The organism is Gilliamella sp. B2889 (assembly GCF_026536885.1).
Taxonomy (GTDB): Bacteria; Pseudomonadota; Gammaproteobacteria; order Enterobacterales; family Orbaceae; genus Gilliamella; species Gilliamella apicola_E.
This window is the reverse complement of the sequence record NZ_JAFNNF010000005.1, coordinates 1-57,671: the sequence shown is the minus strand read 5'-3', so window position 1 is coordinate 57,671 and position 57,671 is coordinate 1. Positions and strand designations below refer to the sequence as shown.

The following is a 57,671-nucleotide window of genomic DNA, read 5'->3' as shown; positions in this document are numbered from 1 at the left end:
TTTACTGACATCATCGCCACCACCAGGAATAGGGCTTTCGCTATCGCTAATATTTTTACCACCATTTTGACCTAGTATTAATGGCGTTCTGAAATATTCGGCAATTCCTTGTAATTCTTGTGGGCTGGATTTGGCTATCAACCACATGACTAAAAAAAGTGCCATCATAGCAGTCATGAAATCTGCATAAGCAATCTTCCACGAACCACCATGATGGCCACCGCCATGCCCTGACTTTTTTTTAGAAATAATTATTCTTACTGGCTTATCTTTCATTATTCATTATTTTCTGTTGGGTTAGCATTTTTATCTTTCACTTCTTGAATATATTTTTCTAATTCAAAGAAAGATGGTCGCTCATGCGAAAAAATAGTTTTTCGACCAAACTCAATACAAATCTGTGGAGCATAATCATGCATACTGGCAATAAGAATAACTTTAGTACATTCTAAAATTTTTACTGTATCAGCATTCTTCTGTCTTAATAAAGCAGCTAGTGGCGAAACAAACCCATAAGCCAGTAAAATTCCTAAAAAGGTTCCAACCATAGCATGTGCAATAAGTTCACCCAACTCGCTAGCAGGCCTATCTGCTTGTGCTAATGTGTTAATCACTCCCATAACCGCAGCCACAATCCCAAAAGCAGGTAACCCATCGCCCACACTAGAAATCGCATCTGCAGGTTTTTCTAACTCATGGGTATACGTCTCAATTTCTTCATTCATTAATGCTTCAATTTCATAAACTTCCATATTTCCGCTAATCATTAAACGTAAATAATCAGTGATAAAATCGCATATTTGTGGATTGGCAAGAATAAGTGGATACTTTTTAAATAACTCACTCTCTTTTGGATTATCAATATCTTCTTCAATAGATAACCCCCCATTTTGACGTATCTTAGTTAAAATGGTGTACATTAAATTAATTAATGTTAAATAAAGAGTTTTATTATATTTTGATGTTTTAAATAAACTACCTAACGATTTAAGTGTAGCAATTATTGCTTTCTTTTCATTACTTACAATGAAAGCACCAATAGCTGTACCACCAATTATCAGAAACTCTAATGGTTGAAAAAGTACTGCCAAATACCCTCCACTTAGCACATAACCAACTAAAGCAGAAGCGATAACAACAATATATCCTATAATTATTAGCATTGGCTTTCCTTTATCTCTATAAAATGTAACTAAACTTTTTTAATTAATTGCTTATCTAAACCGTTACCTGATTTGCGGTGACTAAGTTGAATGCACTAGGTATTGATAAAACTTGTAAGCATTTTGCTTGGCTTTCTTTATGCGTTTTATTATTTTTTTCAGCCCTTGATGGCGGTTGGCATAAACTGCAAACAAAACTATTATGTGGCTGGTAAGCGTGTGTAATAAATCGCCCTTTACACTCTTTGCAACACGATTGCTGCATAACATTACTTTCAACAAATTTAACTAAAATCCATGCACGAGTTAAGCCTAAAACCGGCTCTTCATCGTGATGAAGGGAACATTGCTCTAAATAAAGTTGATAAGCTTTAACAATTGCATGAACTCCAGATTTAGTACCATGCTTGACTAAAAATCGGTAAGCATTATAAAACATGCTTGAATGAATATTAGGCTCCCAAGTCATAAACCACGTGGTAGAAAAAGGAAGTAAACCTTTAGGTGGTGGGCATCCTTGGATTTCTTTATATAATTTAATCAGCTTTCCACGGCTTAAATTGGTTTCACTTTCCAACATTTGAATTCTAGCGCCGAGTGTAATTAATCGAATAGCTAATTGGACTTCTTTATATTTTTGGATAATGCTTTTGCTACTCATTTTTATCATTTACCTACTTATTAATAGAATCTAAAAGTAAGCTTGATAGAAGGATCCCTGTATGCATCTGCTTTATATCACTAACGCGAGACTCTTCAGTTAATTTTTCCATCATTGCTGAATTTTTAAATCGAAATTGAAACGTTAATTGATTGGTTTCAGATAAAACCAACATTTGAGAAGCACTTAAATTACTCAAAATATCAGCGGTTTTTTCATCAATTCCTAATCGATACATTGCCATCACTTTATCTTTCTCTATCATTCTTTGGCTTAATAAAAGCGTTGAAAGATTTAAATGATGTATACATTTCAAAATATCGTCTTCTTGTATATTTCCCAATTTACTCACCAAAATTTATATTTTTCTCGCATAAAAAAATGCGAAATCAGTAAAAAATATCTTAATTCGTTTTTTTTCACTTAAAGTTACATTTTTAAAAGCAAAAGGTCAATAAAAAAATCATTTCGATTTATTTTCAATTTATTTTTTCATGTTTTACTGTTTTATTCTGTTTTTTATATATTAATTTTACTTTGTATTCGTTTTATTGCTTGGCTATGTAATTGACTTACGCGAGATTCGCTAATATCTAACACTTTTCCAATCTCTTTTAAATTCAACTCTTCTTGATAATAGAGCGCTAAAACCATTTTTTCTTTTTCAGGTAAGTTATCAATTTGTTGAACAATAATATTGCGAATTTCATCATTAATAATAAAAGCAAAAGGATTGTTATCGGAATCAAGCTCAATCAGCGTATCCAAATTATCGCCGAGTTTTTTTTGTATCTCATCGTAAGAACAGATTTGGCTATAATTTGAATCTAATAACACCTTGCGATATTCAGTAAGAGACAATTGCAGATGTGCAGCTATCTGGTGATCATTAGGTGGGACACCTAAAATTTGTTCCAATTCATTAATGGCGTTAGTGACATCTTTAATTTTTTTTCGGGTTTGCCTTGGTAGCCAGTCACGACTACGCAACTCATCTAACATTGCTCCCTTTATTCTAGGAATAGCAAATGTAGTAAAAGTATAACCTTGTGCAGCATCATAACGTTTTATGCATTCTAATAAACCGATATAACCAACTTGTAACAAGTCATCAAGCTCAATCGTCGTTGGTAAACGAACAGCTAATTTCAACGCTTCATTACGAACTAAATAGATATATTGTTGCCAATCGATTTGATTCACTACACCCTGAGAGTTATACAGGTTATCACTCATTTCCTAAACCATTGTAAAAAATGCTAAGGAATATTATGACGATAATTGACTGAGTTAATGGCAAGAATAAAGTATTAAAAAATAGGTAATTAACATTATTAGCAATAATGGTATTAAAAAATACCATTATTACTATAGTATAAAAACTAAAGTAAAATTTTAGAGATATACTTTATTGTAATAAAGACAGTACAGATTGAGGTACTTGGTTAGCTTGTGCTAATACTGAAGTACCTGCTTGTTGTAAAATTTGACCACGAGTCATATTAGATACTTCTTCAGCATAATCTGCATCTTCAATACGGCTACGCGCAGAGCTTAAGTTATTTACTGTATTGTTGATGTTAGTTACAGTTGACTCAAAACGATTTTGTACCGCACCAAGCTCACCACGTAATTCATCAATTTTTGATAATGCAGCATCAAGTGTTTTTAAAGGATCTGCTGTTGGGCTTGAAGAAACATTAAATGAAGCTAAACCGAGTTCAGTACTGTCAATTTTTTTCAAATTGATTTCAATAGTTTCGCCATCATTTGCACCCACTTGTATTTTAAGTGTTTTATCAGCAGATAATACTTTAGTACCATTGAAATCAGTTTGTTTAGATACACGGTCTATCTCTTCTAAACGTTGATCAATTTCGTTTTGAATTGATTCTAAATCGCTTTGAGAGTTTGTACCATTTGCCGCTTGAACAGTCAATTCACGAATACGTTGAACGTTGTTATTAATTTCGTTTAATGCACCTTCAGTTGTTTGAGCTAAAGAGATACCGTCATTTGCATTACGTGCAGCTTGAGTTAAACCACGAATATTTGAAGAAAAACGATTAGCGATTGCTTGACCTGCTGCATCATCTTTAGCGCTGTTGATACGCATACCTGATGATAGACGCTCAATTGCAGTTCCAAGAACACTTTGAGAATTATTCAGATTGTTTCTTGCCATTAAAGACATAGTATTGGTATTAATTACCTGTGCCATTTTTATCTCCTTTAATATGATTAGTTAGATCAACGAGATATTGAAAATATTATTCAATACTTTTGCTGATGATTTAGTTATCGGTATTAAAAAAAGAAACTTTAATATTTTTTTAATTTTTATTTTATGTCGTCGAATAAAACCGAATAACTAATTAAGTTTGATAAAACGCTCAGAGGTCCTAATACATTTTTATATGTAAATTAATCGGTAAAAAACAGTTGATAGCCTTATTTAATAAAGGCCGCAGCAAAAGTGCCTAAACTCCTATCTATTTAAATAATTGCAATATATTTACTAATAATAGAAATTATATTAGAAAGATCACTACTTAATTTTATTTTTAAATAACGCCCACCATCCTTAAAAACATTTAGCTTTTAACACTTTAAAATATCAAAGTTCATTGATTAAAAAGATAATTTATAACTCCAGTAGCGATATGTCACCTACATCTTTTTACAGTGCAAAATTGATATGGATATAACATTGATAACTGAATAAATAACTGGTTTTTGAATAGATAAAATCGTCTAGCAATATATGCATTGCCAAAACCTAATTATTTATTAGTAAAAATATCTAAACTTTTTATTACATCAGTCGATAAAACAAGAGATGAAAGAATTTATAATAGGATAATAAAACATGGCAATGAGTATATTGGGGATTGGTTCTGGTATTGATTTAAATGAAGTATTAGATCAATTAGAAGCGGTAGAAAAAAACCGTCTTACGCCAATAAAAGCACAGCAAAAAACAATTAATAATAAAATAAGCGGTTTTGGCAAATTAAAAAGTGCATTATCAACATTTAATAGCGCAACAGCAAAACTACAAAAAAAAGAGCTGTTCCAAGCTAGAACGGTATCGGGCAATGACAACTACTTTACTACTAACGTAAGTAGCAATGCTCAATTAGGTAATTATGCAGTGAGTGTGCAACAACTTGCAAGCGCACACAGCGTTGCTACTAATACAATAAACGATAAACAAACAGCGTTAGGTAACAATAATGAAACGCGAACAATCACCATCGAACAAGCTAATGGTCAAAAAATAAATGTCACTTTAGGTAAAGATGAAACATCCATAGAATCAATCGCAAATGCAATTAACCAAGCTAAAGTGGTTAATGAAGATGGTTCAATCAGTGAATCTCCCGTTAATGCCACAATTGTCCGTTCAGGAATCGATAGCTATCAACTGGTTATCACATCTAAAGAAACAGGTGAACAACAAACTATAACTTCAATATCATCCGATGATGAAAAACTCAATTCATTAGTTGGTTTTGATATTAATCAAGCTGATTCATCAGCAATGAGCGAAGTCGCTAAAGCGCAAGATGCTAAATTTAGTTTTAATGGTATTACCGTCAATAGTGCATCAAATACCGTTAAAGATGTCATCCCAGGCGTTGATATCACTTTAAAAGCAGTAACCACCACATCGCAAAATTTAACTATTACTGCGGATAACGAAAAAACCCAAGAGGCACTTAAAGAGTGGGTGGAGGCATTTAATCAATTACAATCAACGATATCAACCTTAACTCAATTTACTGCTAGTGATGCCAATTCAGATGAATTAAATAGTAATAATGGACCACTGGTTGGTGATTCAACACTACGTAATATAGATCAAAGTATCCGATCTATCTTTTCGAAAGGTCAAGCTGGTGAAATCTCTGTATTGGCTCAAATCGGTATCAATATGGATAGTAATGGCAAGCTAATTATTAAAGAAAACGAATTAGAAAAAGCCCTCAAAGAAAACAGTGAAGCAGTCGCCATGTTATTTATTGGTGATGGTGAAACGACAGGCATAGCTAACGAAGTATGTGCCAAAGTGAGTAGCTTCATTGATAGTGATGGCATGATTGATACCGCAACTAACGGCTTAAACTCAACCTTAAAATCATTAGATAAACGCTATGATCAAGTTAACAACTCTATTGACCAAACTATTGAACGTTATCGCGTGCAGTTTACTAAATTAGATATCTTGATCAATGAATTAAATGGTATGAGCAATTACTTAACCACGCAATTCGAAATGATGTCGAACATGAAAAAATAAGGAATATAAAAATGGGAGTTCAAGCTTATAAGCAAGTTAATTTAGAAACGAGTGTTAATCAGGCTTCGCCACATCAGCTTATTGTTTTATTATTCGAGGGCGCACTTAATGCTATTCGTTTAGCTGAGTTATATATAGAAAAAGGGAATATTGCAGGCAAAGGGCAAGCCATTTCGAAAGCAATTAATATTATAGATAATGGACTTAAGAGTTCACTTGATCTAGAGCAAGGTGGTGAAATTGCCGAAAATTTAGATCAATTATATCAATACATCAGTCAGCAGTTGCTTTTAGCCAATTTACATAATGATAAAGACAAACTGCAAGTCTGTTTTAATTTGCTTGATAACATTGCTCAAGCTTGGCGGGAGATAGCATAGTTATGGGAATATCAGTTTTAAATAATAATTTATTATTAGAACAATATGAAAAGCTTAATTATGTTGTTGAGCAAATGCTAATTAATGCACAAAAAGAAAACTGGGAATCATTAATCAGCTGGCAAGCTCAATACCACCAATTATCTAAAGATATCCAACTAAATGTTACAGATACTATAGCATTACCTCAGCAAGATATTATTCGAATGTATATCAATAATATTTTGGGTTATCAAGAGCAATTAGAACAATTAATACATCTACGGCATGGTGAACTTACCAGACTCATTGGCGAGCAGGTTAATTATCAAACTAAAATAGATAGTTACCAAAAAATTGCCAACCTAGCATAATTCACTAAGTAATCAAAAAGATCGACTAAAAATAATTGAGGAGCGGGGTTTTTTGCATATTAGAATCGCTAAAAACCCCGCTCCTCAAACTTTTTTTATTATTAAATTAAACTTGCTAAGGTTATAAAAAGTGAATAGTAGGCTGACTTTTTATCAATATAGATGAAAACCAATTTTTGATAAAAATTGGCAGCTAATGAATGACGATTTTTAAACAAATAGAATCATTAATAAATTAAACATTCATATTCATGATTTCTTGATACGCCGCTACTAACTTATTTCTAACTTGTACGCCAAATTGCAAAGAAACCGAAGACTTTTGCATATTAACCATTACTTCATTTAATGAAACATTCGGCTCTCCCATTTCAAAAGCTTTAGCTTGCTTACTTGCCTCAATTTGAGTTTGGCTAATTTTATCTAAAGCCATTTTTAATTCAGCAACAAAATTTTGCTCTTTACTTACCTGTTGATTCGAAGAAAAATCCAATTTAGTTGCCGGATTAAAAGCCTCGATACTGTTCATCATATTAATTATATTCATCTTAATAAAATTACCGCTTAAATTATCACAAAGATAACAATCTAAAAGCGATAACTAAAGGGTAAAGCATGTGCTTTTTTAGCTATTGATTTTTATAAATACACAGATAATAGACCCTAGAATTAATCTAACCTGTTTAGAATTAGGATACATATGGATAGCCAGTCAGTAGGTAACAAAGGCGAATCAATATTGAATAAGTTACCATTTATCAATCAATTAAAACAAAATCGAAAAATGCTGCTCCTTATTGTAGGAGTGATCGTAATAGCTATAAGTAGTATCACCTATTTATGGCTTAAGAGTGATGCTTACGGTGTGCTATTTAGTAATTTGAATGATAAAGATGGCGGTGAAATCATTAGCCAACTTGATAAGATGAATATTCCTTATAAGTTTTCATCATCCGGTACAACGATCTTAATTCCCGAAAATAAAATTTATGATACTCGCCTACGAATTGCTCAACAAGGTTTACCTAAAGGCGGTGCTATCGGTTTTGAACTACTCGATAAAGAAAGCTTTGGAATGAGCCAGTTCAATGAACAAATCAATTATCAACGAGCATTAGAAGGCGAATTATCCAGAACAATTTCAATCATTAGTAGTGTTGATGATGCCAGAGTGCATTTGGCTATGCCAAAACCCTCTTTATTTGTTAGAGAAAGAAAATTCCCTTCTGCATCAGTCGCATTAACTTTATTACCTGGTCGCTCGCTATCTCAAGGTCAAATTGACGCTATTATCCACTTAATTTCAAGTAGTGTGCCGGAATTACAAGCGGATAAAGTCACTATCATCGATCAAAACGGTAATTTATTGACTGGAGAAAAATACCGTGATACTAACGTTAATGTTGCCCAATTAGAATATAGTGAACGAATCGAAAATTTGGTGCGTGAACGCGTAGAAAAAATCATTATACCGATTTTAGGTAAACAAAATGTTAAAGTTCAAGTTAATGCTGACATTGACTTTAGCCGTCAGGAATCAACATCCGAAATCTATGATCCTAATAGCGATATTAACAATCAAACCATTCGCAGTAAGCAGCAAGTTGAAAACCGTCAATTAGCATCAAGCAATGCTATTGGTGGTGTACCAGGCGCTTTATCTAACCAACCAGTACCCACACCAAGTGCACCAATTGATGGAGAGAATGAAGTAAAAGATAAAGACGACAAGCAAAAAATGTATCATTTACAATCCAATAATACGTTGAACTTTGAAGTTAATCGTCAAATTATTCATAGCAAAATTCCTGAAGGTCGTATCAAGCGCTTATCTGTCGCGGTTCTAGTTAATTATAAATTTGCGACAATCAATGAAGTTGCATCGTCAAATGAAGAAAATCAAAAAAATGAAGCGATCGAAAAATGGGTAAAACTCGATAAAGAAGAGCTTACTCATATTGAAGCACTAGCACGTCAAGCTATGGGATTTTCTGACTTGCGTGGTGATTCATTAACGGTGGCAAATTTGAAATTTACAGATCAAATAGATGATGAAAATGACGCCATCACCTTTTTACAAAAACATGAAGTTTACGACATGCTGAAAACGGCAATTAAATATCTAATTTATATCTTAATAATATGGTATGCATGGCGAAAAGTACTGCGTTCGGTATGGATTAAGATTCAAAGACAATACCTCAATACGGATAAATCTGACGGCACGATGGGCGCTGAAGATAAGCTTGATTATAAAGCACACAGTAAACTGCAACAGAAAATTTTTGAAGATAATATGCAACAACAGCAATACATCCGAAAAATTGTCGAAAAAGATCCTCGTGTAATGGCTCTCATTATTCGTGGTTGGATGAACAAGAAGGACACCGAGTAATGAATTTAAGTGAATCTCAAAAAGCAGCGACAATTTTAATGATTTTAGGTGAAGAATTAGCTGCAAAAGTAATGCAATTTTTAGACCATAAAGAGGTACAACAAATTAGTAGTGCCATGATGGGATTACCACAATTAACACAAGAACAACTCAAAAATATTCTTAATGAGTGTCAAACCACACTTGATGATTGTGCCGTATTAAATACCGATACTAATGGCTATCTACGAAAAGTTCTCGAAAAATCAATTGGTAGTGATAAAGCCAGCCGTCTACTTGATGAACTATTAGATACCGATATTGAAGATACTACCGATGGCTTAAAAATGCTTAACTTTGTTGATGCGGCCAGAGCTGTTGATTTGGTTAAGAAAGAGCATCCACAAATTATCGCCACAATTTTAGTTCACTTAAATCGTGACTTAGCTGCTGAGATATTAAATCTATTTGATGATGATCTGCGTAATGATGTAATGCTACGTATTGCAACCTTCGGTGGAGTAGAGCCTTCAGCGTTAGAGGTATTATCAACATCGTTATCAACTTTACTACATGGACAAAATATTAAACTTAATAATATGGGGGGTATCCGCACCGCAGCAGAAATCATCAACCTGATGAAATCACAACAAGAAGAATTGGTTATCAATGCATTACGTGATTATGACAATGAGTTAGCTCAAAAAATCATTGATGAAATGTTCTTATTCGAAAATCTGGTTGATGTGGATGATAGAAGTATCCAACGTCTACTCAAAGATGTGGATAATGAAACCTTAATTATTGCCCTGAAAGGTGCGACAGAACCATTACGGGAAAAATTATTATCGAATATGTCGCAACGTGCTGCATCTATATTACGTGAAGATTTAGAAAACAGACCACCAGTGCGCTTGTCACAAGTTGAAACCGAACAGAAGAAAATTTTGGTTATTGCTCGTCGTTTAGCTGAAACCGGTGAGATGATCTTAAGTAGCGGTGATGATGAATATGTATAATCAAGCTAATACCTTAACTTGGAAACCATTACACTTTCAAGATTTAGCAGAATCATCACCACTCATTCCTGAAACCGATGAGCAAGAAGAGTGTGAACCAGAACTTGAAATAGTCGATGAGGCCGATACCAATTTTATTGATATTAATAGCCCTGAAATAACGCTAGAACTTGAAAATATCAAACAACAAGCACGAGAAGAAGCCTATCAAGAAGGTTTTAATCTAGGTAAAGAAGAAGGTTTCAATATTGGTAAACAAACAGGGTATGAGGAAGGGTTAACAATAGGCCAACAAGAAGGCCTGGAGAAAATAGAACAACAGATAAACGAAGAAAAATTAAATACTGTTGAATCCATCAAAAATCTAGCAATTCATTTTCAGCAGTCAATTAATCAAATTGATGAAAAAATTGTACCAAAGCTATTTGATCTCGCTTTACTTGCCGCTGAAAAAACTGTTGGTTCGTTATCCAAAGTAAAACAAAAACAATTAATGCATTCGATCAAGTCATTAATTGAACAAAATACAATTACACCGATTGTGGTTCGAATCAATCCGAATGATTTTTTATGGCTAGAGCCACAGCTAGATGATCAACTAAAAAACGAATGGCAATTTATTGCCGATGCAAATATAGAATTAGGTGGCTGCAAAATATTTACTGAAACAAATGAGATCGACGCAAGTATAACCAATCACTGGCAAATTATTTCTGACACAGTGCATGGAGATGAGCGTTAAGGTGAGCTTTTGTACGCAATGGGCAACTAAAATTGATAGTGCTAAACAGAAATTAGAGTCTGCATCTTTAATTCGTCAATATGGTCGATTGGTTAAAGCGTCTGGTCTTGTTCTAGAAGCTATTGGTTTAAAACTACCATTAGGGTCCAACTGTTTTGTTGAACGACAATTAGATGGAAAAATCCAAGCCGTTGAGTGTGAAGTAATTGGTTTTAAGGGAAAAACACTATACCTCATGCCGTTTGAATCAACAGACGGTATATTACTCGATGCAAGAGTTTATACATCACAATATGATTTAACACATTTTAGCCACAAAGTTTTACCAATTGGTATGGGGTTATTAGGCCGAGTTGTCGATGCAATGGGAAAACCTCTCGATGGCAAACCATTACCTGAAGATATCGAATATGAAGGATTAATTAATAAAACACTAAATCCGCTAACCCGAACACCAATTCATCAAGTTCTCGATGTTGGCATTCGTGCAATCAATGCATTATTAACCGTTGGTCAAGGTCAGCGAATGGGGCTTTTTGCAGGTTCAGGCGTTGGTAAAAGTGTTTTACTTGGCATGATGGCAAGATACACCAAAGCCGATATTATTGTGGTTGGTTTAATCGGTGAGCGAGGTCGAGAAGTAAAAGATTTTATTGAAAATATTTTAGGTGAAGAGGGCTTAGCTCGATCTGTTGTTGTTGCCGCGCCTGCTGATGTATCGCCATTATTACGTCTACAAGGTGCAGCCTACGCGACTAAAATTGCTGAAAAATTTCGTGACCAAGGATTTAATGTATTACTCATTATGGATTCATTAACACGATACGCCATGGCACAACGTGAAATAGCCTTAGCGATCGGTGAACCACCAGCGACTAAAGGATATCCTCCTTCAGTATTTGCAAAATTACCAGCATTAGTTGAAAGAGCCGGTAATGACGCAGAAGGCAAAGGCGCTATTACCGCTTTTTATACCGTGCTAACCGAAGGTGATGACCAGCAAGATCCTATCGCTGACTCAGCTAGAGCAATTCTCGACGGACATATTGTTTTATCCCGTTCTCTTGCCGAATCAGGTCATTATCCAGCTATTGATATTGAAGCATCAATAAGTCGCGTGATGACAGAACTAACCAAAGATGAAAAAAAATCACGGTTATTTAAGCAATTATTTTCAAGTTTCCAACGAAATCGTGACTTAATTAATGTTGGCGCTTATGTAGCAGGAACCGATCCTTTATTAGATAAGGCAATAACGCTTTTTCCTGCTATGCAACAATTTTTACAACAAGGAATTTATGAACATTGTAGTTATCAAGACGCTTATCAACAGTTAGCAAGAATTGTTGATTCAAACTTAGGAAAGAACAATGGCCAATCAATATAATGGTAAATTTGCCTTTTTAACATTAAAAAAGTTAGCTGAAAAATCAGTCGACGACAAATTGATTAAATTAAAAAATGCGCATGATAATAAGCGTAATGCTCAATCACAACTAAATGTATTGAATGAATACTATAATGAGTACCAACAGCGCTTAAATAAAGCGTTATCAGTTGGCATTACAGGATCAGAACTGAACAATTTTAATGCTTTTATTACTGCTATTGAGCAAGGGATCACACAACAAAAAAAGTTATTGTTAACTTTAGAAATTAAACAAAAACAGATCACCAATGAGCTAAATCAATCACAAAAAAGTCTCAATACTTACACCACATTATTGGATAAACAAGATAAAAAACTACTGCTACAGCAAAGCCGTTTACAACAAAAATTAACCGATGAATTTGCACAGCAGCAGTTAGCAAGGAGAATGTTGAATGAATATTAATCAATTTAGTGATATCCCATTAATATCACCTATAGAATTGAATGAAGTATCAATTATTGAAGACGATTTTTTTCAGCTTTTATTACAGTTTAATGAAAAACAAGAGTTAGGCGAAAATAATAGCCTAGCCAAAGCTAATATTCTCGAGAACAAACTCGATCATCAATTAGATGATCAAGAAGAGGAAGATAGTGATGAATTATTCACACTATTTCCACTAACTTTGCAAGTCGAAGAACAGCCTATAATTAATAATGAGCATAATCATACTGAACAGCCAGCAATACGTGAATTAAAAATTAATACTACAGCTAATGATATACTTTTAAAGGCACCAATTTCTGATGATATAACACTCAATGTAGATGAAAAAGCAGCAGAAATACTCACTATTATTAATAGTAGTGAACAAGTGATCATTAAAGCAAATGAACAAACAAGCTTGCTAACGAATGATGAACATAATATATCAACCAATATAAATTCAGTTAAAACCTCAAATCAACCATTACCAACTCTTACTAATACTCAAAATAATAATATCGATTTACCTATCACCAATTTTGATATTAACCACTTTGAACAAGAACCTACATTACTAGTCCATAGCCCAAATCAATTAACCACATCAACACCATTAATTGAAAGTCAAAAAACGTTAAATATAAATTTACCTATGCCAATGGATATTACTGAATGGCAAAAAACATTAAACGAAAAAATTAGTCTCGCTTGTCGTCAAGGTATCCAAAATGCGGAAATCAAATTACATCCTGAAGAATTGGGTTCGCTGCATATTAAATTGGCAATAGTTGATGACAAAATGAACCTTCACATGGCTGTTGCACATAATATGGTTAAAAGCGTGTTAGAATCAGCTTTACCGCAATTAAGAACTTCATTGGAAGAACAAGGTATTATGTTAGAGCAGACCGATATTAGTGATTTTTCAATGATGAATGACTCCTCATCACCTTATAAACAAGAGTTTGAAATAGAGCAATTAATGGACGATAAAAATCAAACACTTCATGAACTTGATCATCCATCAAACATTGTTCAATCAGGATTAAGTATTTTTGCCTAAATAATAGTATTTGAAACAGTACTATGTTTTGATAGCTAGAGATTAAAAAGGTTGAATAGGTCATATTTTTACTGCCTATTCTTCCAATTAATTCTCAAAGCATGATTTATTATTTTGGTAATTTTTGGCTATTTAAATAGACATTTCATTAATTTTCATTGAGACAATAATAAATATGCAAACTACCAAGAAAAAAATAAGTATTTTAAATCTAGTACTTATTTTAATTACCCTTTTAGCAACAGGTTTTGCTGCTTATTTATGGTTACAAGATTCTCCTAAAACGACGCCCCATGTAGAACCAGAAGTGTTATCACCGGTTTTTTTAACATTAAAACCTTTCACAATTTCACTTCCACCATCTAAAGAAAATTTAGAAATCAATAAAATTCTATACGTAGGTATGGTGTTACGCGTCGCTGATGAAGAACAAAAAACCGTTTTATTAGATTATCTTCCTGAAGTAAGAAGTGACGTACTTTTGTTAACTTCAAAACAGTATGTTAATAATTTAAAGAAAGAGTCAGGAAAACTTGAATTACAAGAGCAGATAAAAATGGCATTATCTCGCCAATATGATGCAAAACATTCAGTAAAAATTGATGAAGTTCTATTTACTGATTTCATTGTAAGGTAATTATCATGTCTGATAAGCTTCAACCTAATACCGATAAAAGTGAATCTTTGCATTCACAAAATAATTCAGCCAGCATAAAAAATGATGCTGAGCAAAATTATCATTTACAACAAAGTAAACGGACTGAAGTTAAGCCTTATGATATATCAGTTAAACATAGCTTTATCCCTGAAAGACTAACCGCGTTAGAGATTATTAATGAACGCTTTGCACGCCAATTTAGAATTGGATTATTTAATTTATTACGCCGAAATACTGATGTTATAACCTCACCCATTGAACCCAAAACGTTTAAAGAGTTTTCACATGTTTCAGCAACCAATCATTTAAATTTAGTTCATCTTAACCCTTTGCGGGGAAGTTGCTTATTTTCATTTTCACCTGAATTAGTATTTATTGTTGTTGATACTCTTTTTGGTGGGGATGGCCATACTACTAATGTTGATACTGAAGGACGAGAGTTTACTCATACTGAGCAAGAGATTATTCGACGAGTATTAAGTCTTGCTTTAACAACTTATCAAAGTTCCTGGATTGATGTATACAATATTGAAACCGAATACATCCGCTCTGAAGTAGAAAGCAAATTTACCAACATTACCAGCTCGCCTGACGATGTTGTGTTAACTTCATCATTTTTAGTCGAAATTGGTAATTTTAAAGGAACATTTTGCATATGTATTCCTTATGCAATGGTTGAACCAATTAAAGAGCTATTAATTAAACCACCAATAGAAAACCAAACTCACCAAGATGATAACGTGTGGATGAGTTCTCTTACTAGTGGTATTAAACAATCAACTGTTGAATTAGTCGCAAACTTTACAAACATTCAAACAACTGTTGCCAAATTATTAGCTTTAAAAGTCAGTGATATTTTGGATATCGAAAAACCAACAAGCCTTGATGTCACCATTGGCGGTGTACCAGTATTAAAAGGTCATTATGGTAGCGTAAATAAACAGTATGCAATCCAAGTAGATCAGATAAGCAATCCAGTTTTAGAACAATTGAATGAAGGAGTGTTCAATGAGTGATATACCAAGTGATGATAGCCAACTAAATATTAGTGATGAATCAGTAATGAAAGAAGCTATTTTCGAAACCCTTTCACCACAACCAACAGACGTAAAAAAGCAAGATATTAACCTTATCCTAGATATTCCAGTTAATCTAAGCGTAGAACTTGGTCGAACCAAAATGGCCATTAAAGATCTTTTAAATTTAACTCAGGGTTCAGTTATAGCCTTAGACGGCTTAGCTGGTGAACCTTTAGACATCCTTATTAATGGCTATTTAATTGCGCAAGGTGAAATCGTTGTAGTTGGAGATAATTATGGAGTACGAATTACCGATATTATTACTCCATCAGAACGTGTTCGTAGATTAAGCCGTTAAAAATGAGATAACCATGAACCAAAATTTATCCGCCATTCCAGTAGAATCAAGCCTATATAGCCAGATCGGCATGGCATTTTTTTGTGTAATTGCTGTTATCTTATTTTTAGCATGGATAATAAAACGAATTGGTTGGAAAAAGTCTACCAAACAATTCATTGATGTTAAAGCAACTTATAATATAAGTGCTAAAGAACGCATTCTTCTGGTTTATGTTGATCATCAATTACTGGTAGTTGGTGTTACTGCACAACAAATGACATTACTGCATACCATAAATGAACAACGCACTGAAATGTTATTAGCTGAGCCCGCTGATGTTGAGCAATTGTCAAAAAGTAACCTGTTTAATCAGATATTACTGTCTGTGTTAGACAAGAGGTAAGATAGTGCGGTTAATACATATTATTTTGCTAAACATACTGTTTTTTAGTCAATATAGTTTTGCTCAATTATCACCATTAACAATTGTTTCTCAAACACCATATCAAGAAGGACAAAGTTGGTCTTTACCTGTTGAAACCTTAGTCTTTTTAACTTTACTCACATTTATCCCTATTATTCTACTACTAATGACGAGTTTTACTCGGATCATTATTGTATTAGGATTATTGCGAAGTGCACTTGGCACACAATCTGCACCACCTAATCAAGTAATAATAGGCATTGCGTTATTTATGACATTTTTTATCATGTCACCAACACTCGATAAAATATATCAAGAGGCGTATGTGCCTTATTCGAAACAACAAATCACCATGCAAGAAGGGTTAAATGAAGCAACAAAACCGCTTCGTGAATTTATGCTCTCTCAGACTCGTGAAAGCGATTTAGGGTTATTTGTAAATATGTCTCATACGAATGAAATTCAAACTCGTGAAGATATCCCACTACGAATTTTGGTACCGGCTTTTATCGTTAGTGAACTCAAAACCGCTTTTCAAATTGGCTTTACACTGTTTATTCCTTTCTTAGTAATTGATTTAGTTGTCGCCAGTACCTTAATGGCGTTAGGGATGATGATGGTCCCACCCGCAACGGTATCTCTACCATTTAAAATTATGTTGTTTGTATTAGCTGATGGCTGGCACTTACTATTAGGTTCGTTAGCACAAAGTTTTTTTAGTTAAAGTAAAGGAATATAATGCCATCTGAATATATTAGCCATTTCGCCATACAAGCCATCAAGGTTGCAGCATCGCTTGCTGGTCCTTTATTAATAGCGGCACTGGTCACAGGATTAATCATCAGTTTACTACAAGCAGCAACCCAAATTAATGAGATGACTTTATCTTTCATCCCAAAAATTTTGGCTGTTATTCTAGTATTAATTATTTTAGGTCCATCAATGCTAACCACAATGATCGACTATATTCGCCTTGTCATCACTAGCATTCCCAACCTAACAAGTTAACCTTAATGGATTTAGCTATTGTCGATCTATTGAATATTGATTTTTTTGCTTGGGTTCAATCAAGTTTTCTCCCTTTTGTTCGTATTTTAGCTTTAATTATGGTCGCACCAATCACTGGCGAAAAAGAAGTACCAAACCGTGTAAAAATAGGTTTAGCAATACTTATTGTCATTGTGTTACCTTTACCAAAGTTAGACGACAACCTTACCCTTTATTCATTAATGGGCATCTGGATTATTGCTCAGCAAATCATGATTGGCATCCTAATTGGTTTTACAATACAACTTACCTTTATGACGGTTAGATTTTCGGGGGAGTTAATTAGTATGCAAATGGGATTAGGAATGGCCACTTTTTATGATCCTATCAGCGGTCCATCAACCTCGGTATTATCACGTTTAATTAATATTATTGCTATGTTGATATTTCTTAGTTTAGATGGTCATTTATGGTTACTTTACGGATTAGCTAACAGTTTTGATATCATTCCTATTACGGTCTATCCTTTAAAACAAAACGGCTATTTAGCCTTAATCGAAATAACGGGTCTATTATTTAATAACGGTATTATGTTGGCATTACCATTAATGACATTATTACTTATTATTAATCTGTCATTGGGCTTATTAAATAGATTTACACCACAACTATCAATTTTTGTGGTCGGCTACCCGCTTACATTATTATGTGGGCTAACGATGTTATCGTATCTATTTTCTGCTTTACCATTGTTTGTCGAATCAATTTTAGAACAGATCTTTTCAACAATTTCTCGCATCTTAATCTATCTTGCTGATGTATCTACTTAGACAAAAAAAGTTGAGGAACGGGGTTTTTGAACGCCTAAATTAGAGATAATTAATGCTTGATAAAATCAAATTTTGCTTAAAATAAAAAACCGCTGCGTAAACAAAAGTCACACAGCGGTTATTAAGAAAAAATTAATTAAATAATTTATGGAATTGTAAACATATCCAATCCCAAATGCCGCCGAAGAATCCAGTTTCCTCAATATTTTCAAGCGCAACTAAAGATTGTTCATTGATAACTTTATCATCCAATAAAAATTGAATTTTACCAACCGCGGTTCCTTTGGTTATTGGTGCATAAATATAATCATCAATGGTATATTGCACTTTAACATCTGCTGAACGACCTTTCGGCACTGTGATATAAGCGCCATTGATCGCACCTAATTTAACTTTATTTTCATCACCATACCAAATTGACTCAATCGCGAGTGGATCATTGGGTTTTACTGGATTTGCCGTTTCAAAGAATCTGAATCCCCACGTAAGTAATTTTTTACTTTCTTCTTCACGACCTTTAAATGTTCGACCACCCAATACCGCTGAAATTAAACGTGTATTACCATCAACAGCAGAAGCAACAAGATTATAACCGGCTGCGTTAGTATGTCCAGTTTTAATGCCATCTACATTTAATGTAGTATCCCAAAGTAATCCATTACGATTCATTTGAGGTTTAGAAAGATTGTAGGTAAATTCTTTTTCTTTATAAATTGCATATTCTTTTGGTAAGTCACGGATTAAAGCCTGACCTAACAACGCCATATCTTTAGCTGTGGTATATTGACCCGGTGCATCAAGCCCGTGCACAGTTTCAAAATGAGTGTGTTGTAATCCAATTTTTTTCGCATATTCATTCATCAAATTAACAAAAGCACCTTGGCTACCTGCAACATGTTCAGCCATAGCAATACATGCGTCGTTACCCGATTGAATAATGATACCTTTATTTAAATCAGAGACCGAAACAGTCTTACCGACTTCTAAAAACATTAATGATGAGCCTTTTAATACTGGGTTACCTGTTGCCCACGCATCTTTACTCACTAATACCATATCATCATTTTTAATTCGGCCTGATTCTAAGGCTTGACCAACAACATAACTTGTCATCATTTTAGTTAAACTTGCTGGATCGCGTTGTTGTTCCGCATTATATTGCGCTAAAATTTCGCCAGATTTGGCATCCATTAAGATATACGCTTCAGCATCTAGTTGTGGAATAGCCGGTATAGGAAAAGCCATTTCCGCAGAAGCAGAAGAACATATTGCGAGCACTAATAATCCAAAAGATAATTTAAATTTCTTTTTCATTTATAAAAATTCCGTTAAATGTTTTTAGATAACATATATCGATGAGTGTGAATAGACATCATAATGCCAAAACTTGCCATTAAAACGACTAATGATGAGCCACCATAACTTATTAGTGGTAATGGTACACCAACTACTGGCAATATTCCACTGACCATACCGATATTAATAAATACATAGACAAAAAAGACCAAAATTAAACCACCAGAAAGGATTCGGCCAAAAGTCGTTTGTGCTTGAGAAGCAATAATCAAACCTCTAATTATTAAGCATAAGAATAAGACTAGCAAAATAATCGAGCCAATAAAGCCAAACTCTTCTGCGATGACTGAAAAAATGAAATCAGTATGGCGTTCAGGTAAAAATTCTAACTGTGACTGGGTACCTTCTAGCCAGCCTTTGCCCCATATTCCACCTGATCCAATTGCTGTTTTAGATTGAAGAATATGATAGCCAGTACCATTAGGGTCACGTTCAGGATTAATTAGCGTTAATACTCGTTCACGTTGATAATCGTGCATTAAGTAGAACCACATAATCGGTACAAAGATAGCCAACAATATCAAAGCAACAAGAATAAATCGCCAATTAATACCAGCCAAAAAGATAATAAAAATACCAGACATGACAATTAAAATAGCAGTTCCCAAATCGGGTTGCATTGCCACTAATAGTGTTGGCACACCGATAATAGCTAATGTTTGTAAGGTGGTTTTTAGCGGTGGAGGGCAACCATCACGATGAATAAATTTAGCTACCATTAAAGGAACAGCAATTTTAGCAATTTCTGAGGGTTGAAAACGAATAACTCCTAAGTCTAACCAGCGTTGAGCGCCTTTACTGGTGTAGCCAAAAATATCAACCAATAGTAATATAAAAATACAGGCAATATAAAGATAAGGTGCCCACTGTTCATAACTTCTTGGTGAAAACTGTGCAAAGACAATCATCACAAAAAAACCAAGTAATATTTGGATCACTCTTTTTTGCATCATATCTATATCTTGGCCGCTAGCACTCCATAGAATATAAAGGCTATAACCAAGTAGTAAAGAGATAAATAAGCAAAAAAGCGGATCGATATGTATCTTTTGCCAAAAAGATTTCTTAATATTATTCATCATTAATCTTCATGTCCTGTATTAGGTGATTCATCGTTTAATTCCGTTGAGTTATCACCTTCAAGATAATAATCTAGTATCTTACGTGCGACTGCACCACCGTTGGAGCTTCCTCCTCCCCCATTTTCTAGAACAATCGCTAAGGCTATTTTCGGTTTATCGTAAGGTGCGTAAGCAATAAATAAAGCATGATCGCGTAAATGTTCAGGTATTCTATGTGCGTTATAGGTTTCGTTTTCTTTTAAACCATAAACTTGAGCAGTACCTGATTTACCCGCGGCTTGATATTTAGCGCCTGCATAAACTTTACGCGCGGTGCCTCGAGCACCAAACATTACTCGGTGCATACCTTCTTTTGCTAATGCCCAATAGGTTGGATTAACATCAACAAGACTGTTTTTTTCAATATATTTTGATGGATCAATCAGTGGTTGATTTTGATTGGTATTGATAATGTCGCTCTTTTTATATAATAAAAAGTGTGGTGTATAGGTTTTACCATTATTAATTAGTGTAGTTAATGCTTTAGCCATTTGCATTGGCGTTGCTGTCCAATAACCTTGACCTATACCGACAGGAATAGTGTCTCCTTGTAACCAAGATTTTTTATGGCGTTTTAATTTCCATTCACGACTTGGCATGACAGCTCGTGTCTCTTCACTAGGCGAGATATCAATGCCTGTTCGCTGGCCATAACCAAACTTAGTCATCCATAAATTTAAGCGATCTATTCCCATGTCATATGCAACTTGGTAAAAATAGGTATCTACTGATTCTTCTATCGCTCGTAATACATCGACATGACCATGTCCCCATTTTAACCAGTCTCGATAACGTCTTTCAGTACCCGGTAATTGCCACCAACCCGGATCGTTAACCACACTTTTTGGTGAAACAACGCCTTCACTTAATGCTGCTATCGAAATAAATGGTTTAACAGTTGAAGCTGGGGGATAAGCACCGAGCAATGCACGGTTAAATAGTGGTTTACTTGGATCATTAAGTAACTCACTATATTTCTTACTTGAAATACCACCTACAAAGTCGTTTGAATCATAACTTGGGCTTGATACCATTGCTAATATTTCACCATTATTTGGATTAATAGCAACAACCGATGCTTTACGGCCAGCAAGCAGTGATTCAATATAGAGTTGTAATTTGAGATTAATGGATAAATAGATATCTTCACCCGCTTGTGGTGGATGTTGTTCAAGTAAGCGAACAATACGACCTCGGCTATTGACTTCAACCTTTTCGTTACCCGCCGTGCCATGTAAAACATCTTCGTAATATCGTTCAATCCCCATTTTTCCAATATTAAAGGTAGCCACGTAATTGCTAGCTTTATTTTCTTCTTCTAGACGTTGCTTATCTTGACTGTTTATTTTAGATATATAACCAAGAATATGGGTAAGTGAAGCACCGTATGGATAATATCGATGTTGAATTTTTACAATTGATACAAAAGGAAATCGATGCTGATCAACAATAAACCGAGCAATTTGTTTTTCGGTTAAGTTTTCTTTAAGTGGTACAGGTCGATGAGATCGATAATTTCGTCGCTCCTTTTGGAAGTTTTCAATATCTTCATCAGTTAAATCAACAATCTTTTTTAATTGTTCAAATTGCTCATTAAGGTTTTTAGTTTTGTCAGGAACAATATTAAGTTGATAGGTAATATTATTTATCGCTAATGGCGTGCCATTACGATCATAGATCATACCGCGACTTGGAGGAATAGGGATAATTTCAATACGATTATTGTTCGATTTGGTGCTGTAATAACTAAAATTCGATATTTGCAAATCAGCTAAATTGGCTAATAATACAAAAATTAGTAGTATAATTACGACAAATGCAAACAGTGCTCTACGCAAAAATAAGTTTGTTTCTGCGGAGTGATCGCGAATATAGCCTTTTTTTATTTTACCTGAAATAGAGATAATCTAACTCCTCTAAATTCTGTTTATAGATGTTCTTTTTGTTCCCATTTTTCATAAGCATTAACAATTCTAGCTACCACAGGATGGCGAACTACATCTTCACTCTTGAAAAAATTAAAACTAATATCTTCAACTTCATTTAATACTTCTATTGCATGACGTAACCCAGATTTTTGATGACGAGGTAAATCTATTTGGGTTATATCACCCGTTATTACCGCTTTAGAATTAAAACCAATGCGCGTTAAAAACATTTTCATTTGTTCTATCGTTGTGTTTTGGCTTTCATCAAGAATAATAAATGCATCATTGAGTGTACGCCCACGCATATAAGCTAACGGTGCAACTTCAATCACACTTTTTTCAATTAGTTTTTCGACTTTTTCAAAACCAAGCATTTCAAATAAAGCATCGTAAAGCGGACGCAAATAAGGATCGACTTTTTGGCTTAAATCACCTGGTAAAAAACCCAATTTTTCACCGGCTTCAACTGCAGGGCGTGTTAATACAATTCGTCTAACTTGTTGTTTTTCAAGTGCATCAACTGCGGCAGCTACAGCTAAATAGGTTTTACCTGTACCAGCGGGACCGATACCAAAAGAGATGTCATAATCTAATACATGAGCAATATATTGTGCTTGATTAGGCGTGCGGGGTTTTATTACTCCTCGCTTGGTCTTTATCATCACTTGTTTGCTACCATGCAGATCAACATAACTAGGTGCGTGTTCATTAGCTTTTTCTAACGCACCTGATTCTTTAATAACTAAATGTATCTGCTCTGGTTCTATATCGACAATACTGTCTTTTACTTTAGTTTGTTTATACAGCGATTGTAAAATCTCAGTTGCCGCTTTTGCACAAATTGTATCGCCAGTAATAGCAAATTGATTACCCCGATGGTTTATTTCTAATCCTAATCGTCGTTCAAGTTGTTTGATATTGTCATCATAAGGACCACAAAGACTATTAAGCCGCTGATTATCTGCTGGTTCAAGCATTGTTTCATATGTCGTAATATTCAAAGATATGTCCCCAAATCGTTTATTTTAAACACGTTCTTTTGAGCCAAAATTTATCAACAATTTATATATTATTATTTCAATCATTATTTAATTATGGTTGATAGATAGCCACACCTAAATCGTTTTCTTTACGGGTACGAGAGATGACCGATATTGGTGATTCACTTACACGTAAATTCATCTGATTCTCTGTTCTTACTACTTTACCACGCAATGAGTTAGGATAAACATCGGTAATTTCAACATCAACAAATTTACCAATCATATCCGGACTACCTTCAAAATTAACAATACGATTATTTTCTGTTCGTCCAGTTAATTCCATAAGATCCTTTTTAGAAGGGCCTTCAACTAAAATACGTTGCACAGTATTTAACATGCGACGACTAAATTGCATTGCTTGTTGATTGATTCGTTCTTGGAGAATATAGAGCCTTTGTTTTTTCTCTTCTTCAGAAACGTTATCTTCCATTTCAGCAGCAGGTGTACCTGGTCGTGCTGAATAGACAAAGCTATAACTTAAATCAAAATTAACATCAGCAATGAGTTTCATGGTTTGTTCAAAATCTTCTTGGGTTTCACCAGGGAATCCAACAATAAAGTCTGAACTAATTTGAATGTCAGGACGAACTTTGCGTAATTTGCGAATGATTGATTTATATTCAATTGCTGTATGAGTGCGTTTCATTAAATTTAACACTCGGTCTGAACCACTTTGTACCGGCAAATGTAAAAAGTTAACTAGTTCTGGCGTATCACGATATACATCAATGATATCATCAGTAAATTCAATTGGATGGCTAGTTGTAAAGCGAATGCGATCAATACCATCAATAGCAGCAACTAAGCGTAGTAGTTCAGCGAAAGAACAAATATCACCATCGAAAGTTGGCCCTCGATAAGCATTTACATTTTGACCCAGTAAATTAACTTCGCGTACACCTTGTTCAGCAAGTTGAGCTATTTCATAAATTACATCATCACAAGGTCGGCTCACCTCTTCACCACGGGTGTAAGGTACCACACAATAAGTACAGTATTTATTACATCCTTCCATAATTGAAACAAAAGCTGTTGGACCTTCACTGCGAGGTTCAGGTAAACGGTCAAATTTTTCAATTTCAGGAAAACTAACATCAACCACATGATGACCATTACCACTACGAATTTGTTCAATCATCTCGGGTAAACGATGAAAAGTTTGTGGTCCAAAAATAATATCAACAAAAGGAGCACGCTTACGGATATGTGCACCTTCTTGTGATGCTACGCAACCACCTACACCAATGATGATATCAGGGTTATGTTGTTTTAAATTTTTCCAACGGCCTAGTTGATGAAAGACTTTTTCTTGGGCTTTTTCTCGAATAGAGCAAGTATTTAATAGTAAAATATCTGCTTCTTCGGCGTTTTCTGTTAAAGTTAAACCATGGGTGGATTCAAGGAGATCTGCCATTTTTGTTGAATCATATTCATTCATTTGGCAACCCCAAGTTTTGATATGTAATTTTTTGCTCATCAATAACTCAGCTATATTTAATTGTTAAAATGAAAACGGGTTTAAATCCGTGATTTTAGCGTGCCATATTGTAATCCTTTGTGATTGTAGGGTCTATAATTAATATAAAAAACTATATTTATATGCTTTATTTAGAAAATAATGTCTAATTAGTAATTAATCTATCGAAAAAACAACTGATTATGATAATCATTCTTTTTAATATCGTTTTATTTTATGCTATTATTCTTGGCCTATTAATATTACTAATATAAAAGTGTCTAGGTATGTCGAAAACTTTTAGTCCAACAAAGCGCTTTTTGATCAAAGGCATTATTGCTACTTGTCTATTATCTGTTACACGAGTTGGCTTTGCTGCGGCAATGGCTCAAGTTGTGGCTGTGCGTGTTTGGCCTTCATCAACCTATACACGAATAACGTTAGAATCAAACGTTAAGCTTAATTATAAAAGCGCACAATTATATAACCCTGATCGTATGGTGATTGATATTGATAATCTCAATTTAAATCCAATATTAAAAGCCGTTTCGACAAAAGTTTTAAGCCGTGATCCTTTTATTAAATCTATACGTGCATTACAGTTAGATCCTAAAACTGTACGTATTATGATCGAATTAAAACAGGGTATTGATCCTAATACATTTACATTACCACCGATTGCTGAATTTAAACATCGATTAGTCGTTGATCTTTATCCGTCTAAACCGGCTACAGCTAATGATGATCCTTTACTTGCTCTTTTAGAAGAGTATCAAAAAGGGGATCTAAATAAAAAACAAGCGCAAATAAAATCGCCAACGAATAAAAATAAAAACTCGCCTGTTATTGTTATGCTCGATCCTGGTCATGGTGGTGAGGATCCTGGTGCGATTGGCTACAAAAGAACACGAGAAAAAGACATTGTTTTGCAAATTGCCAGACGAACATATAGTTTGCTAAAAAAAGAACCAAATATAAAAGTTTATATGACTCGTAATGAAGATGTTTTTATTCCATTAAAAGTTCGAGTAGCGAAAGCGAGATCTTTACATGCGGATCTATTTGTCTCTATCCATGCTGATGCTTTTGCGAGTCGATCTGTTAGAGGGTCATCTGTATTTGCTTTATCAACACGTGGAGCTAGTAGTTCTGCTGCAAGTTATTTAGCCCAAACTCAAAATGATGCAGACCAAATAGGTGGTGTTAGTCGAAGTGGTGATAAATATTTAGATAACACTATTTTAGATTTAGTTCAAAAAACAACCCTTTCTAATGGTGTATTATTAGGAAGTGCTATTTTAAATCGAATGAAAAATGTGAATAAATTACATAAACCATCGATAGAAAAAGCAGGTTTTGCAGTGTTAAAAGCGCCAGATATTCCATCAGTTTTAGTTGAAACTGCCTTTATTAGTAATATAGCTGAAGAGCAAAAACTTAAAACAGCAGCCTTCCAAAATCAAGTTTCTAAAGCCATAGTTGATGGTATTAAGGATTATTTGAAAAGACGTAAAAATTGATCTAAAAAGTGATTAGATCAATTTGTTTTTTATTCAATGATCATTAATCGTCTTTCAGCATTCAATTCAGGTATGGTAAGTTTTATATCTTGTTTAAGCGTAAATCCTTCAGGGATCGGATCAAGATCACTGCCTTTTAACGCATAAAATAATCCTTGTTCATTAGGAAGATGTTTACACCAGGTTAACATATCTTTTAAAGAAGCAAATGCTCGACTTATTACCCCATCGAATTTTTTTTGATTATATTCTTCAATACGGCTTTGAATTGGTTGAATATTTGCTAGCTTTAATTCAAATTGAACTTGTTTTAAAAAACGGATCCTTTTACCTAAACTGTCAACGAGATCAAATTGTTTGTCTGGATTGATGATTGCTAAAGGAATCCCTGGTAATCCAGGGCCTGTACCTACATCAATAAACGTGCTACCAACTAAATAAGGTGAAACAACTAAGCTATCCATAATATGTTTTATTAACATTTCATTAGGATCACGCACCGCTGTTAGGTTGTAAGCTTTATTCCATTTATTAAGCATTTCAACGTAATTGATCAGTTGATCAATTTGCTGACAATTGATTGGAAGATCCGTTTGATCAATAAGATTAATGAGTTTCTTTTTTAACATAGTTCTTCTTTTTTAAATAAACTAATAACATTGAAATTGCAGCTGGTGTAATACCTGAAATACGTGAAGCTTGGCCAATTGAAACCGGCTTATGTTGTTTTAATTTAGCAACAACTTCGTTAGATAACCCTGATATTTCAGCATAATCTATATGTTCAGGTATGAGAGTTTCCTCATTTCGTTTTTGTCTTTCTATTTCTTCAATTTGTAGTTTTATATAGCCGTCATACTTAACTTGAATTTCAACTTGTTCTGCTGCTTGATCATCACTTAGCCCTGGTGCAAATAAAGACAAGGATTGTAGAGTTTTGTAGCTCATTTCAGGGCGTTTAAGCAGCTCTTCTCCATTGGCTTCTTTGGTAAGGTTAGCGCTTAATACCGCATTAACTTCATCAATTGTTTCAATGTGAGGATGAACCCAAATGTCACGAAGACGTGCTCTTTCTTGTTCAATAGCTTCAAATTTTTCGTTAAAACGTTGCCAACGGTAATCATCAACCATTCCAAGTTGTCGTCCAATTTCTGTTAAACGAATATCTGCATTATCTTCACGTAACATTAAGCGATATTCAGCTCGTGAAGTAAACATACGATAAGGTTCATTAGTACCTAAAGTACAAAGATCATCAACCAAAACCCCTAAATAAGCTTGATCACGCGTTGGATACCATTGATCTTGATCATAAACAAAACGAGCTGCATTTAATCCTGCCAGCATACCTTGAGCAGCGGCTTCTTCATAACCTGTAGTACCATTGATCTGTCCTGCTAAAAACAAGCCTTTGATCACTTTACTTTCAAGAGTTGGTTTGAGATCACGAGGATCAAAGTAATCATATTCAATCGCATAACCTGGTCTGACTATATTGGCATTTTCCAGTCCTTTCATACTGCGAACAAAAGCTAATTGTGTGTCAAAAGGTAAACTTGTTGATATTCCATTTGGATAAATTTCATTGCTGTCTAAACCTTCTGGTTCTAAATAGATCTGGTGCGAGTTACGATCAGCAAAACGCATTATTTTATCTTCGATTGATGGACAATATCGTGGACCTACACCTTCAATAACACCTGTATACATAGGGCTACGATCTAAGCTGTTTCGAATAATATCATGTGTTGTTTCATTAGTACTTGTTATATAACAAGGAATCTGTCTAGGATGCTGTTTAGCATCACCTAAAAACGAAAATACAGGCACAGGATCATCACCGTATTGTGTACCTAATTTAGAAAAATCTATGGTTCTTGCATCGATACGAGGCGGTGTTCCTGTTTTTAAACGACCCATTCTAAATGGATATTGATGTAACGATTTGGAAAGACCTACCGAAGCAGGATCACCAGTTCTACCACCACTATAATTATCAAGCCCTATATGGATTTTGCCATCTAAGAAAGTGCCTGTAGTTAATACAACAGATTTTGCTTTAAATGAAACACCCATTTGCGTAACCACGCCCGTGATCTGATCGTTTTCAATGATCACGTCTTCAACTGATTGTTGAAATAGCATTAAGTTTTCTTGGTTTTCAAGGGTTGTTCGTATTACTTTACGATATAAAGATCGATCCGCTTGAGCTCGTGTTGCTCTTACAGCAGGACCTTTGCTGCTGTTTAGGATCCTAAATTGGATCCCAGAAAGATCAATAGCATGTGCCATTAATCCACCCATTGCATCAATTTCTTTTACTAAATGTCCCTTACCAATACCACCAATAGCAGGATTGCATGACATTTGTCCTAACGTATTGATATTATGGGTTAAAAGTAATGTTTTTCGGCCCATTCTTGCTGATGCCATTGCTGCTTCTGTTCCGGCATGGCCACCACCAACGACGATGACATCAAAAAGATCTGGATAAAACATATAAAGCCTCGTTTTTTATTTTACAGATAGATGATCATTATTTTGATCAGGTGATTTGGTTTTATTTAGCGTAAGGAATTTTACTCATCTTTTTTATTACGTCAAATGATCTATTTTGATCATCATTTAAATTAAATAAGATCTTTTTATGATCTTTTTTATTCTTACTATTATTAGTTTGGATCATTTTTGTTGATAACTCTTTTTTATGATTATTTTATAGGATCTTAATGATCGTCTAATACTGTTAATTGATCGGATCTTTTTTTGGTTAATCCTGTTTATAACTCTTGTTTTTATCCACAACCTTTTTTAATTTTAAGGTTATTAATATGATTATAACAGCTTATATAGTGGGTTTATCACAGAGTTATCCACAAAAAATAAATTTGTTTGCTTAAATTTTATCTTTTATTGTCTATAATTTAATCTTAATTATTTAGATCATTCTGGTTAAAAAAGTTATACATCTTAAATATTATGATCAATAAAAATGTAATTATGAGTTTTAATGATCGTTATAAAGTTCGAAATATGATCTTTGATCCTACTTAGCAATCTAATTAATTTAAATTTCAAAAATACCTAAGAATAGGATGATTAATTATCATTTAGTTTTATTTAAAATATCCGAAAAGGATCTTTTTCTAAAAGATATTGGTGTTTTTAGTAGAAAGCTAATGTTATTTATGTTTAAAAGTAGGATTATAGGTATTTGTTTCTTTTAATTCGGAAGTGCTGTGAGGTGGCAGTACCATCATCACTTAAAATAATAGTACTTATTAAAAGTTATTTAGGAAAAGGTTAAAATGTTTTTTTAAGTATTAGATAATAATAAAATGGATTAATTTCTATATCTAAATGAATTTTTAATTAGGTTATTATTTAGTTTTTTAGAATTGATATATTAATTTTTGATAGTTACTTTCGTTAACTTATTTGTTTGCTGTAAAAGTGATTGATTTTTGTAAAAGCAAATTTATACTTAGTAAGATTATATTTTTATTGTGAGGTTATTTTATTACTCTTTCACAGTTGCCTTTACCTTTTATATTACCTAATAACGAAACATTTGATAGTTTTTATGTCGGTAATAATCAATTATTGTTTGAATCTTTGCAAACCTTACTTGATAAGGAAGGCTTCAACGTCTTTTATATATGGTCAGCAAGTGCGGCTGGTCGTACTCATCTATTACATGCTTCATGTCAAAATAAGTTAGCAAGCTATATTCCTTTAAAACAGCATGTTCTACTTGTACCTGAGATTTTACAAGGTTTAGATAATTATGATTTGGTTTGTTTAGATGATATTGATGCGATAGCAGGTCATCGTGATTGGGAAGAAGCAATATTTGATCTTTTTAATCGTTTAACCGAAAAAAACGTTAGTAAATTATTGATAACTGCCAGTGCCCCTCCAAAACAAGTTCCTTTTATACTACCTGATTTGGTATCAAGGTTAACGTGGGGGCAAGTTTATCAGTTAAAAGAGTTAAGTGATGAGGATAAACTAAAAGCTTTACAACTTAGGGCTAAGCTAAGTGGATTTGAGCTATCAACGGAAGTTGGATTATTTTTGTTAAAACGTGTTAATCGGGATATGCGAACTTTATTTTCTTTAATGGAAGAGTTTGAAGTCGCTACGTTAGCTCAACAACGCAAATTAACCATTCCTTTTATTAAACATATTTTGGATTTATGAAATGAAAAAGAAACCTGAAGCTATTGTTTTTTTCGATTTAGATGGAACCTTATTTAATAAAGATATAGATGTGTTACCTAGTTCTTATGATGCAATTAGAAAACTAAAACAAAATAATATTGTACCAATAATTGCAACTGGTAGAACACCACCTGAAGCGGTTGATTTGATGAAGGATACTGGTATAGATTCAATTATTGGTATGAATGGCCAAGTAGTTATTTATGAAAAAGAGGTCGTTTTCACAAACAATATTGATAAAAATCTCATTACTCGATTATATGAATATTCAAGAGAAAAGATGAATATTCCATTATCTTTCTATAGCTATAAGACTATGCGAGTGAGTGAAAACAGTCTTCCTGCTCAAAAATTCTATACTTCTTTAAAACAACAAGTACCTCCTGTTGACGATCAAATTTACTTAAAAGAACCGATTCAAATGTTATTACTGCTTTGTGAACAAGGCGAATCACCTTATAGAGAAGTTTTTCCTGAATTGACGTTTATCCGTAATACACATTATTGTGTTGATGTTTTTAATCATGGCGGTTCTAAAGGTAATGGCATTAAAGAATTATTAAAAACTAAAGGTTTTAATGACGTACCTACTTATGCCTTTGGTGATGGTATGAATGATTTTGAAATGTTCCTAACCGTTGACCATCCTGTAGCAATGAGCAATGCGGTTGATCAGCTAAAAGAAAAAGCTGAATATGTCACTGATACCAATAATAATGATGGCATAGCGAAAGCATTGAAAAAGTTTGGATTAATTTAATATAAAAAAATCATCTAATTGTTTAGATTAGATGATTTTAAGTTTAATTTTATTACTTTTGCTTAGTGGTGTTGTTTAAAGCCTACATTATTATTACCAAAACAGTTGTCATACTCAAAGCCTGTTAACTCTTTAACTAAACTTCTTATTTCTGGTGTTGCATCTTGTTTTTTGCCACCATTTTTTAATCTATCAAGTTCTTGAATAATAAGTGCATGAGTCGATTTATCTAATTTCATACGATATGTGAAGAAGATACCTAATAGTGCCATTCCACACACACCGAAGATTAATACTAAGTTAATTGCAGTAACGGCACTCTCTGGTTGAACAGCATCTACGCCAGACACAAAACCAGAATATTTCAATACAATACCTAAGACAAAGACGATAGTTGCACGCATTAATTTACCGGCCATGGTCATAGCACCAGCATAAATACCTTCGCGACGTCTTCCTGTTAGTACTTCATCGATATCTGCTAAGAATGTGTATACACTCCAAGGAATATAATAAACACCACCCGTTCCTAATCCAAACCAAATAGTAATACCAATTACAATCCATGTAACATGAGGCATATTAAAGTAGTAGACACCGATATAGCCGATTACCGAAGATATTACTATCAATATTGCAATAACAAATGGTCTTTTGAATCCACGTTTGACACACCAAGCCATGAAAAAGGCTGTTGAGATTAATTGGCAAATACTACTTAAACTGTTCATTTGTGAAACGAAGGTTTTGGGTTGGCCTAAGTTAAATACCACAAAATAAGTAAATGTTGCTGCAAATAACCATTCAGCACCAAAGCCAAATAGATACATACCTAAATGGTTTCTAAAAGTTTTTAAACGGAAAGTTGAAAAAACATCTGAAAATAATTTAACAATACTTTCCCAAAGGCCAGAAGTTGTTTCATCTTCAATTTCATCAACTGATTTTTCCCAGCTATTAAAATAAAGCAAAATTAGTGCTATCGCCATAATAGATGCATAAGTAATACCTGTTAATAAGAATGGTAGTGGAGAGTCTTTACCATCAAATAGATAGAAAAATACACCAGGAATAGCTGCAGCTAAGAAGTTTGCTACTTTACCAAACATCGCTTTGGAACCTGCTAGGTAAGTTCTTTGATCGAAGTTTTTAGTCATCTCTACCGGTAAAGTATTGTATGGAATCATAATCATGGTATAGATGAATTCAAATAAAATATAAGTAGTTAAGTAGTACCAGAAATTCATTCCATCTACCCAAAGTAATGGGTAAATAATCATACATGGAATAGCAAATAGGATGAAGAATCGACGGCGACCAAATCGACGTCCAAGTTTTGTATGGTTAAAGTTATCAGTAATAAAACCCATTAGTGGATTTAAAATTACATCTAAATAGGTAGCTATAGAAAAAATTAACGTTGCTTGAAATGCCGAAAGTCCACAAAATGTTGTATAAAAGTATAGTAACCAAGCGGCACTAATTGCTAGAGCACCACTTCCTATCAAATTACCACTACCATACGAAAATCGAGTGAGTGTGGTTATTTTTTTCTGATTATCAGCCATAAATCTATTTCCTTTAATAATTATGAAATACTGTTTTAAAATTATTATTAGAATAATACTAAATTTATACAAATTAATTTTAATTTTTTTTTAGAAATGTGACGTTGGTAACAAATTATTTTGATTTTTAAGGTATATATATTAATATTATTTTAAATAAAAATTAAATATATCATGTGGTTATTGTTTTTTTTGAATTGTTTTTTGAAACTGTGATCTTATTAACAGAAAAAATTAATAAAATAATAAAAAATATAAAACAGTATTTCAAAAAATAAATTTAAAAATTTAGGAAAACAATAATGAGTCAATTTAAATTAAAAAAAATTCCGCTTTTAATGTTTCTGTCTACCTTTCCTATTTATTCCTTTGCTGGTCAAACAACTTTTCAATATGAACATAACTGGAAATCTATGGATAGGATTCATGGGGATACAATTAAGTTAATCCATAAAACCGACGATAATTGGCAATATGAATTTAAATTTGGTGTTACTGAAGGTGGCGGGAACAAACGTGATGTTTTATATGATGATATGCAAGGTGGATCAGGTGGTGTCGTTATTCAAAAAACATTTACGCTTGATGATGGCTGGGGATCGATTATTCCATCATTAGAATTAGGTTTCAGCAAAGATTCAACTCTTTATCAACCAGGATTGAAATATAGTTATAAAATTAATAGTGATTGGTCAACAAGTTTTCGATATCGCTATGAATGGAAAAAAATATCTCACGCTGAACGTTATAAAAGAGCAAAAATAGCTGGCAAACAAGTTAAATATGTTGCTAGTAGTAATACAGGAAGGAATCGTTTAGATTGGGCATTAATGTATTCTGGTATAAAAGCATTTAATTTTGCCTATACCTTTAACTATTATATTGGTGATTATACTAACAATTCTTATAAAGCCTTGAAAAAAGGTTTTTCTAAAAATGAATATAAAGCTTATAACAATAAAAAAACTGATTATGAGCAAGAATTTAAAATTACCTATAATTATTCAAAATTGTTTCGTCCTTATTTTTCCATTTCTGATGTATCGAAAAATAAAACCACAAATACTCGACAAGCTAAGTTTAAAGTTGGTTTCAATTACGCATTCGGTCAATCAAATAGCAAAGATTCTAATTTTGCTTATAAAACCTATTTCAGATATGCGCATCATTATGGTTTAACTTCACATTACCATGGTGATAGTTTTGGTCTTTATACAGATTTTGATAAGAAAGGCTATGTTGGTCTAAGTGTAAATACCTATAACCAATTAAAAAATAGATTATTCTTTGATGATATTGTTTCTAGCCATTATCAAATTTATGGAGGTTACAATTTTTATTTAGCTGATAATTGGGTACTAACACCAAATATGGAAGTTAGATTCTATTCAGGTGGTGGTTATAAAGCTAAAAGTAAAGAAAACTTACCCCATTATCAGTTAGGTGATGTAAGTGATTCACAACGTCCAGGTGTTCGTTATTCTCCCGCTTTAAAATTGACTTGGTTACAAAGTGATGATCTATCTTTTTATGGCCAATATCGATTTGAATATCGCAAAGTTTCAAGAAGTAAACGCGAAGATAGTGTTCAAGGTTATGTCGATAATCGAGCGCGCAATCGTTTTGATATAGGTACTGATATTAATCTAACTCCTGATTGGAACATTGGCTATCGCTTCTCATACTTAAAAGGGAACTATGTATTACACAATGATAAAAAGCATGATTATCAACAAGAACTGGATATAAATTGGCAAGCAACCAAAGTTTGGCAAGTTAACTTTGCTGCAGAAGATGTGGCAAAAAGTGTTCATTCTGACGCAAGGGAAGCTAAGTTAGCACTAGGATTATCTTATTTGTTTTAATCGATAAAAGTGTTAAAAACAGTTAGTGGTGAAAAAATGATAAAGAAAATTTTTTTCGGATTTTTATTGGTTGTCACTTCAATCAATCAAGTATTGGCAAGTACTGTAATACAAGGTTATGTTTATGTTAATAAACCAGTTGTTTCATCGGTGATAGTCCGTGATGTGAATAATAAAATTTTAAAAACGGCGACTAATAGCGATGGGTTTTATCAACAAGATGTTTCTGAACTGACTCCACCACTAATTGTTTTTAGTAATGAAAACTCACTTGCCCGAAAAGCGGATGAAGGGCAAATGTGTAACGGTAATTGTTTGGTTTCATACGTTCATACCTTACAAAAAGATGAAAAAAATACTGTTAATATTAATCCATTAACTGATTTTTTAACTTGTGAACTAGCTAAACAAATCAATCTTTTAGGCCCAGAACAATTTACTGATAATCAATTATCTTTTTCAATAGATGATGCTGCATTAAGCCATGCTTATAAAAATTATCATTTGCTGTTTGATAAAGCATTACACCAAGTAGGTATTAGTGCTAATTTATTTGATCCACTTACTACTGCAAATTCAGATATTAACAAGCTACTTAATGTAATGTACTTTAATCGTGGATACGATTCTTCTACTGGTAAAGTAAGTGGTACTGTATTGTTTGATATGCGTTTAAGACCCATTAGCCAAGATTCACCTTTTGATTATGATCAGGCAGTTAAGCAAAAAGAAAGAAATATAAATGCTAAGCAACGTATTTTTATTTTAAGTGATTCGACTGCGTCCAACTATGATAAAAAAGTTTATCCAAGAATGGGATGGGGCCAAGTTTTTGATCAGTTTATTGATGATAAGGCTGATACGGTTGTCATCAATGGCGCACAGTCAGGCCGTTCAAGCCGTAGTTTCAAAACTGAAGGATGGTTCGATTTACTGATCCCTTTAATGAAAAAAGGCGATTATATGATCATCGCTTTTGGACATAATGATGAAAAATGTAACGGTAACAATCCGAAACGAGGTAAAGTGGATGTTGCTAATTTATGCACTTATCCTAATGATGATAATAACCAAAAACAGTATCCATCAACGCAAGAAAATATGTCATTCCAATCCTCTTTAGAAGGTTATCTCGCTGTGGCAAAAGCGTTGGATATGACGCCAATTTTAATGACACCAGTCACCCGTTATAAAGATAAGAATAATAACATTGCTTATCAAAATCAAAATACTAATCCTGTTAGTCATACGCATTATACCGCCAATAAACCAGGTTTTGCTTATTGGGGAGATTATTCGAATACGATTAAACATACGGCAAAAGTTAATCAAGTTGCTTTAATTGATTTGGAGTCATTTAGTATTGATTTTGCGAACCAACACAAAGATGACTGGCAGTCTTACTGGTTAGCTGTGGATCCTAATGATCCTAAATATCCTTATTATAAAAATCAAACTTCTGGCGTGATTAACAATCCTGATGCTACGCATTTTCAAGAAAAAGGCGCATTAGCTATCGCCAAAATTATTGCTAATGCCATAAACAACGATCCTTGGTTACAGCAAGGAATCACTTTCGATCAAACTCAGATTAACTAATAAAAAGGTATTTGTTAAATGAAAAAATTAATCATTGCGCTATTAGTTCCTTTGGCAATTAATTCATCTATTGCTGCATGTCATGCATTATCTCCGTCTCCTATCAAAATTAGAGAAGCTCGTGATGTTGCACCTAGAGACGGTTTTGGTGGTTATGATTTAGCGACAAATACGGGCACGATCGGTGGCGCTAAAGCAAATGAAAAAATGATCTTTATGGTGAATAACAAAAAAGATCTTTTAGATGCGATTGCGATCAATAAAAATCAGCCTCGTATTATTCAAGTCTCTGGGATTATAGATATTAGTGAAGGCAAACCTTACAAAGACTTTGATGATCAAAAATCTCGTTCGTTAATCAAAATACCTAGTGATACCACATTAATTGGTGTTGGTAATAATGCCGGTTTTATCAATGGTTCACTTATGTTGTCTAAAGTAAATAATGTCATTATTCGAAATTTAAAAATTGAAGCACCAATTGATGTTGCGCCAAAATTTGAAGAGGGAGATGGATGGAATGCTGAATGGGATGGGATAAATATTATTACCTCAACTTATGTTTGGATTGATCATGTCACTCTAACTGATGGTAAATTTACCGATGATATGTACCAGGAAAAAGATGGCTGGAAATATGTACAACATGATGGTTTATTGGATATTAAGCGTGGTAGTGATTTCATTACTATCTCTTATTGTCTATTTGAAAACCATGATAAAACTATGTTAATTGGCCATAGTGATAAAAATGCTGATCAGGATGAGAATAAGTTAAATATCACGCTTCATCATAATGTTTTTTTAGACATCACTCAACGCGCACCAAGAGTAAGGTTTGGCAAAATCCACATGTATAACAACCTGTTTAAAGGATCGGTTAATAAATCTAAAACTGTATACCCATATCAATACTCTATTGGCTTAGGCTATAAAGGTAGTGTGCTTTCGGAAAATAATCAATTTATGATTGATGGTTTAAAAGATAACTGCAAAGTAGCTAAACAGTTTAAAGGCGATAACCTTCGGGATAATAATTCTCTATTTAATCAATCTAAGTTGAAATTATCATCATGTGGTTTTGTTGATAATTTGAATTGGTCTGTGCCTTATCAATATAGCGTGGATGATATTAAGCAATTTAGTAAAAACTATGGACGATTAGTCGGTAGTGGAAAGCTTTAGAATTATTGAAATAAACAAAAATGTTAGGACCCATAATGAAAAAAATATTAACTTCAATACTTTGTCTGTCTTCGCTTTATGTTAGCGCAGCTTCTGCACAAGAGTGGAAAGCGATAGCATTTGGCCAATCGACTGACTTAAATTTTGCCTCACTTATCAAGCCTGAAAAAGTGGGAACCAATAATGCATGGATTGCTGGTCAAAAAGATTATTTAGTTCCAAATCAACCTTATCAATTACCGTCAGATTTCTATTTAGAAAGTCGAGGCGGTAAAATTGCTAACTCGCATGATGGAATGGTGGTTTTTTATACTCAATTACCCGTTAATCAAACTTTTACTTTAGAAAGTGATGTTACCTTAGAGCAAATAGGACCAGAAGTGGATGGAAAAACGCCTGCCGCTCAAGAAGCGGTTGGTTTATTTGCTCGTGATACTATTGGCGTAGCTAGAAGTGATCCTCAGCCGGCTGGTTATGAGGAGTTTCCAAATGCTTCAAATGTAATAATGAATGCATTAATTACTCAAAATCAAAAAAATGATAATTTAGTAAAAGTAACCGGTTTAGTACGTGATGGTGTAAAAAAAGCATGGGGTAATGAAGGCATATCAATTGAGAAAGTTGGTTATGTTGAAAATGTTAATTATGTTGATGTTAAAAGTATGCATTTAACAATGACCAGAACGGCAGATCAATTTATCTTATCGATGAAAAATAATGCGACTGGTGAAGAGAAACAATGGGCAACCAATGATTATTCAGGATTCTTAAATCAACAAGATAACAAAAATATTTATGTCGGCTTTTTTGCTTCTAGAAACGCAAAAGTTGAGTTCAAAAATTCTAAATTAACCCTCAGTGATGTAACGGTTGATTATGATAAATTACCCGCTAAACCTGAGGTAATTGTTGATATTAAACCAACGTTAATTTTATCATCACCGAATGATGTATATAGTAAAAATTATACATTACAATTTTTCCCAAATACTTCAGGTACCGTATTTGTTAAAGAAATTAATAAAACGTTGAATGCGGAAGTTGGTAAGTTATTACAGTTTCCTGCTCAGCTAAAAGATGGAAGTAACACCTTTACTGTTGAATTTACAGCTAATGCAAAAAATAATACTCAAATTTTTACAATTAATCTAAATAAATCATCGATTGAAAATTTATCTAATATTATTGTTTCGCCACAAGGTAAAAAAGATAATAAAGGTACTAAACAATCACCGGTTGATTTCGAAACGGCTGTTAATAGCGTTGAACCGGGTGGCGTTATTCATTTGATGGATGGTTATTATGACGGCATAACTCTTCCGGCTCAATTAAGTGGATTACCCGGTAAATTAAAAACCATACAAGCCATTAATAAGCATAAAGCGATTTTTATAAACACTACATTCAATTTAGATAGTAACTATTGGGCTATTAAGCAGGTTATCTTTGATGGAAATATTGATGATAAAGACAATAAACCAGCTTATTTAAGAATTTCGGGCAGTCATAATGTGATTGATCAGGCTATTACACGTAATAATAGTGATACCGGTTTGGCAATCTCAGCTAAAAAGAAAAATCAAAATCGAATTTATTGGCCATCTTATAACTTAATTCTTAACTCTGATTCTTATAATAATATGGATAAATCAGGTAAAAATGCTGATGGTTTTGCCGCTAAATTGGGTGTTGGTAAAGGGAATGTATTTAGAGGATGTATTGCCCATAATAATACTGATGATGGTTTCGATCTTTATAACAAGATTGAAGATGGCCCAAATGATCCGGTATTAATTGATAGTTCTGTTACATATTCAAACGGTTTTCCTTTTTCAAAACCCAATATTGCTAAAGGAAGTATAGGTAATGGCTTTAAATTAGGAGCAGAAGGTCAACCGGTAAATCATAAAATTATCAATTCAATTTCCTTAAATAATAATATGGATGGCTTTACTGATAATTTTAATACTGGTTCTTATATCATGAAGAATAATCTTTCGATCAATAGTGCGAGGTATAATTATATTTTACGCGCTAATCCTTATGAATTTTTAAAACCAGTGGTCATTTTTGAACACAACTATTCTATTCGTGATAGCTGGCAATCAGCGATAAAAGATTCATTTGGACCACAGATTAAAAGTAAAGATTTTAAATCTGTAACCAGCAATCAATTATGGAAAGGAAATAGTGACTTTAAAATCACTCGAGATAAAAACGGTAATATAGTGTTACCAAAAGAGCTAAAAACATTAATCGAAAAAAATAGAGTTAATTAATATAACGCGCTAAGTCTATTAAGATTTAGCGCATTTCATTTTTAAATATCAATATTATTATTTAATTCTTATTACCCAATATTTGATGATATACGCTTAATAATTTTTCACATAAAAAAATATATTGGAATTGATATTTAATTATAATTTTTATTTATTAATTAGAGCTTATTAGAAGTAATAAAAAGTGCCATTTCATCAATTAAGTTGAAATGACACAGATTTTGTAGGATTAAATAAAGGCTAGATTATAATAACAGACTTTTGATATAAGCTGTTATTTCAGGATCTTGACTATTTTCAAATAAACATTTTTGGAAACGCTCACCTCTGATCGCATCTTTAAGTAATGATTGATCAATTGACTTCAATGCTTCAATTAAACTTTTTCCTGCTGCATTTTTCATATCATTTAAAATTACAGCATTAGCATTTTGAGATTCACGACGCTCAGGTGGATAACCCAATCCTTTTTCGCCATCAAATGCTTTTTCAAAAATATAACGAGCATTGAGTTCTGCACCCCAACCAAAGCCTTTAGCAAATGCAAGTGATAACGCATTACCGTTATTTACTTGTGCAAATAAATAGGCATCAGTAGGTTCAATACAATAACCACAGTTAACACCTGGGAATGCATTTAACGCCATTAATGCGCCTTGTCCTGTACCACATCCTGTGATAACAAAATCAACGGCTTTACTGTTTAATAAAATAGCGCTAATAATACCTAAATGAACATAAGTTAATTTTTTATCATTGTCGCCATCCATGCCAACGTTAAAAACAGTATGTCCGTATTTCTCAGTTGCATTTTTCAATTCATTTAAAATAATTGGATTTTTAGCTGCTTGGCTAAATTCGTTCATTAGTGCTATTTTCATGATTTTCCTCTATTTTGATAGAAATAATAACTAATTATATATTAGTACATTTCGTTTTCATTATAAGCTCACCCAAAAATATATCAATTTTTTTAACTAAAATAAAACGATGTTTTAATAAATTTATTGCAATGTGATGAAAGTCACAAAAACGTCTTAATTTTTATATTACTATATTTAATAAATGAAAATCTTTTAAACATTTAATTATATTTATATTCAGGGAGTACATATGGCTAAGGGGAATATCGTAAGGCTATCATATTCATCATTTACAGATGAAGATTCAAAAAATGAAATTATTCGGTTAACGCCAGAAGGTATTTTATGCCACCGTAATTATTTTTATCAAAAATGTTTTACCAATGATGGTCAAAAATTACTTTTTGCTGGTGAATTTGATACTCATCGTAACTATTATTTACTCGATATTGAAAAACAAACAGCAAAACAACTTACTGAAGGACCTGGCGATAATACTTTCGGCGGTTTTTTATCACCAGATGACAAATTTTTATACTATGTTAAAAATGAACGTAACTTACAACAAGTTAATCTTGAAACATTAGAAGAAAAAAATGTTTATACTGTTCCTGATGAATGGGTTGGTTACGGCACATGGGTTGCTAATAGTGATTGTAATGAAATTGTTGGAATTGAAATTGATAAAAAAGATTGGACGCCACTTACCGATTGGACAATATTTAAAGCATTTTATGATAAGAATCCACACTGCCGTTTAATCAAGATTGATATTGAAACAGGTGTAGCTAAAACAGTTATTGATCAGAATGTATGGTTAGGTCACCCAATTTTTAGACCTTTTGATGATAAAACTATCGCATTTTGTCATGAAGGTCCTCATGATTTAGTTGATGCAAGAATTTGGTTAGTTGATCGTGATGGTAAAAATGAACGAAAAGCGCATGATAATTTACCTGGTGAAAGTTGCACTCATGAATTTTGGGTTCCAGATGGTTCTGGATTAGCTTATGTATCTTATATGAAAGGGCAACAAGAACGATATATTCGTCTTTATAATCCGGTAACTGATGAAGATAAAGAAATCATGGAGATGCCAGCTTGTTCGCACTTAATGAGTAATTTTGATGGAACACTTTATATTGGTGATGGAACAGGCAGCCCTGTAGATGTAATTGATACAAGTGGCTATAAAATTGAAAATGATCCATGGCTTTACATTTTAGCACCTAAAACAAAAACAGCTCATAAGTTGGTTAAGCATAATAGTACATGGCGAGTTTTAGATGGTGATCGTCAAGTTACTCACCCTCATCCATCATTTTCACCTGATAATAAATACGTTTTATATTCATGTGATGCACAAGATGAACCTGCACTTTATTTAACCAAAGTGCCAGCTAACATATTAGAAGAAATGTGATAGACCTTTTGTCTATCATAACTATAACGGAGAATATAATTATGTCGATTTTAAATAAATTTTCACTCAACAATAAAATAGCGCTGGTAACGGGCGCTTCTTATGGCATCGGTTTTGAGATAGCAAAATCATTAGCCGGTGCCGGAGCGAAAATCGTATTTAATGATGTCGTGCCTGAAAATTTACAAAAAGGACTTGATGCTTATAAAGCAGCTGGTATTGATGCCCATGGTTATCTATTTGATATTACGGATGAAGTTGCTGTTGAAAAATCGATTGCTCAAATTGAAAAAGAACATGGTGTGATTGATATTTTAGTCAACAATGCTGGTATTATTCAACGCAAATCAATGCTTGAAACAAGTGCGGCTGATTATCGTAAAATTATTGATATCGACTTAACAGGTCAATTTATTATGGCAAAAGCAGTCCTTCCTTCAATGATCAAAAAAGGAAGTGGCAAAATTATCAACATCTGTTCAATGATGAGTGAACTTGGTCGTGAAACGGTTGTTGGTTATGCATCGGCTAAAGGTGGTTTAAAAATGTTAACCAAAAATATCTGTTCTGAATTTGGTCATGCCAATATTCAATGTAACGGTATTGGTCCAGGTTATATTGCCACTCCTCAAACTGCGCCATTACGTGAAAAACAAGCAGATGGTTCTCGTCACCCATTTGATCAGTTCATTATTGCTAAAACACCGGCAGGCCGATGGGGGACTCCTGATGATTTAGCTGGTGCAGCCGTATTTTTAGCATCGGAAGCATCAAATTTTGTTAACGGCCATATTCTTTATGTTGATGGTGGTATTTTAGCTTATATCGGTAAACAACCTTAATAAAATAAGGTTAAAAATTAGATAATTTAAGAGATAATAAAATAAAAGGATATTATTTATTATCTCTGTTTTTTTTATAAATTTAGGAGTAATGTCATGTTTTGTTTTAATTCAGATATTGAATTAATTGATTTAGGAAATGGGGTTAAACGTAAAATTTTAGCTCATGATGGTAATATGATGGCGGTTGAAGTTCATTTTGAAACTGGCGCAATTGGTGCGATGCATCATCATCCACATGAACAACTAACCTATGTTTTGTCTGGTGAATTTGAATTTACTATTGGTGATGAGACTAAGATTGTTCGTGCTGGTGATACATTATATAAAAAACCCAATATTGAACATGGTTGTGTTTGCAAACAAGCTGGCGTTTTGCTTGATATGTTTACTCCTCAAAGATTAGATTTTTTATAAAATAGCTAGTTCATTATTAATTATGATATACTTTCGATAATTTTGATTTGTTCTAGTTGATCATTTAATAATAGAATAATGACTAATTTTTAGTAAGGAGATGTGCTAATAATGAATGATAGCTCACCAGAATCGGTTGCTTCGGTTTTAAAAGTTTTCGGAATTTTAGAAGCTTTATCCGAATCTAAAGACATTGCTATATCAGAATTATCGCAAAAAGTAATGATGCCTAAAAGCACTGCCTACCGTTTTTTACAAACCATGAAATCATTAGGTTATGTTAATCAAGAAGAAGATTCAGATAAATATTCTCTTAATTTAAAATTACTTGATTTAGGCAACCGTGTACTTTATCACCAAAACTTTTTAGCTATTGCTGATTTAGAAATGAGAAAGCTAAGGGATAAAACTAAAGAAACGATCCACTTAGCTGTTCGTGAAGGTGACCAAATTATTTATATTAATAAAGTGGCATCTGAACAGTATAGTCTTTGTTTAACCTCTAAAATTGGTAATCAAGCAACTGTACATGCCAGTGGATTAGGTAAGGTTTTATTGGCTTGGTTAGATGATGAAAGCAAAAAAAGTTTAGTAAACGGCATTAATTTTGTTCAATACACACCTAAAACAATCACTAATAAAGAGGCATTTTTTGCTGAACTTGATGAAGTTAAACGTTTAGGTTATGGCAAAGATGATGAAGAATCAGAGCTTGGTTTACGTTGTTTTGCTGTGCCAATTTATAATCGTTTAGGTAATATTATTGCAGCCTTAAGTTTATCAACCTCTATCTTTAGATGTAATACAGCAGAAGATGAAGCTAAACTTGTCGGTGAAATTAGCCAAGCTGCCGCTAAAATATCTGAACTAATTGGTTATAATAAGCAATCAAAATTATCAGATTAAAGGTTATTATTGATAAATAACTCCTAAGCTTACCGCTTGGTTTGCTCCAGTTACTTCTGGAATATTAGATGGAATATTATTCATCCTACAATATGCAAGCCAAGCGAAAGCAATCGCTTCCATATCGTCACTGTTTACCCCTTTCACATCTGTGGTCAAAACTTCCCATTTTGGTAATAATGGTGACAATCGTTTCATAATCAGAGGATTTTTTGCTCCTCCGCCACAAACTAGCAATTGACAAGGTAAATGAGCATTTATTGATAATTTATTAATCTCATGAGCAACAGTGGTAGCAGTAAATTCAACGAGTGTTGCTTGAATATCTTGAGCGTTTAGATTGAAGTTACTGAGTTTTTGGTTAAGCCAAGTTAAGTTAAATAATTCTCTACCAGTACTTTTTGGGGCTGGTAGTTGAAAATAATTTTCATCACATAACGTATTTAATAAACTTTGATCAACTTTTCCTAATTTAGCCCATAAGCCGTCTTTATCGTAGTTTTTCCCTAGATTTTTATTTATCCAACTATCAAGTAAAACATTGCCTGGCCCAGTGTCATAACCAATTACAGGTTGGCCTGGTATTAGAACGGAAATATTGCTAATACCACCAATATTTAAAACAACACAGTTAATTGACGGATTTAAGAATATCGCTTTGTGAAAAGCCGGAACTAATGGTGCTCCTTGGCCACCATAAGCCATATCTTTACGACGAAAATCAGCAATTGTTGTAATGCCTGTTTTAGCAGCAATGATATTGGCATCACCAATTTGCATAGTAAAGGGATGTTGGCTATTAGGAGAATGATAAATAGTTTGCCCATGGCAACCAATGGCTTTAACTTGTTTTTTATCAATATGATTTTGCTTTATAAACTGATCAATGCTTATTGCGTAAAGCATACCAAGCTGGTGATCAAGCTCACCGAGCGCTTGTAATGTAGTTTGCTTACTATTACAAAGCGTTAATAATTGACTTTTAATTTCAGTTGGCATTGGGTAGCAATCACTAGCAATCGAAGTAATATTCCCATCAGTAATATCAACTAATGCAATATCAACACCATCCATACTGGTACCTGACATTACGCCAATGTATAAATTTTGCATAATATTATCCTTGTCGAATGATAGTACCAGTTTGGACATCCCGGATGATTGATGGTTGTGAACGCTCACCGGTTTTACCATCTAAAATTGGAAAAAATTGACCAAATTGGTTTGCAACTTCTATTGCTGTTTTACAAGATTGATGACCAGAAAGGTTGGCACTTGTCGAAACTAATGGCTTACCAAATAAATCACAAAGTTTACATACTAATGGATGATCAGTAACGCGAACGGCGATAGAATGATATTTTCCGCTCAAAAAATTTGGTGTATTAATATTTTTCGGAAAAACCCAAGTATTAGGACCGGGCCAACTATCAATAGCCATCTGTTTTTGAACTTGAGTCAAAGCCGATTGATCAATATAAGGGATCAGTTGTTCATAGTGACTCGCAATTAAAATTAAACCTTTTTCAACTGAACGTTGTTTTAATTTTAATAATTTAAAAACTGCTGATTCACAATCGGGATCACAACCTAAACCAAAAACAGCTTCAGTTGGATAAGCAACCACTTCACCTTTTTTTAATAATGAATTGATTTCTAAAAGACGTAATAAGTTTGCCATTAAATTTTGTATGTTTACCAACTATTGTTAAAAATTATATTAAACTGAGGTAAGCCTATTTGCAAATTGAAGATGGTAGCAGTGATATTAAGATAAATACTGGTTTAAGATAATTAGTCAAATTACTCCCAATTCATTTGTGGGAAATAGTTAACAGTTAAATCAACAACCTGCTGCATACTGATTATTTTTACTCTTGGATCTATTAGTGAAGCTAAACTACGAGCATTAATATCATTATCAAGCACAAAACAATTTTGGGTATTTTGTAAAATAGCCTTCAATATGGGATTATTTTGACAAGCTATAATTACGCCATTTTGCCAGAAAAGTACTGCATCTTGCGCTGAAATTAGCGTTGGATCAATTGTTGATTGGTTATTTGTTGTGATGGTATGTAGCATTTGTTCCTTTTACCTTTAAATTACCCTTCAAAAACCCCGTTCCTCAACTTTTTTGATATAAATTAGAGTTAATTTTACTTGGTACATCTTTATTAGTATATAATAAGGACTATTTATTGAGCAAAGAATTCGTCATGAAACCTATTATTTTAGCCAATGAACAAGAAACAATTTTGTTTGGTCAACAATTGGCTGAGCAGTGTTTAAAATATTTGTCTAATCATGATAGTGCAATTGTTATCTATCTGATAGGCGATCTCGGTGCTGGTAAAACAACGTTTAGCCGTGGCTTTTTGCAGCAGCTCGGACATGTCGGAAATGTTAAAAGTCCGACTTATACTCTTGTTGAACCTTATCAATTTGATATGTTTTCGGTATATCACTTTGATTTATATCGATTAGCTGATCCAGAAGAGTTAGAGTTTATGGGGATTCGTGAATATTTTTCATCGAAATCAATTTGCTTAATTGAGTGGCCTATGCAGGCTGAAGGTATTTTACCTCCAGCCGATATTGAAATTCATTTGGCTTATTTGGCGCTTGAACGCACAGTTTGTTTGCAAGCAAACAGTGAAAAAGGGCAAGCTATTATTAACCAATAAAATTAGCGAAAAAAATGAAAAAAATACTCACTTTTTTTATATTATTACTGCTTTGTGGTTCAGTTTATGCTTCACAAGTTATCATTGCTGTTGATGCTGGTCATGGTGGTAAGGATTCTGGTGCCGTTGGTAAAAATAAGTTATACGAAAAAAATGTCACCATTTCGATAGCGAAAAAATTAACTAATTTATTGAATAAAGATCCTAACTTTAAAGGCGTATTAACACGTAGTACGGACAATTTTATTTCTGTTCCTCAGCGTTCTGATATTGCCCGTAAAAGTAAAGCAAACTTATTAATTTCTATCCATGCAGATGCCGCACCTAATCGCAGCGCGTCTGGTGCATCAGTTTGGGTATTATCTACTAAGCGAGCGGATACAGAATTGGGGCGCTGGCTTGAACAAGATGAAAAGCAATCTCAACTATTAGGCGGTGCTGGTGATGCATTAAGTGATGATCATGACCAAAATTTAAGTCAAGCAGTACTAGATTTACAGTTTTCATATTCACAGCAGGTTGGCTATGAATTAGCCACTCAGGTTTTAAAAGAGATGAAAGGTGTTATTAAATTGCATAAGAATAGGCCTGAACATGCAAGTTTAGGTGTATTGCGTTCACCTGATATCCCTTCAATATTAATTGAAGTTGGATTTATTACTAACGAAACTGAAGAAAGTTTGTTATCAAGTAATGCTCATCAAGATAAAATTGCTAAATTGATTTATCAAGGTATAAAAAATTATGTCAAACAGAACCCTAATTTTGGGAAACAGCATTAATGGCTATTCATATATTATCTCCTCAATTAGCTAACCAAATCGCTGCTGGTGAAGTGGTTGAAAGACCAGTATCGGTGATCAAAGAGTTAGTTGAAAACAGCATTGACGCTGGTAGTACTCAAATTGATATTGATGTTGAACAAGGTGGCAGTAAATTAATTCGTATTCGTGATAATGGTAATGGTATTGCTAAAGATGAATTGGCATTAGCTTTAGCTCGCCATGCAACCAGCAAAATTAATACGTTGGATGATTTAGATACCATAATGAGTTTGGGGTTTCGTGGTGAAGCGCTGGCAAGTATCAGTTCTGTTGCTCGGTTAACCTTAACTTCACGCACAGCCGATCAGTCTGAGGCATGGCAAGTTTATGCTGAAGGTCGTGAAATGAAACCAACAATTAAACCGGCTGCACATCCTGTTGGAACGACGGTTGAAGTTCTTGATCTGTTTTACAATACGCCTGCTAGACGTCGCTTTCTTAAAACTGATAAAACAGAATTTATGCATATTGAGGAGTTTGTTCGTCGAATTGCACTTGCTAGACCTGATATTACTTTTAATTTGCAGCACAATGGGAAACTCGTCAAACAGTATCGAGAATCACTTCTTGAAAAACGTGTTGAATTAGTTTGTGGACGTACATTTGTTCAAAAAGCGATAAAATTAGATTGGCAACATAATGATTTATTCATTCAAGGATGGGTAAGTAGCAGTGAAGTGAGTGAGTTGCAATATTTTTATGTTAATGGGCGGGTAATAAAAGATAAATTAATTAATCATGCTTTGCGTCAAGCTTATAGTAGCCGGACTAATGAACAACAGAGTTATGTCATTTTTTTACAGATCGACCCTAAACAAATTGATGTGAATGTTCATCCTGCTAAGCATGAAGTGCGTTTTCATGAAGCAAGATTGGTGCATGATTTTGTTTATCAAGCTATTGTCATGGCGCTTGAGTCAAACCAACAACTTGCCAATGACGAAAATGTGCTAATGATGCCGAATCGGCAAGCAGCTGGTGAGAATATTTTTAATAATAAAACTGAGAATAAAACTTATTCACCAACTAGCGCATTACCTAAAAAAGCAATTAATCATGTTAAAGAAAATAGACTATATGGGCAATTGGTTGATACTAAGTTAAAAGGAGCAATAGAAAAAACGCTCTTAAAATCATTTGAATTATCGGATGATGATAGTTCTATAACTGCACCACAACAAGCGGTTATTGAGGGATTGTTTCCTAAACGAAATGTACCTTTGCAATCACTACATCAGCAAATTGATAGATCTTCACTAATACAATCTGGTAAAGTATTAACGGTTATTCAACCAGATATAGCTTTAATTGAAAAATCAGAAGATAATCAACAAAAGTTTATGTTAATGAATTTGTCGGTTGCTCAACAGAAAGTAAATTCAGTTAAATTATTATCTAACGAGTCAGAAAGATTACTCATTCCATTGACAATTTTAATTAATAAGAAAGAACAAAAAGTATTAAATGATTATCAAGAACAATTGAAGTTTTTAGGCTTTGATTTTTATATTGATAAAGCAAAATTGCATTTGCATAATGTGCCAAAAATGTTAAGAACTACAAATTGGCAAAAATTATTACCAACTTTAATTTCGTTTCTTTTATCATCCGGTAAGGATGTGCTCGATCCAACGCAAATTATAGCTTGGTTGGTTGAAAATTGTGGAGATGATTCTGTTGAAAATTGGAATGTAACTAAAGCTATCGAGTTATTAGTACAATTAGAACAGATAGATATTAATTTATTACAACAAGATAGCTTTTTATATCCGATTGATCTTCAATCTTTTTCACAATCAATTTTATCATGAATAAACCAAAAATTATTTCGTTAATGGGGCCAACCGCATCGGGTAAAACCGCTTATGCCATGGCGCTTTACGACAAGTATCCTATAGATATTATTAGTGTTGATTCCGCACTTATTTATCGAGGTATGGATATTGGCAGTGCAAAACCAACTAAAGAAGAACAACTTAAATATCCACATAAACTTATTGATATTTGTGACCCTGCAGAAAGTTATTCTGCTGCTAACTTTAGGCATGATGCTATTGTAGAAATTGAAAAATCATTAAGTAATGGCCGAACGCCATTATTAGTTGGTGGAACAATGTTGTATTTTAAGGCGTTAATTGAAGGACTTTCTCCTCTTCCTGCGGCAAATAGTGATATTCGCGATCAAATTGAGGAAAAAGCAAATCGATTAGGTTGGCAAGCGATTCATGAGGAGTTAAAAAAAGTTGATCCTGTATCAGCTCAGCGAATCCATCCCAATGATCCACAACGCCTTAATCGAGCATTAGAGGTTTATCTTATTACTGGTAAAAGTTTAACTGAATTAACTAAAGAAAGTGGTGATGCATTACCTTATGATATTATGCAATTAGCTATCATGCCGGAAGATAGAGCAGAATTACATCAACGAATTGAACAACGCTTTTTACAAATGCTAGATCAAGGCTTTGAAGATGAAGTAAAAAAACTTATGCAGCGCCCCGATCTTCATTTAAATCTACCTTCTATACGTTGCGTAGGGTATCGTCAAATGTGGGAATATTTAAATGGCGATACCAGTTATGATGAAATGGTTTTTAAAGGAATTTGTGCTACTCGCCAATTAGCAAAAAGGCAAATTACATGGCTTAGAGGTTGGAAACAATCGATAACATGGTTAAATAATGATAATATAGATTCAGTTCTTAATCAGATTTTTTAAGTTACAAATAGTAGTAATAGTTTTTGGTATTTTTTCTATTGGTTATTATAATACGCTAAATTTTTTCATTTCTTAAAAAAATTTCTACTTTTCTTAACGATTAAGGTTACTTGTTTGTATAAATTTCGTTAATTTATTAAATTTTTAGTTATTTGTGCATAAATTACTGTTGATTAGTTTAAGAGCTGAGTTTTTTATGTTATTTTGGTAAATACTACATAAGTATTTTATATTGCGATCAATTAAATTATTATGTTGATTGTAAACTTATTTTATCTTTATATTTTTATTTCATCTTAAAGGATAAACTCATGTCAAAAGGGCAGTCATTACAAGATCCTTATTTAAATTTGCTTCGTCGCGAGCATATTCCTGTATCTATTTATTTAGTTAACGGTATTAAATTACAAGGACAAATTGAATCATTTGATCAGTTTGTTATTTTATTAAAAAATACTGTTAGCCAAATGGTATATAAGCACGCTATCTCAACTGTGGTACCATCAAGACCAATTTCTGGATTGATATCACAACCTGAAGAGGACAGCGAAAGCTAATTAGTTGGGTGGAGAATGTGATTGTTTGAGCGATATAAAGGTGGTGAATCTGCCTTATTAGTCCATGTATTCTTCCCTCAAGAAAGAGATATCGAGGATTTAAAAGAGTTTGAAGTGCTTGTTTCTTCTGCTCAAATTGAAATTCTCGATATTGTGACAACCTCAAAAAAGTCCCCACAAGCTAAATATTTTATTGGTGAAGGAAAAGCATTAGAAATCGCCGATAAAGTAAAAGAACTAAATGCTTCAGTCATTTTAGTTAATCATACTTTAACACCGACCCAAGAACGCAATCTTGAGCAATTATGTGAATGTCGTGTAGTAGATAGAACTGGATTAATTCTCGATATTTTTGCTCAGCGCGCTAGAACACATGAAGGTAAATTACAAGTTGAATTAGCACAATTACAATATTTATCTACTCGATTAGTTCGTGGTTGGACTCATTTAGAACGCCAAAAAGGTGGAATTGGCCTTCGTGGACCAGGTGAAACTCAGTTAGAAACTGATAGAAGATTAATTCGCCATCGTATTCAATTAATTTTATCAAGACTTGCTAAAGTTGAAAAACAGCGCAATCAAAATCGTCAATCTAGAAGTAAAGCAGATTTATCAACGGTATCATTAGTTGGTTATACAAATGCTGGTAAATCGACTCTCTTTAATGCATTAACTAATGCTGAAGTTTATGCTGCCGATCAATTGTTTGCAACGCTAGATCCGACTTTAAGACGCATTAATGTTGAGGATGTTGGAGAGGTTGTTTTAGCTGATACAGTCGGATTTATACGTCATTTACCACATGATCTTATTGCTGCTTTTAAAGCAACTTTATTAGAAACACAGGAAGCATCACTACTATTACATGTTGTTGATGCAGCTGATCCTAATATATTAGATAATATTCATGCCGTTGATGAGGTATTACTGGAAATTGATGCACATGATATTCCTACTTTGTTAGTGATGAATAAAATTGATTTAATAGAAGGTAAGGAACCGAGTATTGATCGGGACGAAAATGGTGTACCAATTCGCGTTTGGATTTCAGCTCAAAATAGTTTAGGATTAGATCTTTTATTTACCGCATTAAAAGAGAGGCTCTCTGGGCAAATTCAAGTTTGCCAATTAAACTTACCTCCTTATTTAGCTAAACTTAGAAGTCGGCTATATAAATTAAATGCAGTGGAGAATGAAGTCATTGAAGATGATGGGCGTTTTCACCTAAATATAAGAATACCTTTAATTGAATGGAATCGCCTCTGTAAACAAGAGCCAGATCTGTTATACTTAATCAATACGCAAAATAACAACTAATTGTTAAATGGAGCATATAAAATATGGCGTGGAATCAGCCCGGCAATAACGGACAAGATAACGACCCATGGGGAAATAACAAAAAACCTTCCAATTCCTCGTCGGGAGGAATATTTGATCAAATTAAAGATCTCTTAAAAAAAGGTGGATCAAGTAATAATCGAGGTTCCTCAGATATTAACTTGAGTTCTTCTAAAATTATTATGTCGATGATTTTAGTGCTTGCTTTGATTTGGGGGGTAAGTGGTTTTTATACCATCAACCAAAACCAACGAGGTGTAATAACTCGTTTTGGACAAGTTCAACCTGAAATTATCCAACCTGGTTTAAATTGGAATCCAGCATTTATTGATACAGTTTATAAAGTAGATACCCAAGGAACTTATAACTTTAATGTTCAGGGTGATATTATAACGACTAGTTATAACGGTGAAAATCTAGTCTTTGTTGAAATGAATGTTCAATATCGAATTAGTGATCCTATCAAATATTTATTTAATGTAACTAATGTTGAAGATAGCTTACGTCAAGCAGCAGATAGTGCGCTTAGAACATCTATCGGGAGCTCTAATATTGATGCAATTATTTCAGATGGACGCTCAGTTCTAGAGAACAGTACAAAAGAAGAACTCATCAATGTTATTTCTCATTATGATATGGGTATTACTATTGTCGATCTTAACTTCCAAGTAGCGCGTCCTCCTGTCGAAGTGCAAGATGCTTATGCTGATGCTATTCGAGCTCAAAATGATAGTGAGCGGGAAATAAAAAAAGCTGAAGCATATAAAGTGCAGTTAATTCAGCAAGCGGAAGGTCGTTCTGCCACTATTTTAGAAGATGCAAATGCTTATAAAGTACAAGTTGAATTAGAAGCAGCTGGTGATGTTGCACGGTTTGAAAAATTATTACCACAATATAAAGCAGCGCCTGAAATTACTAAAGATCGTTTATATATTGAAACAATGGAAAAAGTATTAACTAAAACCCAAAAAGTGATTGTTAATGATAAGAGTGGTAACTTATTGGTATTGCCGTTAGAAAAATTAATGAAAAATAAAATTGAACCTGAATCCGCAAACTTATCAAATTTAAGTAGTGATGGCAATAACAACCCGCCAGCAGCTTCAGAAACAGTTGATAGTACTTCTCAAAATAACAATGAAGCACAAAATGCTACAACTGATAACACTCATAACACTGCAACTCAAAATAATAGTTCTATTAATCGAAGTAACCGAGCTATGGGTCGATAAGGAGAGAAAAAATGCGAAAATTATTGATTCCTATAGTTTTAATTTTAATTGTTGGGCTTTATTCAAGTGTTTATGTGATTGAAGAAGGCACGCGCGGTGTGGTTTTACGTTTTAATAAGATTATTGGGTTATCTCAACCGGGTCTCCATTTTAAAATGCCTCTTGTTGATAGTATTAAAATAATCGACGCTAAAATACAAACCACTAATAGTTCAAATAATAATAACGAAAAGCGCTTTTTTAACGTTCATAAGAAAGAGTTAATAGTCGATTATTTTGTGCAATGGAAAATTGTAGATTTTAATCGTTATTATGAAACTATTGCTGGTGGTAATGATGTTAATGACTTAATCTTGGCTCGTTTAAACGGTCGTTTGCGTTCTGAAATAGGTAAATTAAGTAACCGAGATATCATTAATGATACTAATGCTGATACCAAATCAAGAAATTCATTAATGGCAAGTGTTAAAGATGCATTAAATGGTTCACCGCAAGATGTTGAAGAAAATTTACCAATCGATAAATTGGTCAATGATGCGAAAAAAGATCCTGAAAATAGTAAAGCCAGTTTGAGGTCCTTTGGGGTTGTTGTGATCGATGTTCGAATCAAACAAATCAATTTCCCTGCTGAAGTGTCAGGATCAATTTATGCTAACATGCGAGCTGAACGTGATATTATTGCGCGTGAAAAACGATATGAAGGTGTTAAAAAAGCTGAAGAAATAAGAGCGAAAGCTACATTTGAAAAAACTAAAATAATATCGGAAGCTGAGCGCCAAGCTCGATCTATTCGTGGTGAAGGTGATGCAAATGCAGCTAAACTTTATGCAGAAGCTTTTGGTAAAGATATTGAATTTTTTAGTTTTATTCGTAGTTTGAAAGCTTATGAACAAAGTTTTACAGGTAATGATGTTATGGTCATTAGTCCTGATAGTGAATTTTTCCAATATATGAAACTAAAGTCTAACAAATAATACAATGAGTAAATAAACTATGAGTAATAATGTTGTTGTGCTAGGTACACAATGGGGTGATGAAGGCAAAGGAAAAGTTGTTGATTTACTCACAGAAAAAGCAAAATATGTGGTACGTTATCAAGGCGGACATAATGCTGGCCATACCTTAGTTATTAATGGTGAAAAAACAGTATTACATTTAATTCCATCAGGTATTTTACGTAATGATGTCATTAGCATCATCGCAAATGGCGTTGTGCTTTGTCCTGATGCTCTTATGAAAGAGATGAAAGAGCTTGAGGAAAATGGTATCCCTGTTAAAGAGAGACTTCTAATTTCAGAATCATGCCCTTTAATATTACCTTATCATATAGCATTAGACCAAGCTCGAGAAAAAGCACGTGGTAATAAAGCGATAGGCACCACAGGTCGAGGTATCGGTCCTGCATATGAAGATAAAGTCGCTCGTCGTGGATTGCGTGTTGGTGATTTACGTGATCGCCAAGCATTTGCTGAAAAATTGAAAGAAGTTATGGAATACCACAACTTTCAATTAGTAAATTACTATAAAGTTGAAGCGGTTGATTATCAAAAAGTCCTTGATGACACATTAGCGATTGCAGATATTTTAGTGGCTATGATTGCAGATATTCCGACACTATTAGAAGATGCTCGGAAAAAAGGCGAAAGAATCATGTTTGAAGGGGCGCAAGGTACTTTACTTGATATTGATCATGGTACTTATCCTTTTGTTACCTCTTCAAATACTACTGCTGGCGGTGTAGCAACAGGATCAGGCTTTGGTCCTCGTTATGTTGGTTATGTTTTAGGTATTGTTAAAGCTTACTCTACTCGTGTCGGTGCAGGCCCTTTCCCAACTGAATTATTTGATGATGTGGGTGAATATCTTTGCAAACAAGGTAATGAATTTGGTGCAACAACTGGTCGTCGTCGTCGTACTGGTTGGCTTGATGCGGTTGCTGTACGAAAAGCCGTACAACTAAATTCAGTTTCTGGTTTCTGTTTAACTAAACTTGATGTTTTAGATGGTCTTAAAGAAGTCAAAATCTGTGTTGGTTATCAATTACCAAATGGTGATGTCATCAAAAATGCACCAGCTGCTGCTGAAGATTGGAGTTTAGTAAAACCTGTATATGAGTCTATGCCTGGTTGGAGCGAGTCAACGTTTGGTATTAAAAGTTATGATGCTTTACCACAAGCAGCCAAATCCTATATCAAACGAATTGAAGAATTAACCGAAACACCAATTGATATTATATCAACAGGTCCGGATCGTAGTGAAACCATGATTCTACGTGATCCTTATCAAGCGTAATTGTAAATAAAAAATCGGGTGCGTTTTCCCGATTTTTTATTTTTAGGATATTAAAAATAGTTAACTGAGTATGAGGACATTATGGCTAAATTAGGGACGCCGTTATCACCCACTTCAACCAAAGTTATGCTGTGTGGCGCAGGTGAATTGGCTAAAGAAGTTGTGATAGAGCTACAAAGGTTTGGTTGTGAAGTTATTGCTGTTGATCGCTATGCTAATGCACCAGCAATGCAAGTTGCTCATCGTTATCATATTATTAATATGCTAGATGGTAATGAACTGAGAAAAATTATTGAACAGGAAAAACCGGATTTTATTGTTCCTGAAATTGAAGCCATTGCAACGCAAACTTTAGTTGAGTTAGAGCAAGAGGGATTTACGGTTATTCCTACTGCAAAAGCAGTCGCGTTAACCATGAATAGAGAAGGAATTCGTCGCCTCGCTGCTGAGCAACTAAATCTACCAACTTCACCTTATCGGTTTGCTTCAACCGAAATAGAATTTAAAGATGCTGTAAAAGAGATTGGTTATCCCTGCTTAGTTAAACCAGTGATGAGCTCTTCCGGTAAAGGGCAAACATTATTACGCAGTGAAGCTGATCTTCAATTAGCCTGGAAATATGCACAAGAAGGTGGTCGAGCTGGTGGCGGTAAAGTCATTATAGAAGGTTTTATCGACTTTGATTACGAAATTACCTTATTAACAGTTAGGCATATCAATGGTATTTCTTACTGTGAACCGATTGGGCATCGTCAGGAAAAAGGTGATTATCGGGAATCTTGGCAGCCTCAACAAATGTCTTGTAATGCTTTAGAGCAAGCAAAAGATATTGCAACTAAAATAACTCAAGCATTAGGCGGGTACGGTTTATTTGGTGTTGAACTATTTGTTAAAGGCGATAAAGTCTGGTTTAGTGAAGTATCGCCTCGTCCTCATGATACCGGAATGGTAACTTTAATTTCCCAGAATCTATCTGAGTTTGCCTTACATGCCAGAGCTATATTAGGCTTGCCTATTCCACTTATTGAACAATATCATGCTAGTGCATCTGTGGTCATAATGGTTGAAGGTGAATCAAAACAGGTATCGTTCACAAATTTAGATAACGCATTAAGTCAACCAAATACTGATTTACGTTTATTTGGCAAACCACAAGTTGAAGGTTGCCGTAGAATGGGGGTTGCACTTGCTAGTGCTGTAACAGTGGAAGAAGCAATAAATAAAGCCGATGCTATCGTAAAACAGTTAAAAATAACCCTATAAGACGTTGCTTTGTGTAAAAAGCAATCACTTAATCCAAAAAAAGCAAATTTTGCAAAATAGGGGTTGACGTAAACATGTGAAGTGAGTAACATACGCAACCCTTGAGACAGCAAACTAAAACACCAAAATGTTTAGTTAAATTTAAAGCTGTCAGCTCTTTAAAAAGAAGAAACAGACAATCTGTGTGGGCACTTGCGAGACAAAAAATTAAAAGTCTACGGACTGA

Annotated in this window: 55 protein-coding genes and 1 pseudogene (1 of these 56 running past the window's edge); 37 read left to right on the top strand and 19 right to left on the bottom strand. The window is 33.6% G+C overall.

Going from position 1 to position 57,671, the window contains the following annotated elements:
- From motB to J3U09_RS08525, 6 genes are all read right to left on the bottom strand, one after another.
- Positions 1-276, bottom strand: the beginning of a protein-coding gene (gene motB / locus J3U09_RS08550) for a flagellar motor protein MotB (protein WP_267357867.1). 612 nt of this gene lie to the left of the window's left edge; the window shows 276 of its 888 coding nt (coding positions 1-276); its start codon is at positions 274-276; its stop codon lies off the left edge, out of view.
- Positions 276-1,163: a flagellar motor stator protein MotA gene (motA, locus tag J3U09_RS08545; RefSeq protein WP_065733614.1), complete on the bottom strand. Its 888-nt coding sequence runs from the start codon at positions 1,161-1,163 to the stop codon at positions 276-278. Before motA ends, motB begins: the two co-directional genes overlap by 1 nt.
- A gap of 55 nt (positions 1,164-1,218) precedes the next feature.
- Positions 1,219-1,824, bottom strand: coding sequence for a flagellar transcriptional regulator FlhC (gene flhC, locus J3U09_RS08540; RefSeq protein WP_081299485.1), 606 nt, complete (start codon positions 1,822-1,824; stop codon positions 1,219-1,221).
- 13 nt (positions 1,825-1,837) lie between these two features.
- Positions 1,838-2,158 carry a flagellar transcriptional regulator FlhD gene (gene flhD, locus J3U09_RS08535; RefSeq protein ID WP_141673924.1) on the bottom strand — a complete coding sequence of 107 codons (321 nt, stop codon included), beginning with the start codon at positions 2,156-2,158 and terminating at the stop codon, positions 1,838-1,840.
- Between the two features lie 185 nt (positions 2,159-2,343).
- Positions 2,344-3,060 carry an RNA polymerase sigma factor FliA gene (locus J3U09_RS08530; protein ID WP_267357865.1) on the bottom strand — a complete coding sequence of 239 codons (717 nt, stop codon included), beginning with the start codon at positions 3,058-3,060 and terminating at the stop codon, positions 2,344-2,346.
- Positions 3,061-3,232: 172 nt separating this feature from the next.
- A complete protein-coding gene (locus tag J3U09_RS08525; RefSeq protein ID WP_065562537.1) occupies positions 3,233-4,045 on the bottom strand; it encodes a flagellin in 813 nt (270 codons plus the stop codon).
- Between the two features lie 648 nt (positions 4,046-4,693).
- On the opposite strand from J3U09_RS08525, the gene fliD reads away from it, so the two are divergent.
- From fliD to fliT, 3 genes are read left to right on the top strand one after another with little or no spacing between them, the layout of a single operon-like run.
- Entirely contained in the window at positions 4,694-6,127 is a 1,434-nt protein-coding gene (fliD, locus tag J3U09_RS08520; protein WP_267357863.1) for a flagellar filament capping protein FliD, read from the top strand.
- 11 nt (positions 6,128-6,138) lie between these two features.
- Positions 6,139-6,507 carry a flagellar export chaperone FliS gene (gene fliS / locus J3U09_RS08515; protein ID WP_267357861.1) on the top strand — a complete coding sequence of 123 codons (369 nt, stop codon included), beginning with the start codon at positions 6,139-6,141 and terminating at the stop codon, positions 6,505-6,507.
- Between the two features lie 2 nt (positions 6,508-6,509).
- On the top strand, positions 6,510-6,860 hold the full coding sequence (gene fliT / locus J3U09_RS08510) for a flagellar protein FliT (protein WP_065733612.1): 351 nt from the start codon (positions 6,510-6,512) through the stop codon (positions 6,858-6,860).
- Positions 6,861-7,095: 235 nt separating this feature from the next.
- Here fliT and fliE read toward each other — a convergent pair whose 3' ends face one another.
- Positions 7,096-7,389: a flagellar hook-basal body complex protein FliE gene (gene fliE / locus J3U09_RS08505; RefSeq protein WP_416380056.1), complete on the bottom strand. Its 294-nt coding sequence runs from the start codon at positions 7,387-7,389 to the stop codon at positions 7,096-7,098.
- Positions 7,390-7,560: 171 nt separating this feature from the next.
- Between fliE and fliF the strand changes: the two genes are divergently transcribed.
- From fliF to fliR, 13 genes are all read left to right on the top strand, one after another.
- Entirely contained in the window at positions 7,561-9,255 is a 1,695-nt protein-coding gene (gene fliF, locus J3U09_RS08500; protein WP_267357859.1) for a flagellar basal-body MS-ring/collar protein FliF, read from the top strand.
- Positions 9,255-10,253 carry a flagellar motor switch protein FliG gene (fliG, locus tag J3U09_RS08495; protein WP_065561866.1) on the top strand — a complete coding sequence of 333 codons (999 nt, stop codon included), beginning with the start codon at positions 9,255-9,257 and terminating at the stop codon, positions 10,251-10,253. The genes fliF and fliG overlap by 1 nt, the downstream gene beginning before the upstream one ends.
- Entirely contained in the window at positions 10,237-10,995 is a 759-nt protein-coding gene (locus tag J3U09_RS08490; protein WP_267357857.1) for a flagellar assembly protein FliH, read from the top strand. The genes fliG and J3U09_RS08490 overlap by 17 nt, the downstream gene beginning before the upstream one ends.
- Entirely contained in the window at positions 10,985-12,382 is a 1,398-nt protein-coding gene (fliI, locus tag J3U09_RS08485) for a flagellar protein export ATPase FliI (RefSeq protein ID WP_267332176.1), read from the top strand. Before J3U09_RS08490 ends, fliI begins: the two co-directional genes overlap by 11 nt.
- A complete protein-coding gene (gene fliJ / locus J3U09_RS08480; protein WP_267357855.1) occupies positions 12,366-12,830 on the top strand; it encodes a flagellar export protein FliJ in 465 nt (154 codons plus the stop codon). Before fliI ends, fliJ begins: the two co-directional genes overlap by 17 nt.
- Positions 12,820-13,917 carry a flagellar hook-length control protein FliK gene (locus J3U09_RS08475; RefSeq protein ID WP_267357853.1) on the top strand — a complete coding sequence of 366 codons (1,098 nt, stop codon included), beginning with the start codon at positions 12,820-12,822 and terminating at the stop codon, positions 13,915-13,917. The genes fliJ and J3U09_RS08475 overlap by 11 nt, the downstream gene beginning before the upstream one ends.
- A 175-nt stretch (positions 13,918-14,092) precedes the next feature.
- Positions 14,093-14,554 (top strand): flagellar basal body-associated FliL family protein, encoded by a 462-nt coding sequence (locus J3U09_RS08470; RefSeq protein WP_065561871.1) that lies wholly within the window; start codon positions 14,093-14,095, stop codon positions 14,552-14,554.
- Between the two features lie 5 nt (positions 14,555-14,559).
- The gene (gene fliM, locus J3U09_RS08465) at positions 14,560-15,591 is read left to right on the top strand and encodes a flagellar motor switch protein FliM (protein ID WP_065561872.1); all 1,032 of its coding nucleotides are present in this window, start codon (positions 14,560-14,562) and stop codon (positions 15,589-15,591) included.
- Between the two features lie 46 nt (positions 15,592-15,637).
- Entirely contained in the window at positions 15,638-15,952 is a 315-nt protein-coding gene (fliN, locus tag J3U09_RS08460) for a flagellar motor switch protein FliN (RefSeq protein WP_370632649.1), read from the top strand.
- A gap of 13 nt (positions 15,953-15,965) precedes the next feature.
- Complete coding sequence (fliO, locus tag J3U09_RS08455) at positions 15,966-16,337, top strand: flagellar biosynthetic protein FliO (protein WP_267357850.1); 372 nt, start codon at positions 15,966-15,968, stop codon at positions 16,335-16,337.
- 1 nt (position 16,338) lies between these two features.
- A complete protein-coding gene (gene fliP, locus J3U09_RS08450; RefSeq protein WP_267357989.1) occupies positions 16,339-17,082 on the top strand; it encodes a flagellar type III secretion system pore protein FliP in 744 nt (247 codons plus the stop codon).
- Between the two features lie 14 nt (positions 17,083-17,096).
- Positions 17,097-17,366 carry a flagellar biosynthesis protein FliQ gene (fliQ, locus tag J3U09_RS08445; RefSeq protein ID WP_065561876.1) on the top strand — a complete coding sequence of 90 codons (270 nt, stop codon included), beginning with the start codon at positions 17,097-17,099 and terminating at the stop codon, positions 17,364-17,366.
- 5 nt (positions 17,367-17,371) lie between these two features.
- Entirely contained in the window at positions 17,372-18,175 is an 804-nt protein-coding gene (gene fliR, locus J3U09_RS08440) for a flagellar biosynthetic protein FliR (RefSeq protein ID WP_267357848.1), read from the top strand.
- 132 nt (positions 18,176-18,307) lie between these two features.
- Here the strand turns inward: fliR and J3U09_RS08435 are convergent, their stop codons facing one another.
- The 5 genes from J3U09_RS08435 to miaB all read right to left on the bottom strand — a co-directional run bounded on the left by J3U09_RS08435 (position 18,308) and on the right by miaB (position 25,100).
- Complete coding sequence (locus J3U09_RS08435) at positions 18,308-19,489, bottom strand: serine hydrolase (RefSeq protein ID WP_065733601.1); 1,182 nt, start codon at positions 19,487-19,489, stop codon at positions 18,308-18,310.
- 14 nt (positions 19,490-19,503) lie between these two features.
- Positions 19,504-20,613, bottom strand: a complete 1,110-nt coding sequence (mrdB, locus tag J3U09_RS08430) for a peptidoglycan glycosyltransferase MrdB (protein ID WP_065561879.1) — start codon at positions 20,611-20,613, stop codon at positions 19,504-19,506.
- Positions 20,613-22,550: a penicillin-binding protein 2 gene (gene mrdA / locus J3U09_RS08425; protein ID WP_416380055.1), complete on the bottom strand. Its 1,938-nt coding sequence runs from the start codon at positions 22,548-22,550 to the stop codon at positions 20,613-20,615. The genes mrdB and mrdA overlap by 1 nt, the downstream gene beginning before the upstream one ends.
- A 29-nt stretch (positions 22,551-22,579) precedes the next feature.
- The gene (locus J3U09_RS08420; protein ID WP_267357846.1) at positions 22,580-23,581 is read right to left on the bottom strand and encodes a PhoH family protein; all 1,002 of its coding nucleotides are present in this window, start codon (positions 23,579-23,581) and stop codon (positions 22,580-22,582) included.
- A gap of 91 nt (positions 23,582-23,672) precedes the next feature.
- A complete protein-coding gene (gene miaB, locus J3U09_RS08415; protein ID WP_267357845.1) occupies positions 23,673-25,100 on the bottom strand; it encodes a tRNA (N6-isopentenyl adenosine(37)-C2)-methylthiotransferase MiaB in 1,428 nt (475 codons plus the stop codon).
- A 266-nt stretch (positions 25,101-25,366) separates the two neighbouring features.
- Here miaB and J3U09_RS08410 point away from each other — a divergent pair, with 266 nt between their 5' ends.
- Positions 25,367-26,599 carry an N-acetylmuramoyl-L-alanine amidase gene (locus tag J3U09_RS08410; RefSeq protein ID WP_267339063.1) on the top strand — a complete coding sequence of 411 codons (1,233 nt, stop codon included), beginning with the start codon at positions 25,367-25,369 and terminating at the stop codon, positions 26,597-26,599.
- 29 nt (positions 26,600-26,628) lie between these two features.
- On the opposite strand, the gene rsmG is transcribed toward J3U09_RS08410, so the two are convergent.
- Together rsmG and mnmG are read right to left on the bottom strand one after the other, a co-directional pair.
- A complete protein-coding gene (rsmG, locus tag J3U09_RS08405) occupies positions 26,629-27,228 on the bottom strand; it encodes a 16S rRNA (guanine(527)-N(7))-methyltransferase RsmG (protein ID WP_267357843.1) in 600 nt (199 codons plus the stop codon).
- Positions 27,206-29,098: a tRNA uridine-5-carboxymethylaminomethyl(34) synthesis enzyme MnmG gene (mnmG, locus tag J3U09_RS08400; protein ID WP_267357841.1), complete on the bottom strand. Its 1,893-nt coding sequence runs from the start codon at positions 29,096-29,098 to the stop codon at positions 27,206-27,208. The genes rsmG and mnmG overlap by 23 nt, the downstream gene beginning before the upstream one ends.
- Before the next feature lie 1,020 nt (positions 29,099-30,118).
- Between mnmG and hda the strand changes: the two genes are divergently transcribed.
- Positions 30,119-30,802, top strand: a complete 684-nt coding sequence (gene hda / locus J3U09_RS08395; protein WP_065561886.1) for a DnaA inactivator Hda — start codon at positions 30,119-30,121, stop codon at positions 30,800-30,802.
- Between the two features lies 1 nt (position 30,803).
- Entirely contained in the window at positions 30,804-31,583 is a 780-nt protein-coding gene (locus tag J3U09_RS08390) for a Cof-type HAD-IIB family hydrolase (RefSeq protein ID WP_267357839.1), read from the top strand.
- 62 nt (positions 31,584-31,645) lie between these two features.
- On the opposite strand, the gene J3U09_RS08385 is transcribed toward J3U09_RS08390, so the two are convergent.
- The gene (locus J3U09_RS08385; protein ID WP_065561888.1) at positions 31,646-33,151 is read right to left on the bottom strand and encodes an MFS transporter; all 1,506 of its coding nucleotides are present in this window, start codon (positions 33,149-33,151) and stop codon (positions 31,646-31,648) included.
- Positions 33,152-33,453: 302 nt separating this feature from the next.
- On the opposite strand from J3U09_RS08385, the gene J3U09_RS08380 reads away from it, so the two are divergent.
- The 4 genes from J3U09_RS08380 to J3U09_RS08365 are packed head-to-tail and all read left to right on the top strand — an operon-like array spanning position 33,454 to position 40,079.
- Positions 33,454-35,016, top strand: coding sequence for an oligogalacturonate-specific porin KdgM family protein (locus J3U09_RS08380; protein ID WP_267357837.1), 1,563 nt, complete (start codon positions 33,454-33,456; stop codon positions 35,014-35,016).
- Positions 35,017-35,052: 36 nt separating this feature from the next.
- Complete coding sequence (locus J3U09_RS08375; RefSeq protein WP_267357835.1) at positions 35,053-36,615, top strand: SGNH/GDSL hydrolase family protein; 1,563 nt, start codon at positions 35,053-35,055, stop codon at positions 36,613-36,615.
- Between the two features lie 18 nt (positions 36,616-36,633).
- Positions 36,634-37,800, top strand: a complete 1,167-nt coding sequence (locus J3U09_RS08370; protein ID WP_065735265.1) for a pectate lyase family protein — start codon at positions 36,634-36,636, stop codon at positions 37,798-37,800.
- 35 nt (positions 37,801-37,835) lie between these two features.
- Positions 37,836-40,079, top strand: a complete 2,244-nt coding sequence (locus J3U09_RS08365) for a right-handed parallel beta-helix repeat-containing protein (RefSeq protein WP_267357833.1) — start codon at positions 37,836-37,838, stop codon at positions 40,077-40,079.
- Positions 40,080-40,327: 248 nt separating this feature from the next.
- Here J3U09_RS08365 and J3U09_RS08360 read toward each other — a convergent pair whose 3' ends face one another.
- Positions 40,328-40,963 carry an RpiB/LacA/LacB family sugar-phosphate isomerase gene (locus J3U09_RS08360; protein WP_267357831.1) on the bottom strand — a complete coding sequence of 212 codons (636 nt, stop codon included), beginning with the start codon at positions 40,961-40,963 and terminating at the stop codon, positions 40,328-40,330.
- Between the two features lie 232 nt (positions 40,964-41,195).
- Between J3U09_RS08360 and J3U09_RS08355 the strand changes: the two genes are divergently transcribed.
- The 4 genes from J3U09_RS08355 (at position 41,196) to kdgR (ending at position 44,533) form a co-directional block, all read left to right on the top strand.
- Positions 41,196-42,368, top strand: a complete 1,173-nt coding sequence (locus tag J3U09_RS08355; RefSeq protein WP_065561894.1) for an oligogalacturonate lyase family protein — start codon at positions 41,196-41,198, stop codon at positions 42,366-42,368.
- 47 nt (positions 42,369-42,415) lie between these two features.
- Positions 42,416-43,210 carry a gluconate 5-dehydrogenase gene (locus tag J3U09_RS08350; RefSeq protein WP_416379909.1) on the top strand — a complete coding sequence of 265 codons (795 nt, stop codon included), beginning with the start codon at positions 42,416-42,418 and terminating at the stop codon, positions 43,208-43,210.
- Positions 43,211-43,306: 96 nt separating this feature from the next.
- On the top strand, positions 43,307-43,627 hold the full coding sequence (locus J3U09_RS08345; RefSeq protein WP_065561895.1) for a cupin domain-containing protein: 321 nt from the start codon (positions 43,307-43,309) through the stop codon (positions 43,625-43,627).
- A gap of 111 nt (positions 43,628-43,738) precedes the next feature.
- Entirely contained in the window at positions 43,739-44,533 is a 795-nt protein-coding gene (gene kdgR, locus J3U09_RS08340) for a DNA-binding transcriptional regulator KdgR (protein ID WP_081299433.1), read from the top strand.
- Between the two features lie 6 nt (positions 44,534-44,539).
- Here kdgR and J3U09_RS08335 read toward each other — a convergent pair whose 3' ends face one another.
- From J3U09_RS08335 to tusB, 3 genes are all read right to left on the bottom strand, one after another.
- The gene (locus J3U09_RS08335) at positions 44,540-45,646 is read right to left on the bottom strand and encodes an anhydro-N-acetylmuramic acid kinase (RefSeq protein ID WP_267357829.1); all 1,107 of its coding nucleotides are present in this window, start codon (positions 45,644-45,646) and stop codon (positions 44,540-44,542) included.
- A 4-nt stretch (positions 45,647-45,650) separates the two neighbouring features.
- Positions 45,651-46,214 (bottom strand): Sua5/YciO/YrdC/YwlC family protein, encoded by a 564-nt coding sequence (locus tag J3U09_RS08330; protein ID WP_267357827.1) that lies wholly within the window; start codon positions 46,212-46,214, stop codon positions 45,651-45,653.
- A 122-nt stretch (positions 46,215-46,336) separates the two neighbouring features.
- A complete protein-coding gene (gene tusB, locus J3U09_RS08325; protein ID WP_065561899.1) occupies positions 46,337-46,618 on the bottom strand; it encodes a sulfurtransferase complex subunit TusB in 282 nt (93 codons plus the stop codon).
- Between the two features lie 134 nt (positions 46,619-46,752).
- Between tusB and tsaE the strand changes: the two genes are divergently transcribed.
- The 10 genes and pseudogenes from tsaE (at position 46,753) to purT (ending at position 57,445) form a co-directional block, all read left to right on the top strand.
- Positions 46,753-47,220, top strand: a complete 468-nt coding sequence (gene tsaE, locus J3U09_RS08320) for a tRNA (adenosine(37)-N6)-threonylcarbamoyltransferase complex ATPase subunit type 1 TsaE (RefSeq protein WP_065735269.1) — start codon at positions 46,753-46,755, stop codon at positions 47,218-47,220.
- A 68-nt stretch (positions 47,221-47,288) separates the two neighbouring features.
- Positions 47,289-47,981, top strand: a pseudogene (locus J3U09_RS08315) (N-acetylmuramoyl-L-alanine amidase); the annotation flags it as partial.
- A 20-nt stretch (positions 47,982-48,001) separates the two neighbouring features.
- Entirely contained in the window at positions 48,002-49,855 is a 1,854-nt protein-coding gene (gene mutL, locus J3U09_RS08310) for a DNA mismatch repair endonuclease MutL (protein ID WP_267357826.1), read from the top strand.
- On the top strand, positions 49,852-50,763 hold the full coding sequence (gene miaA, locus J3U09_RS08305) for a tRNA (adenosine(37)-N6)-dimethylallyltransferase MiaA (RefSeq protein ID WP_220225496.1): 912 nt from the start codon (positions 49,852-49,854) through the stop codon (positions 50,761-50,763). Before mutL ends, miaA begins: the two co-directional genes overlap by 4 nt.
- A 311-nt stretch (positions 50,764-51,074) precedes the next feature.
- Entirely contained in the window at positions 51,075-51,320 is a 246-nt protein-coding gene (hfq, locus tag J3U09_RS08300) for an RNA chaperone Hfq (protein WP_065561904.1), read from the top strand.
- Positions 51,321-51,341: 21 nt separating this feature from the next.
- Positions 51,342-52,637, top strand: a complete 1,296-nt coding sequence (gene hflX, locus J3U09_RS08295) for a ribosome rescue GTPase HflX (protein WP_267357824.1) — start codon at positions 51,342-51,344, stop codon at positions 52,635-52,637.
- Between the two features lie 23 nt (positions 52,638-52,660).
- Complete coding sequence (hflK, locus tag J3U09_RS08290) at positions 52,661-53,890, top strand: FtsH protease activity modulator HflK (RefSeq protein ID WP_065561906.1); 1,230 nt, start codon at positions 52,661-52,663, stop codon at positions 53,888-53,890.
- Positions 53,891-53,901: 11 nt separating this feature from the next.
- The gene (gene hflC, locus J3U09_RS08285; protein ID WP_065561907.1) at positions 53,902-54,864 is read left to right on the top strand and encodes a protease modulator HflC; all 963 of its coding nucleotides are present in this window, start codon (positions 53,902-53,904) and stop codon (positions 54,862-54,864) included.
- Positions 54,865-54,883: 19 nt separating this feature from the next.
- Entirely contained in the window at positions 54,884-56,182 is a 1,299-nt protein-coding gene (locus J3U09_RS08280; RefSeq protein WP_065561908.1) for an adenylosuccinate synthase, read from the top strand.
- Positions 56,183-56,263: 81 nt separating this feature from the next.
- The gene (purT, locus tag J3U09_RS08275; RefSeq protein WP_267357822.1) at positions 56,264-57,445 is read left to right on the top strand and encodes a formate-dependent phosphoribosylglycinamide formyltransferase; all 1,182 of its coding nucleotides are present in this window, start codon (positions 56,264-56,266) and stop codon (positions 57,443-57,445) included.
- Positions 57,446-57,671: the final 226 nt, after the last annotated feature.

Coding starts and splice junctions, on each gene's coding strand:
- fliR (WP_267357848.1), top strand. CDS start 17,372: ATGGATTTAGCTATTGTCGATCTATTGAATATTGATTTTTTTGCTTGG.
- fliQ (WP_065561876.1), top strand. CDS start 17,097: ATGCCATCTGAATATATTAGCCATTTCGCCATACAAGCCATCAAGGTT.
- hfq (WP_065561904.1), top strand. CDS start 51,075: ATGTCAAAAGGGCAGTCATTACAAGATCCTTATTTAAATTTGCTTCGT.
- J3U09_RS08390 (WP_267357839.1), top strand. CDS start 30,804: ATGAAAAAGAAACCTGAAGCTATTGTTTTTTTCGATTTAGATGGAACC.
- fliE (WP_416380056.1), bottom strand. CDS start 7,389: ATGAACAGTATCGAGGCTTTTAATCCGGCAACTAAATTGGATTTTTCT.
- J3U09_RS08410 (WP_267339063.1), top strand. CDS start 25,367: ATGTCGAAAACTTTTAGTCCAACAAAGCGCTTTTTGATCAAAGGCATT.
- purT (WP_267357822.1), top strand. CDS start 56,264: ATGGCTAAATTAGGGACGCCGTTATCACCCACTTCAACCAAAGTTATG.
- J3U09_RS08345 (WP_065561895.1), top strand. CDS start 43,307: ATGTTTTGTTTTAATTCAGATATTGAATTAATTGATTTAGGAAATGGG.
- J3U09_RS08490 (WP_267357857.1), top strand. CDS start 10,237: ATGATGAATATGTATAATCAAGCTAATACCTTAACTTGGAAACCATTA.
- hflK (WP_065561906.1), top strand. CDS start 52,661: ATGGCGTGGAATCAGCCCGGCAATAACGGACAAGATAACGACCCATGG.
- J3U09_RS08280 (WP_065561908.1), top strand. CDS start 54,884: ATGAGTAATAATGTTGTTGTGCTAGGTACACAATGGGGTGATGAAGGC.
- J3U09_RS08335 (WP_267357829.1), bottom strand. CDS start 45,646: ATGCAAAATTTATACATTGGCGTAATGTCAGGTACCAGTATGGATGGT.
- motA (WP_065733614.1), bottom strand. CDS start 1,163: ATGCTAATAATTATAGGATATATTGTTGTTATCGCTTCTGCTTTAGTT.
- hflC (WP_065561907.1), top strand. CDS start 53,902: ATGCGAAAATTATTGATTCCTATAGTTTTAATTTTAATTGTTGGGCTT.
- miaA (WP_220225496.1), top strand. CDS start 49,852: ATGAATAAACCAAAAATTATTTCGTTAATGGGGCCAACCGCATCGGGT.
- J3U09_RS08525 (WP_065562537.1), bottom strand. CDS start 4,045: ATGGCACAGGTAATTAATACCAATACTATGTCTTTAATGGCAAGAAAC.
- fliI (WP_267332176.1), top strand. CDS start 10,985: ATGAGCGTTAAGGTGAGCTTTTGTACGCAATGGGCAACTAAAATTGAT.
- J3U09_RS08360 (WP_267357831.1), bottom strand. CDS start 40,963: ATGAAAATAGCACTAATGAACGAATTTAGCCAAGCAGCTAAAAATCCA.
- J3U09_RS08355 (WP_065561894.1), top strand. CDS start 41,196: ATGGCTAAGGGGAATATCGTAAGGCTATCATATTCATCATTTACAGAT.
- fliF (WP_267357859.1), top strand. CDS start 7,561: ATGGATAGCCAGTCAGTAGGTAACAAAGGCGAATCAATATTGAATAAG.
- fliJ (WP_267357855.1), top strand. CDS start 12,366: ATGGCCAATCAATATAATGGTAAATTTGCCTTTTTAACATTAAAAAAG.
- J3U09_RS08435 (WP_065733601.1), bottom strand. CDS start 19,489: ATGAAAAAGAAATTTAAATTATCTTTTGGATTATTAGTGCTCGCAATA.
- fliO (WP_267357850.1), top strand. CDS start 15,966: ATGAACCAAAATTTATCCGCCATTCCAGTAGAATCAAGCCTATATAGC.
- fliS (WP_267357861.1), top strand. CDS start 6,139: ATGGGAGTTCAAGCTTATAAGCAAGTTAATTTAGAAACGAGTGTTAAT.
- miaB (WP_267357845.1), bottom strand. CDS start 25,100: ATGAGCAAAAAATTACATATCAAAACTTGGGGTTGCCAAATGAATGAA.
- J3U09_RS08330 (WP_267357827.1), bottom strand. CDS start 46,214: ATGGCAAACTTATTACGTCTTTTAGAAATCAATTCATTATTAAAAAAA.
- fliM (WP_065561872.1), top strand. CDS start 14,560: ATGTCTGATAAGCTTCAACCTAATACCGATAAAAGTGAATCTTTGCAT.
- fliD (WP_267357863.1), top strand. CDS start 4,694: ATGGCAATGAGTATATTGGGGATTGGTTCTGGTATTGATTTAAATGAA.
- kdgR (WP_081299433.1), top strand. CDS start 43,739: ATGAATGATAGCTCACCAGAATCGGTTGCTTCGGTTTTAAAAGTTTTC.
- flhC (WP_081299485.1), bottom strand. CDS start 1,824: ATGAGTAGCAAAAGCATTATCCAAAAATATAAAGAAGTCCAATTAGCT.
- J3U09_RS08385 (WP_065561888.1), bottom strand. CDS start 33,151: ATGGCTGATAATCAGAAAAAAATAACCACACTCACTCGATTTTCGTAT.
- mutL (WP_267357826.1), top strand. CDS start 48,002: ATGGCTATTCATATATTATCTCCTCAATTAGCTAACCAAATCGCTGCT.
- fliT (WP_065733612.1), top strand. CDS start 6,510: ATGGGAATATCAGTTTTAAATAATAATTTATTATTAGAACAATATGAA.
- J3U09_RS08375 (WP_267357835.1), top strand. CDS start 35,053: ATGATAAAGAAAATTTTTTTCGGATTTTTATTGGTTGTCACTTCAATC.
- mrdB (WP_065561879.1), bottom strand. CDS start 20,613: ATGATGAATAATATTAAGAAATCTTTTTGGCAAAAGATACATATCGAT.
- fliN (WP_370632649.1), top strand. CDS start 15,638: ATGAAAGAAGCTATTTTCGAAACCCTTTCACCACAACCAACAGACGTA.
- tsaE (WP_065735269.1), top strand. CDS start 46,753: ATGAAACCTATTATTTTAGCCAATGAACAAGAAACAATTTTGTTTGGT.
- mnmG (WP_267357841.1), bottom strand. CDS start 29,098: ATGTTTTATCCAGATCTTTTTGATGTCATCGTCGTTGGTGGTGGCCAT.
- J3U09_RS08475 (WP_267357853.1), top strand. CDS start 12,820: ATGAATATTAATCAATTTAGTGATATCCCATTAATATCACCTATAGAA.
- J3U09_RS08380 (WP_267357837.1), top strand. CDS start 33,454: ATGAGTCAATTTAAATTAAAAAAAATTCCGCTTTTAATGTTTCTGTCT.
- J3U09_RS08530 (WP_267357865.1), bottom strand. CDS start 3,060: ATGAGTGATAACCTGTATAACTCTCAGGGTGTAGTGAATCAAATCGAT.
- tusB (WP_065561899.1), bottom strand. CDS start 46,618: ATGCTACATACCATCACAACAAATAACCAATCAACAATTGATCCAACG.
- rsmG (WP_267357843.1), bottom strand. CDS start 27,228: ATGTTAAAAAAGAAACTCATTAATCTTATTGATCAAACGGATCTTCCA.
- J3U09_RS08470 (WP_065561871.1), top strand. CDS start 14,093: ATGCAAACTACCAAGAAAAAAATAAGTATTTTAAATCTAGTACTTATT.
- fliG (WP_065561866.1), top strand. CDS start 9,255: ATGAATTTAAGTGAATCTCAAAAAGCAGCGACAATTTTAATGATTTTA.
- J3U09_RS08370 (WP_065735265.1), top strand. CDS start 36,634: ATGAAAAAATTAATCATTGCGCTATTAGTTCCTTTGGCAATTAATTCA.
- J3U09_RS08365 (WP_267357833.1), top strand. CDS start 37,836: ATGAAAAAAATATTAACTTCAATACTTTGTCTGTCTTCGCTTTATGTT.